51 protein-coding genes and 1 tRNA gene (2 of these 52 cut by a window edge) are annotated in these 57671 nt (G+C 61.4%); 19 read left to right on the top strand and 33 right to left on the bottom strand.

Annotation, left to right across the window (positions count from 1 at the left end):
- Positions 1-362, top strand: partial view of a M15 family metallopeptidase gene (locus B5E56_RS06520; protein WP_242958802.1) — the final stretch only. Its footprint begins 1105 nt before the window's first position; only the last 362 of its 1467 coding nucleotides appear in the window; the start codon falls outside the window, past its left edge; the stop codon is at positions 360-362.
- 74 nt (positions 363-436) lie between these two features.
- Here B5E56_RS06520 and pyk read toward each other — a convergent pair whose 3' ends face one another.
- The 7 genes from pyk to B5E56_RS06485 form a co-directional block, all read right to left on the bottom strand.
- Entirely contained in the window at positions 437-1870 is a 1434-nt protein-coding gene (gene pyk, locus B5E56_RS06515) for a pyruvate kinase (RefSeq protein WP_087389114.1), read from the bottom strand.
- 234 nt (positions 1871-2104) lie between these two features.
- On the bottom strand, positions 2105-3322 hold the full coding sequence (locus B5E56_RS06510) for an MFS transporter (RefSeq protein ID WP_242958801.1): 1218 nt from the start codon (positions 3320-3322) through the stop codon (positions 2105-2107).
- Between the two features lie 5 nt (positions 3323-3327).
- Complete coding sequence (locus tag B5E56_RS06505; protein WP_087389113.1) at positions 3328-4536, bottom strand: DHHW family protein; 1209 nt, start codon at positions 4534-4536, stop codon at positions 3328-3330.
- A 14-nt stretch (positions 4537-4550) separates the two neighbouring features.
- On the bottom strand, positions 4551-5957 hold the full coding sequence (locus tag B5E56_RS06500; RefSeq protein WP_087389112.1) for an MBOAT family O-acyltransferase: 1407 nt from the start codon (positions 5955-5957) through the stop codon (positions 4551-4553).
- 13 nt (positions 5958-5970) lie between these two features.
- A complete protein-coding gene (locus B5E56_RS06495) occupies positions 5971-7035 on the bottom strand; it encodes an acyltransferase (RefSeq protein WP_087389111.1) in 1065 nt (354 codons plus the stop codon).
- Between the two features lie 4 nt (positions 7036-7039).
- Entirely contained in the window at positions 7040-7408 is a 369-nt protein-coding gene (locus B5E56_RS06490) for a VOC family protein (RefSeq protein ID WP_087389110.1), read from the bottom strand.
- 30 nt (positions 7409-7438) lie between these two features.
- Complete coding sequence (locus tag B5E56_RS06485; RefSeq protein WP_087389109.1) at positions 7439-8737, bottom strand: chloride channel protein; 1299 nt, start codon at positions 8735-8737, stop codon at positions 7439-7441.
- A 193-nt stretch (positions 8738-8930) separates the two neighbouring features.
- Between B5E56_RS06485 and B5E56_RS06480 the strand changes: the two genes are divergently transcribed.
- Both B5E56_RS06480 and B5E56_RS06475 read left to right on the top strand, forming a co-directional pair.
- Positions 8931-10292, top strand: a complete 1362-nt coding sequence (locus tag B5E56_RS06480; RefSeq protein WP_242958799.1) for a hemolysin family protein — start codon at positions 8931-8933, stop codon at positions 10290-10292.
- Between the two features lie 182 nt (positions 10293-10474).
- Positions 10475-11155 carry a YczE/YyaS/YitT family protein gene (locus tag B5E56_RS06475; RefSeq protein ID WP_087329110.1) on the top strand — a complete coding sequence of 227 codons (681 nt, stop codon included), beginning with the start codon at positions 10475-10477 and terminating at the stop codon, positions 11153-11155.
- A 53-nt stretch (positions 11156-11208) separates the two neighbouring features.
- Here B5E56_RS06475 and B5E56_RS14600 read toward each other — a convergent pair whose 3' ends face one another.
- Both B5E56_RS14600 and B5E56_RS06470 read right to left on the bottom strand, forming a co-directional pair.
- Positions 11209-11382: a hypothetical protein gene (locus tag B5E56_RS14600; RefSeq protein WP_158098685.1), complete on the bottom strand. Its 174-nt coding sequence runs from the start codon at positions 11380-11382 to the stop codon at positions 11209-11211.
- 20 nt (positions 11383-11402) lie between these two features.
- A complete protein-coding gene (locus B5E56_RS06470) occupies positions 11403-12797 on the bottom strand; it encodes an NAD(P)/FAD-dependent oxidoreductase (protein ID WP_087389107.1) in 1395 nt (464 codons plus the stop codon).
- A 229-nt stretch (positions 12798-13026) separates the two neighbouring features.
- Here B5E56_RS06470 and B5E56_RS06465 point away from each other — a divergent pair, with 229 nt between their 5' ends.
- Together B5E56_RS06465 and B5E56_RS06460 are read left to right on the top strand one after the other, a co-directional pair.
- On the top strand, positions 13027-13401 hold the full coding sequence (locus B5E56_RS06465) for a BlaI/MecI/CopY family transcriptional regulator (protein ID WP_087189002.1): 375 nt from the start codon (positions 13027-13029) through the stop codon (positions 13399-13401).
- The gene (locus tag B5E56_RS06460) at positions 13398-14996 is read left to right on the top strand and encodes a M56 family metallopeptidase (RefSeq protein WP_087389106.1); all 1599 of its coding nucleotides are present in this window, start codon (positions 13398-13400) and stop codon (positions 14994-14996) included. The genes B5E56_RS06465 and B5E56_RS06460 overlap by 4 nt, the downstream gene beginning before the upstream one ends.
- Before the next feature lie 26 nt (positions 14997-15022).
- Here the strand turns inward: B5E56_RS06460 and spoIID are convergent, their stop codons facing one another.
- Positions 15023-16027 carry a stage II sporulation protein D gene (spoIID, locus tag B5E56_RS06455; RefSeq protein WP_087389105.1) on the bottom strand — a complete coding sequence of 335 codons (1005 nt, stop codon included), beginning with the start codon at positions 16025-16027 and terminating at the stop codon, positions 15023-15025.
- 139 nt (positions 16028-16166) lie between these two features.
- Between spoIID and B5E56_RS06450 the strand changes: the two genes are divergently transcribed.
- Entirely contained in the window at positions 16167-17534 is a 1368-nt protein-coding gene (locus tag B5E56_RS06450) for a citrate/2-methylcitrate synthase (protein WP_087389104.1), read from the top strand.
- A gap of 63 nt (positions 17535-17597) precedes the next feature.
- Here the strand turns inward: B5E56_RS06450 and B5E56_RS06445 are convergent, their stop codons facing one another.
- The 3 genes from B5E56_RS06445 to B5E56_RS06435 form a co-directional block, all read right to left on the bottom strand.
- The gene (locus tag B5E56_RS06445) at positions 17598-17954 is read right to left on the bottom strand and encodes a hypothetical protein (RefSeq protein ID WP_087329120.1); all 357 of its coding nucleotides are present in this window, start codon (positions 17952-17954) and stop codon (positions 17598-17600) included.
- A 169-nt stretch (positions 17955-18123) separates the two neighbouring features.
- Complete coding sequence (gene metG, locus B5E56_RS06440; RefSeq protein ID WP_087389103.1) at positions 18124-20166, bottom strand: methionine--tRNA ligase; 2043 nt, start codon at positions 20164-20166, stop codon at positions 18124-18126.
- Entirely contained in the window at positions 20159-20977 is an 819-nt protein-coding gene (locus B5E56_RS06435) for a hypothetical protein (RefSeq protein WP_087389102.1), read from the bottom strand. The genes metG and B5E56_RS06435 overlap by 8 nt, the downstream gene beginning before the upstream one ends.
- Before the next feature lie 178 nt (positions 20978-21155).
- Here B5E56_RS06435 and B5E56_RS06430 point away from each other — a divergent pair, with 178 nt between their 5' ends.
- Positions 21156-22493, top strand: a complete 1338-nt coding sequence (locus B5E56_RS06430) for an MATE family efflux transporter (RefSeq protein ID WP_087389145.1) — start codon at positions 21156-21158, stop codon at positions 22491-22493.
- A 38-nt stretch (positions 22494-22531) separates the two neighbouring features.
- Here B5E56_RS06430 and B5E56_RS06425 read toward each other — a convergent pair whose 3' ends face one another.
- A complete protein-coding gene (locus tag B5E56_RS06425; protein ID WP_087188995.1) occupies positions 22532-24130 on the bottom strand; it encodes an ABC-F family ATP-binding cassette domain-containing protein in 1599 nt (532 codons plus the stop codon).
- A gap of 233 nt (positions 24131-24363) precedes the next feature.
- Here B5E56_RS06425 and B5E56_RS06420 point away from each other — a divergent pair, with 233 nt between their 5' ends.
- Complete coding sequence (locus B5E56_RS06420) at positions 24364-26529, top strand: bifunctional metallophosphatase/5'-nucleotidase (RefSeq protein ID WP_087389101.1); 2166 nt, start codon at positions 24364-24366, stop codon at positions 26527-26529.
- A 91-nt stretch (positions 26530-26620) separates the two neighbouring features.
- Positions 26621-27448 (top strand): putative RNA methyltransferase, encoded by an 828-nt coding sequence (locus tag B5E56_RS06415; RefSeq protein WP_087389100.1) that lies wholly within the window; start codon positions 26621-26623, stop codon positions 27446-27448.
- A 3-nt stretch (positions 27449-27451) separates the two neighbouring features.
- Here the strand turns inward: B5E56_RS06415 and B5E56_RS06410 are convergent, their stop codons facing one another.
- Complete coding sequence (locus tag B5E56_RS06410; RefSeq protein ID WP_087389099.1) at positions 27452-28042, bottom strand: rubrerythrin; 591 nt, start codon at positions 28040-28042, stop codon at positions 27452-27454.
- Positions 28043-28186: 144 nt separating this feature from the next.
- On the opposite strand from B5E56_RS06410, the gene B5E56_RS06405 reads away from it, so the two are divergent.
- Genes B5E56_RS06405 through B5E56_RS06395 form a run of 3 tightly spaced genes read left to right on the top strand, consistent with a single transcriptional unit; the run spans position 28187 to position 30252 of the window.
- Positions 28187-28924 (top strand): ABC transporter ATP-binding protein, encoded by a 738-nt coding sequence (locus B5E56_RS06405; protein ID WP_087188991.1) that lies wholly within the window; start codon positions 28187-28189, stop codon positions 28922-28924.
- Between the two features lies 1 nt (position 28925).
- Complete coding sequence (locus B5E56_RS06400) at positions 28926-29849, top strand: SufB/SufD family protein (protein WP_087389098.1); 924 nt, start codon at positions 28926-28928, stop codon at positions 29847-29849.
- Positions 29833-30252, top strand: a complete 420-nt coding sequence (locus B5E56_RS06395) for a PaaI family thioesterase (protein ID WP_087329136.1) — start codon at positions 29833-29835, stop codon at positions 30250-30252. Before B5E56_RS06400 ends, B5E56_RS06395 begins: the two co-directional genes overlap by 17 nt.
- A gap of 45 nt (positions 30253-30297) precedes the next feature.
- On the opposite strand, the gene B5E56_RS06390 is transcribed toward B5E56_RS06395, so the two are convergent.
- The 14 genes from B5E56_RS06390 to B5E56_RS06325 form a co-directional block, all read right to left on the bottom strand.
- Complete coding sequence (locus B5E56_RS06390) at positions 30298-30618, bottom strand: hypothetical protein (RefSeq protein ID WP_087389097.1); 321 nt, start codon at positions 30616-30618, stop codon at positions 30298-30300.
- A 51-nt stretch (positions 30619-30669) separates the two neighbouring features.
- The gene (locus tag B5E56_RS06385) at positions 30670-33054 is read right to left on the bottom strand and encodes an S-layer homology domain-containing protein (protein ID WP_158098684.1); all 2385 of its coding nucleotides are present in this window, start codon (positions 33052-33054) and stop codon (positions 30670-30672) included.
- Between the two features lie 212 nt (positions 33055-33266).
- The gene (locus tag B5E56_RS06380; protein ID WP_087389095.1) at positions 33267-34046 is read right to left on the bottom strand and encodes a sulfite exporter TauE/SafE family protein; all 780 of its coding nucleotides are present in this window, start codon (positions 34044-34046) and stop codon (positions 33267-33269) included.
- A gap of 6 nt (positions 34047-34052) precedes the next feature.
- On the bottom strand, positions 34053-35216 hold the full coding sequence (locus B5E56_RS06375) for a 6-phosphofructokinase (protein WP_242955513.1): 1164 nt from the start codon (positions 35214-35216) through the stop codon (positions 34053-34055).
- A 13-nt stretch (positions 35217-35229) separates the two neighbouring features.
- Positions 35230-36690 (bottom strand): lactate racemase domain-containing protein, encoded by a 1461-nt coding sequence (locus B5E56_RS06370; RefSeq protein WP_087389094.1) that lies wholly within the window; start codon positions 36688-36690, stop codon positions 35230-35232.
- A gap of 11 nt (positions 36691-36701) precedes the next feature.
- A complete protein-coding gene (locus tag B5E56_RS06365; RefSeq protein WP_087389093.1) occupies positions 36702-37538 on the bottom strand; it encodes a triose-phosphate isomerase in 837 nt (278 codons plus the stop codon).
- A 59-nt stretch (positions 37539-37597) separates the two neighbouring features.
- Complete coding sequence (locus tag B5E56_RS06360) at positions 37598-38746, bottom strand: class II fructose-bisphosphate aldolase (RefSeq protein WP_087389092.1); 1149 nt, start codon at positions 38744-38746, stop codon at positions 37598-37600.
- A 13-nt stretch (positions 38747-38759) separates the two neighbouring features.
- Entirely contained in the window at positions 38760-39902 is a 1143-nt protein-coding gene (gene nagA, locus B5E56_RS06355) for an N-acetylglucosamine-6-phosphate deacetylase (RefSeq protein WP_087389091.1), read from the bottom strand.
- Positions 39903-39910: 8 nt separating this feature from the next.
- Complete coding sequence (locus B5E56_RS06350; RefSeq protein WP_206404960.1) at positions 39911-40726, bottom strand: glucosamine-6-phosphate isomerase; 816 nt, start codon at positions 40724-40726, stop codon at positions 39911-39913.
- Positions 40727-40760: 34 nt separating this feature from the next.
- Positions 40761-41426, bottom strand: coding sequence for a response regulator transcription factor (locus tag B5E56_RS06345; RefSeq protein WP_087268896.1), 666 nt, complete (start codon positions 41424-41426; stop codon positions 40761-40763).
- On the bottom strand, positions 41395-42942 hold the full coding sequence (locus tag B5E56_RS06340) for a sensor histidine kinase (protein WP_087389089.1): 1548 nt from the start codon (positions 42940-42942) through the stop codon (positions 41395-41397). The genes B5E56_RS06345 and B5E56_RS06340 overlap by 32 nt, the downstream gene beginning before the upstream one ends.
- A 126-nt stretch (positions 42943-43068) precedes the next feature.
- Positions 43069-44118: an ABC transporter substrate-binding protein gene (locus B5E56_RS06335; RefSeq protein WP_087269055.1), complete on the bottom strand. Its 1050-nt coding sequence runs from the start codon at positions 44116-44118 to the stop codon at positions 43069-43071.
- Positions 44119-44190: 72 nt separating this feature from the next.
- On the bottom strand, positions 44191-44982 hold the full coding sequence (locus B5E56_RS06330) for an ABC transporter ATP-binding protein (protein ID WP_087189381.1): 792 nt from the start codon (positions 44980-44982) through the stop codon (positions 44191-44193).
- On the bottom strand, positions 44958-45743 hold the full coding sequence (locus tag B5E56_RS06325) for an ABC transporter permease (protein WP_087268890.1): 786 nt from the start codon (positions 45741-45743) through the stop codon (positions 44958-44960). The genes B5E56_RS06330 and B5E56_RS06325 overlap by 25 nt, the downstream gene beginning before the upstream one ends.
- Positions 45744-46078: 335 nt before the next feature.
- Between B5E56_RS06325 and B5E56_RS06320 the strand changes: the two genes are divergently transcribed.
- The 4 genes from B5E56_RS06320 to B5E56_RS06305 all read left to right on the top strand — a co-directional run bounded on the left by B5E56_RS06320 (position 46079) and on the right by B5E56_RS06305 (position 50814).
- Positions 46079-47422 (top strand): sigma-54 interaction domain-containing protein, encoded by a 1344-nt coding sequence (locus tag B5E56_RS06320; RefSeq protein ID WP_087389088.1) that lies wholly within the window; start codon positions 46079-46081, stop codon positions 47420-47422.
- A 274-nt stretch (positions 47423-47696) separates the two neighbouring features.
- Positions 47697-49091: a CitMHS family transporter gene (locus tag B5E56_RS06315; protein ID WP_087389087.1), complete on the top strand. Its 1395-nt coding sequence runs from the start codon at positions 47697-47699 to the stop codon at positions 49089-49091.
- A gap of 49 nt (positions 49092-49140) precedes the next feature.
- Positions 49141-50487 carry an acyclic terpene utilization AtuA family protein gene (locus B5E56_RS06310; RefSeq protein WP_087389086.1) on the top strand — a complete coding sequence of 449 codons (1347 nt, stop codon included), beginning with the start codon at positions 49141-49143 and terminating at the stop codon, positions 50485-50487.
- Between the two features lie 27 nt (positions 50488-50514).
- The gene (locus tag B5E56_RS06305; protein WP_087189376.1) at positions 50515-50814 is read left to right on the top strand and encodes an AtuA-related protein; all 300 of its coding nucleotides are present in this window, start codon (positions 50515-50517) and stop codon (positions 50812-50814) included.
- 84 nt (positions 50815-50898) lie between these two features.
- Here the strand turns inward: B5E56_RS06305 and B5E56_RS06300 are convergent, their stop codons facing one another.
- From B5E56_RS06300 to selA, 4 genes are all read right to left on the bottom strand, one after another.
- Positions 50899-51174: a GNAT family N-acetyltransferase gene (locus B5E56_RS06300; protein WP_087389085.1), complete on the bottom strand. Its 276-nt coding sequence runs from the start codon at positions 51172-51174 to the stop codon at positions 50899-50901.
- Positions 51175-51199: 25 nt separating this feature from the next.
- Positions 51200-51295, bottom strand: a tRNA-Sec gene (locus B5E56_RS06295).
- A 13-nt stretch (positions 51296-51308) separates the two neighbouring features.
- The gene (gene selB / locus B5E56_RS06290) at positions 51309-52844 is read right to left on the bottom strand and encodes a selenocysteine-specific translation elongation factor (RefSeq protein ID WP_087389084.1); all 1536 of its coding nucleotides are present in this window, start codon (positions 52842-52844) and stop codon (positions 51309-51311) included.
- On the bottom strand, positions 52841-54190 hold the full coding sequence (gene selA / locus B5E56_RS06285) for an L-seryl-tRNA(Sec) selenium transferase (RefSeq protein WP_242958797.1): 1350 nt from the start codon (positions 54188-54190) through the stop codon (positions 52841-52843). The genes selB and selA overlap by 4 nt, the downstream gene beginning before the upstream one ends.
- Before the next feature lie 204 nt (positions 54191-54394).
- Here selA and B5E56_RS06280 point away from each other — a divergent pair, with 204 nt between their 5' ends.
- The 3 genes from B5E56_RS06280 to B5E56_RS06270 form a co-directional block, all read left to right on the top strand.
- Complete coding sequence (locus B5E56_RS06280) at positions 54395-55831, top strand: 4Fe-4S dicluster domain-containing protein (RefSeq protein ID WP_087389083.1); 1437 nt, start codon at positions 54395-54397, stop codon at positions 55829-55831.
- A 391-nt stretch (positions 55832-56222) separates the two neighbouring features.
- A complete protein-coding gene (locus B5E56_RS06275; protein ID WP_087389082.1) occupies positions 56223-57074 on the top strand; it encodes a ParA family protein in 852 nt (283 codons plus the stop codon).
- Positions 57061-57671, top strand: the 5' portion of a protein-coding gene (locus B5E56_RS06270) for a ParB N-terminal domain-containing protein (RefSeq protein WP_087389081.1). It continues 463 nt past the right edge of the window; 611 of the gene's 1074 nt are visible here — the first part of the coding sequence; it begins with the start codon at positions 57061-57063; its stop codon lies off the right edge, out of view. The genes B5E56_RS06275 and B5E56_RS06270 overlap by 14 nt, the downstream gene beginning before the upstream one ends.

The raw sequence follows: 57671 nt of genomic DNA, 5'->3' as shown, positions 1-57671 counted from the left end.
TCCACGCCGCCATTGCCGACGATGTAAAGGCCATCTTTACCGAGATCTACAATGACCCGGAGCAGTTCCCCATCAATGGCACCAGCAGCTTCCGCTATGTGGAGGGTACCACCGGCGAGCACAACTGCGGCACCGCCATTGACCTGAACGCCAATGAGAACTACCAGATCCGGGACGGTCAGGTGCTGGTGGGCAGCTGCTGGGAGCCGGGGACCAACCCCTACTCCATCGCTCCGGACAGCTCGGTGGTCCGTATCTTTGAGGCCCACGGCTGGAGCTGGGGCGGCGACGCCTGGGCCGCCGACAGCGACGACGCCACCGGCTACCACGACTATATGCACTTCTCCTACATGGGCGGCTGAGCTGATATAAAAAAGGACCCGCTGCTGTTGCAGCGGGTCCTTTTTTATTTCGGTCAAGCGGGCTCAGAAGCCTGTTACACAGGCTCGGCCACCACTTCAGCCTTGATGAGGTTGGTGGTACCGGACTTGCCCAGAGGCACGCCGGCGGTGATAACCACGGTCTCACCGGGCTTCACGATGCCCTCCTTGCGGGCCACGTCCACGGCCATGGAGAACATCCGGTCGGTGGAATCCACCTCGCCGGACAGCAGGGGCTTCACGCCCCAGGAGATGGCCAGCTGACGGCGGGTAGACTCGTTCTGGCACAGAGCCACGATGGGGCAGGCGGGACGGAAACGGGAGATCACCTTGGCGGTGTAGCCGGACTTGGTGGCCGCCAGGATAGCGGTGGCGTTCAGGTCCATGGCGGTCAGGCAGCAGGAGTGGGTGATGGCGTCGTTGATGCCGCCGATCTCAGGCAGCAGGTTGCGCTCACGGAAACGGTTCCAGTAGCGGATGGAGTTCTCGGCGGAGGTGACCACGTCCACCATGGTCTGAAGAGCCTCCACGGGGTACTTGCCGGAGGCGGTCTCGCCGGACAGCATCACGCAGGAAGTGCCGTCAAACACGGCGTTGGCCACGTCGGACACCTCGGCACGGGTGGGACGGGGATTGCGGATCATGGAGTCCAGCATCTGGGTGGCGGTGATAACGGGCTTGCCCTGCCGGATGGTGGCCTTGATCATCTTCTTCTGGAGGATGGGCACCTCATGGGCGGGGATCTCCACGCCCAGGTCGCCGCGGGCCACCATGACGCCGTCAGCGGCCTCGAGGATGGACTCCAGGTTGTCCACGCCTTCCCGGTTCTCAATCTTGGCAATGATGCGGATGTTCTCGCCGCCCTCATGCTTGTTCAGCTCGGCGCGGATATCCTCCACGTCGCTGGCCTTCCGAACGAAGGAAGCGGCAATGAAGTCGAAGTCGTTCTCGGCAGCAAACTTCAGGTCATCCTTGTCCTTCTCGGTGAGGGAGGGGAGCATGATGCTCACATCGGGGATGTTGATGGACTTGTTATTGGACAGGGGGCCGCCGTTCTCCACGGTGCAGTGGATGTTGTGGCCGTCCACCTTCTCCACCAGCAGCTCGATCAGACCGTCATCCACCAGGATGCGGCAGCCGGGGCCCACTTCTTCATGCAGATTCAGATAAGTCACGGACACCTGCTTCTCGTTGCCCTCCACCTCATCGGTGCTCAGGACAAACTCCTGATCCTTCTCCAGGGTCACGGGGCCGTTCACAAAGGACTTGATACGGATCTCAGGGCCCTTGGTATCCAGAATGGTGGCCACGGGGCGGCCCAAGGTGTCCCGGACGGACTTCAACATGGTCAGCCGGGCCAGCTGCTCGGCGTGGCTGCCGTGAGAGAAGTTGAAGCGGGCGGCGTCCATACCAGCCAGAATCAGCTGACGGATGGTCTCCTCATTGTCCACAGCGGGACCCAGGGTGCAGATGATTTTTGTCTTTCTCATTTCCTACCTCCATAGGTATGCAAATATGACTCTAAAAAAAATCCGGGACTATCATACACCAATCTTTCCGTTTTGCATAGAGGTAATTTTCATTTTAACCAACTTTCGGAGGTTTTTATCAGAAATATTTACAGTTGATACGCGCTAAGCATAAAAAAAGACTGTCCCTTCACTCAGGAACAGCCTTTTTTTCCACTATTTTGTGTTTGCTTACCATTTTAGCGGCACCTAAAGCTATACTAACTGGTTTCTCTTTCCGCGAGACAGCCGCAGGGCCGCCAGACAGAAGAGCACACCCAGGCAGCCCGAGGCAATGCAGGCCGCCAGCATCAGATTGACGCCCCCCAGATCCAGAGTCCAGCCGGCCAGCACACCGCCCATCATGCCGCCCAGGCCGTTGGAGGCCACCATCATCACGGTCTGGCCCCGCACCCGGTCGGCGGCGGGCACCGACTCGTTGACAAAGTACACCGAAGCCGGGGTAAACAGGCCGTAGCCCAACACCTGGATGGGCTGGACCGCCAGCACCCCCAGGCAGTTGAAGGTACACAGCAGCAGCACGCCCTTCAGAGTGCCGAACACCATGCTCATCAGCAACAGCTTTCCGCTGCCCAGCCGCCGCAGCAGCTTCTGGAAGAAGAAGGCGGTGGGCAGCTCGGAGGCCCCCATGAGGAAGAGGGCGATACCCAGGTCGGAGTCGGTACCCCCCCGGCTGTTGACGATGTTCACCAGGAAGTTGGACAGAGGCATGATGCCGGTAAGGCCCAGGAACACCCCCACCAGCATCAGGGTAAAGCAGGGATTGCTCCGCAGCAGGGACAGAGCGGACTGGGGCTTGGGGCCCTCCTCCCCGGCCTGTCCACCCTTGCCCCGGTAAGCCGGGTAGGTGACCACCAGCAGGATCTCCAGCACCACCAGGGCCAGGTGGGTGAGCAGGGTGCTCTCCATGCCCAGCCGGCCCGCCTGGAAGCCCAGCACCACGCACACCACCGCGTAGGCCAGGGAGCCAATGCCCCGGCCCAGGCTGTAGCGGATGGGCATACCTTCATTGATAAACTGCACCGCCATGGCGTCCATTAGGGGATAGGAGGACACCTCCAGGCCGCCGATGACCACCCACACCAGGGTGGTCTCCCACAGGCCCATGCCGGGGGACAGCCAGTACCAGGCCCCCGCCGCCACCGAGATGAGCAGGGACAGGCCCACGATATACTTCAGGGGAATGCGGGGATGCCGGTCGGCAAAGCCTCCCAGCAGGGGCTGAAACACGATGCCCGCCAGACAGCGCACCGCCGTCATCAATCCCGCCTCGCTGTTGGAGAAGCCCCGCTCCAGCAGCAGAGCGGTCTGGTAGGCCACAATGGCGGCAAACATAGCCCAGAAGCCCGCCTGCATGGCAATATAGTGATAGTCCAGCCGCCGCAGGGAGGGCCTGCGCTCACTCAGTTCCACTTGGTTCACTCCGTTCCTTCAAAAGCAAACATATTCTCCAGGCCGGTAGAGCTGGCGGCATACATGGTCATCACCAGATCGGGCTCCAGCGCCTCAAGGGTCTCCATCAGATCCCCCTGGAAATAGCGCAGGTCAATGGTGGTCAGCTCCGAACAGGACAGGGCCAGGAAGGGGGCCAGCGCGCAGGAGAAGGACTCCCGCAGCAGCACGATCCTGGGTCCGTTGGGGTTGTTGTGGTTGGTCATGGTGGCCATACCGTAGTCGCCGCCGGAGTAGTAGGTGTAGGGGTTGCCGTTGAACCAGTCCATCTGCTCCACCCGCTCGGGGAAGCACACCGACTGGTTGAAGGGGCCGGTGCGCTCAAAGCCGCCGTCGGTGCTGGCATAGGTAAGATTGGTCTCAAATTTGGGGGTATAGATGGTGAAATCGTCCACCCCGGCGTAGAGGGACCCCACCCGTTTGCCCTGGCTGCCCAGGAAAAAGTCCTCCAGCACCGCGGTGGACCAGTTGGCGGGATCGGTAAGATAGGATGGGGTGACGAACCCATAGTTGTGGTCCAGCAGCTGGGCCAGGTTCTGCCAGGCAAAGAAGGCGGCCTCCGGCTTCCAGTGGTGGTCGGTATTGAAGAACCAGCCGGAATAGATACCATTGCTCTCAAAGAAGGGCCGCAGATCGAAATAGCTGGTGCCCGACTGATCCAGTTCCTCCAGGAAGGCATCGGCAGTGGAGTTTCCGTTCTCCGCCATGCCTACAGGCAGCAGGTCCTGCCCCCGCTGGATCTTCTGGGGCGCCATCACGAAGAGATAGGGAATACCCTGCTCCTCCAGCGCCTGGGCCAGATCAGCCGTAGCGGCGGCGTTGGCCTCCACGCTTTCCGCAGGCTGGGCGGTGCTGTCCGGCTTGACGAAGTTCAGCGCCCCGGTGGACAGCTTGACCACTGTGTTTTCATCCACCGCATCCTCCACCATCCTGCGGCCGGTGATGCGCTGGATGCCGCCGTAAAGCTGGATGAACAGATGGTCCCGGTCCAGATCCTGATTGACGGCGGTCTCCGCCTGGGCCAGGAAGGTAGTCACATCCTTGTCCTTGGCAAAGGTTTTGAGCAGGGCCTCAAAGCTGCCCTCCCGCCCCAAAAAGGAGGTGAGCAGCAGCACGAAGCCTCCCGCCATCAGCAGCAGGAACAGGCAGGCGGTTATGGTATTGCGTCGTTTCATTGAGCCGCTCCTTGTCAGAAGTTGAAGTAGATAAAGGGATTATAGGTGCCCTTGATGATAAAGCTGGCCGACACCAGGAACACCCCGGCAATAAGCAGGGCGTAGCCAAGATCCAGCAGCACACAGTTGCGCTTGCTGGCCCAGTCCCGCAGCTTGGGGGCCACCGGAGCCGCAAAAACCACGGCGGCCAGCAGAGGCAGCCAGCATTCGGTGAGATAGAGCACAGTCAGCCCGTCCCCCAGCCCGGCGCCGAAGCCGAACAGGGCCTGGAAATACTGCAGGGCCGCGCCGATGCTGTCCGAACGGAAGAACACACAGGTGAGCAGGAAGGTCATCAGGGGATAGAGCCACCGGAAGAACTTAGGCCAGCCCCGGCCCAGGCCGCCGTATTTCTCCAGCATGAGCATGGCAAAGTTGATCATGCCCCAGGCCAGATAGGTCCAGTTGGCTCCGTGCCAGATGCCGGTACACAGCCACACCATAAAGATGTTGCGGATCAGTTTGGCCTTGCTGTCCACCCGGCTGCCCCCAAGAGGGATATATACATAGTCCCGAAACCAGGTGGCCAGGGAGATGTGCCACCGCCGCCACAGGTCGGCCAGAGAGTTGGCGGCAAAGGGATAATTGAAGTTCTCCAGGAAGTGAAATCCAAACATCCTGCCCAGACCGATGGCCATGTCGGAATAGCCGGAGAAGTCGTTGTACAGCTGGAGGATGTAAGCCACCGCTCCCAGCCAGGCAAAGGAGGTGGTCAGTCCGTCTCCCGCCATACCGTAGGCCCGGTCGGCGATGATGGCCAGCTGATTGGACAGCAGCGCCTTCTTGCCCAGGCCTACAACAAACCGGGCGCAGCCGGCGGAGAAGTCCTCCCAGCTCTCCTTCCGGTTGTCGATCTGGTCGGCCACCGTCTCATACTTGACGATGGGGCCGGCAATAAGCTGGGGAAAGAAAGAGATGTACAGTCCCACCTTCAGAGGGGAACGCTGCACCTTTCCCCGGTCCCGATGGACGTCCAGCACATAGCTGAGGGCCTGGAAGGTAAAGAAGGAAATGCCGATGGGCAGTTCGATTACCGGGATCACAAAGCTGGCACCCAGGCCATTTAGAATACCCAGAGTAAACATCAGGTATTTAAATACAAACAGAACACCCAAATTGATCAGCAGGGCCAGCAAAATGGGGGCCCTGCAGGATCTGTCCCGCCGCTTGTTGTAATCTACCCACAGGCCGAAAAAGTAGTTAATCACAATGGACCCTATCATCACCAGCACAAACCAGGGCTCGCCCCAGGCATAGAAGCCCAGGGAGGCCAACAGCAGGAATATATTCTGTGCCTGCCGGAACCGGCGCAGGGGCACATAGTAGATGATGAGCACCAGGGGCAGGAAGAGGAAGAGAAATACGGAACTGGAAAAGAGCACTCAGTTGCCTCCTTTAAGTCAGGTAGCGCCCCACCAGGGGGATCTTGGAGATGAGCCAGGCCACGGCGAAGGAACACAGGAATACCGCCGCCGTCAGGGCGGGCACTGCCAGCACCGGCGGAATGGCGAGAACGGTGATGTTCAGCCGGTCCAGCAGGATGAGGAAAAAGACATGGATCAGGTACACCCCAAAGGACACCTGGGCCACCGAACTCATCCGCTGGCGGCGGGAGCGCTCCTCGCTGACGCCCAGTACATAGCGGAAGAATACAAAGACCGCCACGCTCATCAGCGCGATATTGGGGCTGTCATAGTTGTAGAGGGTCTGGGCAAAGACGCCCCGCTGCTGGGACAGCCAGGCAGTCCCTCCCACGGTGACTGCCGCACCCAGGATGCCCAGGATGTAGATGAGATACTCCGCCGCCCGGCTGATGGTGTAGGTTTTCAGATAGTAACCCAGCACATAGTAGCCCACATAGCCCAGCACCAGGTGAAGGTTCAGATTGTTCACCCACAGGCTCACCGTCTGACTGGGCCGCAGCCGCAGCAGGGTGGGCAGCAGGTTGGCAAACACAAAGCACAGCAGGAAGAACCAGTGGAAGTCCGCCCGGCTGGCCCCCCGAACAAAGACGCGGAGAATGGGGGTGATGAGGTACAGGCCCACGATCATATACAAAAACCACAGGTGGAAGTGGGTCTTGCCCTGGAGCACCTGCCAGAGGGCCGCTTTCACACTCTCCCAGCTCAGCCCCGCCGCCGACACCTGGGTCACCAGGGCATAGGCCGTCCCCCACACCGCCAGGGCCACCAGCATCCGCAGAATATGGCCGAAAAACAGCTTGGAGGGGGAGAGGCTGTGCTTGGGGTCCAGCAGGAACATTCCTGACAGCATAATAAAGACGGGCACACACCAGTGGGTCAGCCCGTCGTAGGCGTTGAGCACATGGAATTCCGCCGAGCCCACCGGCACGTTGCCCAGCTGGGAGCCTGCCAGGTGGACCACGATGACCGCCAGCATGGCCACAGCCCGCAGCAGATCGGCATAGGCCAGGCGGCCTCCCGTTACGGTCTTGCTCATGTCCTTATTCCTTTCCAGGAACGATCTCGATCCAGTAGCCGTCGGGATCTTCAATGAAATAGATGCCCATGGCCGGGTTTTCAAAGCACACGCAGCCCATGGCCTTGTGGCGCTCCAGAAGCTCATCAAAGCGGTCGGTGACAAAGGCCAGGTGGAACTCCTGCTCCCCCAGGTCGTAGGGCTCAGTCCGGTCCCTCAGCCAGGTCAGCTCCAGCCGGAAGCCGGTCTCCCCGTCCCCCAGGTAGACCAGCTTGAAGGAGCCGTCCTCGGCATCCTTTTCCGCCACCGGCGCCAGCTCCAGAGCCTCACGGTAAAAGTCCAGGGACCGGTTCAGGTCCAGAACATTGAAATTAAAATGATCAAATCGCAGCATATGTTTTCTCCTTTGTATGGGTCCAGAAACTCAGTGGTCCTGGTTTGCCTTTTTGTCGATGAATTCGGGCCGCAGTTTACTATATACGATTTTTTGCTCGCTGTACAGCCCATAATAGCCGGACAGCATATAGGACACCGCCAGACACACCGCGAACAGGCACAGGCTCTGGCCGGTAAACATCCCCAGGCTGTCCCCGGCAAAGAGCTCCAGAGAGAGCAGCAGGGAGGTGATGGGGCAGTTGGTGACGCCGCAGAACACGCACACCATCCCCAGACCCGCCCCGAAGGAGGGGTGGAGCCCCAGGAAGGGGGCCACGGTGCAGCCGAAGGTGGCCCCGGTAAAGAATACCGGCACGATCTCGCCGCCCTTAAACCCTGCCCCCAGGGTAATGGTGGTAAAGAGCATCTTGAAGAAGAACGCCTCCGGCCGGGCGTTTCCCCCGATGGCGGCATGGATGATAGCCTCTCCCGCTCCGTTGTAGTCGTAAGTACCAGGGTCCCAGATCCAGATCACATAGGTCAGGGCGATGACCAGAGTGCCGCCCACCGCCGCCCGCACCAGATGGTTGGGCAGAACTCTGTCATAGATTTTGGGTGCGGCGTGCATCAGCCGGCAGAAGAAAATGGACAGCAGGGCAAAGAGGATGCCCATACCGATGACCTGCAGCAGGGTGACGGCGCTCAGGTTGGGGATGCCCTCCAGGGTAAAGGCGGTGGGAGGCACACCGAAATGCTGGGCCACCCACAGGCCGATGATGGAGGAGAGAATACAGGGCACGATGGCGGCATAATAGAGCACTCCCACACTGGTGACCTCCATAGAAAACATGGCGGCAGTCAGAGGGGTGCCGAAGAGGGCGGAAAAAGCCGCCGACATTCCGCACATGGTGATGATACGGCTGTCCTTGTCGTCCAGGCGCATCCACCGGCCTACTTTGGAGGAGATAGATCCGCCAATCTGGAGGATGGCTCCCTCCCGGCCGGAGGAACCACCCACCAAATGGGTGATAACGGTGGACACAAAGACCAGGGGGGCGGTACGCAGCCGGAGGGGCTGGTTTTCCCGCACCGCCGCCAGCACGAAGTTGGTGCCCCGGTCCTCCTCCATGCCGCACACCCGGTAGAGCAGCACAATCGCCAGACCGCCCACCGGCAGCAGCCAGATCAGCCAGGGATTGGCATGGCGCAGGTCTGTGACCGAGGAAAAGGCATAGTAAAAGGCGGTGGCCACCCCGCCGCACAGCAGGCCGCTGATCCCCGCGAAGATCAGCCATTTTACAAAGGCGGCCGGATGCTCCAGCCAGGCCGGTACCTTCTTTGTCTCCATCTCTTTCACACTCCATCGGTCCCCGGCACAGGGGGCCTTGCTCTTTCTGGGGCTGAGGAACTATCCTATCCCCAGGTACGACACACGTGATTATTATAACATGGATACCAACTTTTTTCCGCAATCTTATGGATTTTTTTCAGCGGTGTGTTATACTGGTTCCATGATCAATATATTTAAGGAGGAATTTATTTTGTCATCCATATGGCCTCAACTACTTCTTCAGGTCATACTCATTGCCATCAACGCCTACTTTGCTGCCACTGAGATCGCAGTAATCTCATTAAACGAGGCACTTATCCGCAAGCAGGCCGAAGGCGGCGACCGCAAGGCAGCCAAGCTGCTCCGGATCGTAGAGATGCCCACCCGGTTTCTCTCCACCATCCAGATCGGCATCACCCTGGCCGGCTTCCTGGGGTCTGCCTTTGCCGCCGACAATCTGGCCGGACCCCTTACCCAGTGGGCAGTATCCACGTTCGCGCTGACCGGGCCTGTGGTGGCCACGGTTCATACCCTGTCTGTGATCGTGGTCACTGTGATCCTCTCCTTCTTTACTCTGGTCTTTGGCGAACTGGTGCCCAAACGGGTGGCCATGAAAAAGAGCGAAGCGGTGGCCCGTTTTTCCTGCGGTGTGGTCAGTCTGCTGGCCACCGTCATGCGCCCGCTGATCTGGCTGCTTACCATCTCCACCAACGCCGTCCTGTGGCTCTTCCGCATCAATCCCAATGATGAGGATAAGGAGGTATCCGAGGAGGGGCTGCGTATACTTATCGACCTGAGTGAGGAGAAGGGTGCTATTGAGACCGAAGAGAAGGAAATGATCGAAAATATTTTCGAGTTTAACAATATGACCGCCGCCGACGTGATGGTCCACCGCACCGACATGGTCATGCTGCGGGCGGAGGATACCCCGGAGAAGATCGAAAAGACCATTGAGGAATCCGGCCTGTCCCGCTTCCCCGTCTACGAGGAGGACGCCGACGACATCATCGGTATCCTCTCCACCCGGGAGTGGCTCATCAACGCCCGCAAGCCCCAGCCCAAGCCTCTGCGGGAGCTGCTCCGCCGCCCCTACTTCGTGCCCCAGTCGGTGCGCACCGACCTGCTGTTCCGGGATATGCAGAGCAAAAAGGTCCACCTGTCCATTGTGGTGGACGAGTACGGCGGCACCGCCGGCCTGGTCACCATGGAGGACCTGCTGGAGGAGATCGTGGGCAACATCTACGACGAGTTCGATCCCCAGGAGGACCTGGAGATCATCCCCCTGGGGGAGGACCGCTGGCGGGTGGCCGGCTCCGCCGAACTGGAAGAGCTCTTTGAAGCTCTGGGCATGGAAATGCCGGAAGAGGAGGAATCGGAGACTCTGGGCGGGCTGGTGTACGCCCAGCTGTCCGTCATCCCCGAGGACGGCAGTCACCCCGAGGTGGACATTTACGGCCTGCACATCCGGGTGGAGGAGCTGTCCGAGCGCCGGGTGGAGTGGGCCACCGTCACCAAACTCTCTCCCCCGCCGGAGGAGGAAGAGGAACACACCGGCCACAAAAAAGAATCCTGAAATTCAGGCGTGCCGCTGATTTGGGCGGCACGCCTGAATTATTGTTGCTGTTTTGCGCCATCCTCTTGTTAATTCCACAAAAAATTTCCTTTTTTATTTGGTAAAGATGTCTCTTGAACCCTCCTTTTCATCGTGCTAAACTATTTTTAGTACTAAAAAATGATTTTTTGGAGGCGTATGCGATGTCTCATTCCGGTCTGCTCCGGCGCTATTTGATCTTTCTGGCCGGGGTCCTGTGCTCGGCCCTCGGCATTTCCCTAATCACCCTGGCCGGAATGGGCACCTCCGCGGTATCCAGCCTGGCCTATGTACTCACCTATGTGTTCCCCGGCATCTCCCTGGGTACCTTCACCTTTGTGGTGAACTGCGTCATGCTGGGCGGCCAGATTCTGATCCTGCGCAAGAAGTTCCGGCCCATCCAGCTGCTCCAGGTCCCCTTCACCTTCCTCTTCTCCTGCTGCATTGATCTGTGGATGGGGCTGCTGGGCGACCTGGTGCCTCAGTCCTACGCCAGCCACTGGGTGGTGCTGCTGATGGGCTGTACCTGTCTGGGCCTGGGCGTGGCTCTGGAGGTCATTCCCAACGTGCTCATCCTCCCCTGCGAGGGCTTTGTGCGGGTGTGCAGCCAGGAGTTCCACTGGGACTTCGGCAAGACCAAGACTGGCTTTGACCTGACCATGGTAGCCGCCGCCACTCTGCTGTCTCTGCTGGACCTGGGGGCTGTGTACGGCCTGCGGGAGGGCACCGTAGTGTGCGCCCTGACGGTAGGTTATATCTCCCGGTTCTTCTGTAAGCGGCTGGCCTTCCTGGTAAAGAAGCCGGAGGAAAACCATCTGCCCGACACCGGCGTCTCTGCTGCATAACAAATTAAAAAACAGCTGCAAGCCAATGGCTTGCAGCTGTTTTTTTGTTCCGCTTATTTCAGCCGGTTCAGAATCACCTGGGCCGCCTTCACGCCGGAGGCGCCTGCCTGGGCCAGGCCGCGGGTGATGCCCGCGCCGTCGGTCCCACAGGGCCAAGGCCCTGCGGGAGCCCTGATGATTTGATTCGCACGGCGGAAATAAATTCCGCCGGCGGCAATGCTTCGCATTGTGTAGGCTCCGGGCGGGCTTATTTCAGCCGCTCCAGAATCACCTGGGCCGCTTTCACACCGGAAGCGCCTGCCTGGGCCAGACCCCGGGTAACGCCCGCGCCATCGCCCACGGCGAAGAAGCCGGGCAGAGAAGTCTCCAGCTCGCCGGACAGGGCCAGCCGGGCGGAGTAGAACTTGACCTCAGCGCCGTAGAGCAGAGTATCGTAGTTGGCGGTACCGGGGGCGATCTTGTCCAGCTGGTAGATCATCTCAATGATATCGTCCAGCTGCCGCTTGGGCAGGGCCAGGGACAGGTCGCCGGGGACGGCGGCGGTGAGGGTGGGCCGGACGAAGGACTTGCTCATCCGGTGCTCGTTGGTGCGGATGCCGCTGACCAGATCGCCGAAGCGCTGGACCAGCACGCCGCCGGCCAACATATTGGACAGGGAGGCAATGTGCTTGCCGTAACGATAGGGCTCGTTGAAGGGCTGGGTGAACCGGTTGGACACCAGCAGGGCGAAGTTGGTGTTCTCGCTCTGGAGGGCGGGGTCGGAATAGGAATGGCCGTTGACGGTGTTGATGCCCTCCACGCTCTCGGCCACCACATGGCCGTAGGGATTCATGCAGAAGGTACGCACCTGATCGCCGTACTGCTTGGTGCGGTAGACCAGCTTGGACTCGTACACCACGTCGGTGATGTGCTCAAAGACCTTGGCAGGCAGCTCCACCCGCACGCCGATGTCCACTTGGTTGTTGATGAGCTGGATGCCCAGGTCCTTGCACTGGTTGGAGAACCACTCGGCACCGGAGCGGCCGGGACCGGCGATGAGCCAGGTGCAGTCGATCTCGTCACCCTTCTCGGTGATGAGGCGGTAGCCCTCCCCCTTCAGATCCATGATCTTGGTGACAGCGGTGTTGAAATGGAACTCCACACCCTTGCGGCACTCCTCATAGATGCTCTGCAGGATCTTCAGGTTGTTCTCGGTACCCAGGTGCTTACACCGGGCCTGGAGCAGATGAAGGTCGTGCTCCAGGGCCCGCTTCTCCAGGGCACGGGCCGCCGGGGTATCGGTGGAGAACACTTTGTCGGTGGCTCCGTGCTTCATGTTGATGGAGTCCACATAGTCGATGAGGCACATGACCTCTTCCTTGGGCATGAAGTCGGTGAGCCAGCCGCCGAACGCGGTGGTGAAGTTATATTTGCCGTCGGAAAAGGCGCCGGCGCCGCCAAAACCGCACATGGTGCCGCACACCTTGCAGTGGACGCACTCCTTCACCTTGCCCGCCACAATGGGGCAGCTGCGGGTATAGATATCGGCCCCCTGATCCATGGCCACCACCTTGAGGCCGGGGTTGCGGTGCATCAGCTCGTACCCGGCGAAAATACCGGCTTCGCCGCAGCCCAGAATGGCAACGTCATACCGTGTGTTCATGTGCGATCTCTCACTTTACGTCATATTTGGAAGGGGTGTAAGCCACCTTTCCAATTTGATATTATACCAAAAGGTCTTATTTTTGACAACGCCGTTGACCCATCCAGGCTGAAAAATTTTTAGGCAGCCCATCAAATTTTTCCCCGCGCTGCGAAAACCCCTTGACAAATAAAGTTTACTATTGTAATCTTTATTTAGGCTACAACAGTAAACCTTTAAGGAGGCCGCTATGTGTATTGGTGCTGAAAAGATCCAAGATGCCGAGCTGGAGGTTATGAAGGCCCTGTGGAGCCTGCCCCAGCCGGCTCCGCTGTCGGAGCTGCGCCGCATTCTGTCCGCCCGGTGCGGCTGGGAGGACTCCACCGTCAAGACCCTGCTGCGCCGTCTGTGCGAAAAGGGGGCCGTTCAGCTGGAGCGCCGGGGAATGTACCGGGCGGTCATCACCCAGGCCCAATATGGCCGCTGGTCCGCCCGCCACCTGGTGGACCAGGTGTTCAACGGCAGCGCCAAAAAGCTGGTGGCCTCCCTGCTGTCCGACGGCCAGCTGAGCCAAGCAGAGATCGCCGAGCTGTCCGCCCTGTTCCATCAGGAGGAATCCACATGAAAGAGGTACTGCTTACCCTGCTCTCCCTCACCCTGTCCGGCTCCCTGCTGTGCGCGCTTCTGCTGCTGCTGCGCCCTGTGACGGGAAACAGGGTGCCCAGGGCCGTCTCCTATTATCTCTGGCTGGCGGTGCTCCTCCGCTTTCTAATCCCCTTCGGCTACGGCATCACTCTGCCCCAGCCCCCTCAGCCTACCCAGGAGATGGTCCGGCAGGAAACCATTCTTCCCGAACGGCAGGACCAGACGGACACACAGACCGCTCCCATTACTCCGCCGTCGGAGCCGGTCACGGTGGATCAACCGGAGACGACCCAGCCCTCCGCCCCGGCCATTTCCCTTCCCGGCGTCTTGGTTTCCCTGTGGCTGGCAGTTGGGGCGGGCTTCTTCCTCTGGCATATCGCCGCCTATGCCCGCTTTTCCCGCCGGGTCCGTATCTCTCTCGCCCCGCCAACCGCGGAGGCCCTGGCCCTGTTTGAAGAGCTGGGCCACAGCCGCCGGATGAAACTGGCTTGCAGCAACCAGGTGAACGCCCCCATGCTGCTGGGGGTCTTTCGGCCGGTGATCGTCCTGCCCCAGGGCGGGCCGTCCCTTCCTCCTCACGCCCTGACCGCCGCCCTCCGCCATGAGCTGACCCACGCCCGACGGTGGGACATCTGCTACAAGTGGCTGGTAGTGCTGGTGGCCAGCCTCCACTGGTTCAATCCCCTGGTCCACTGGATGGGGCGGCGCATCGCACTGGACTGCGAGCTGTCCTGCGACGAGGCGGTGGTCCGTGCCCTGGCGCCGGAGCAGAGGATGGCCTACGGGGATATGCTGTTGCTGCTGGCCGCCCGGCCTGGAAGGCCCTCCCCCTGGATGGCCGCCCCCCTCTGTCAGGAGGGGAAGCGGCTGAAAACCCGGCTTCTGGGGATCAAGGGCTATCGCAAGCCGGGCAAAGGGGCAGTCTGCCTGACCCTGGTTCTGGGGCTGGTGGTCACCTGCTGCGCCTGCGGGATGGTGGATACTCACCCCCCGGCTGCGGCCACAGCAGAGAACACCGTCCAGCGGGGCGGAGCGTCCTCCGTCTCCGCCGGCACTCCCACCGGCGGGGAGCTCAGTGCCTATGGTCCGCTTCTGTCCCGGTATGCGGAGGCCCTGCTTCGCAAACGACCGCCGATCGACTTTCCGGACCTGCTGCTCGTCCTCATTTGCCCCTCCTGGGACCCGGCTGGTACCATCGGCTACACACTCCGTGATCTAAACGGCGACGGGGTAGAGGAGCTATTGATGGGCTTTGTGGGCAGCGAATTCTGGAGCATGGATGAGGGCTATGTCTTTGCCATCTACACCCTGGTGGACGGCCAGCCCGTGCTGGCGGTGGAGGGCTGGGAGCGGAGTCTCTATGTGGTGCGCGAGGACAACATCCTCTGCCACAACGGCTCCAGCGGCGCGGGACGGACCGAGTGGAAGCAATACCGGTTTGACCCGTCGGCGGAGGGCTTCTTGGTGACCCTGGACCAGGTGTCCGTGCCGGAGAACGGCGAAGAGGCCGTTGCCATTGGGGAAGGCTGGATGGACTCCGGCGTCCCCTTCCCCTATACGCGCTTTCCCGACTGACGGCATAAGCGATACCCCTGGGCAGTTCACTGTCCAGGGGTATATTGTTCCACTTCCACCCCGGTGTAGTACCACTTTAAAATCTCCTCATAGCCCTTGCCCTCCTTGGCCAGGGCGTTGGCCCCGTACTGGCTCATGCCCACCCCGTGGCCGTAGCCAGTGACCGAAAAGGTCACCCCCTCCGCCCCGGCGGACACGGTAAAGCTGGTGGAGCGCAGGGAGAACAGGGTACGCAGCTCCTGTCCGCTGACGGTGACGCCCCCCACATCTATGCTGCTCACACCTCCGGCGGAGTTGGACACGGTATTGGAAAACCAGCCGGAGGGATCCCCTGACAGGTCCGCCCCAGGGTACTTGGCCAGAATGGCGGTCTTGAACTCCTCCGCCGTCAGGGTGACAGTGGAGTGGTAGTTGGGTACCTCCTCCCCCTCGGGGCTGTCCACTCCGGTGAGGTAGGGTACGGAATTGCCCCACACCTCCACCGCGTCCACCGTCCGCCCGTCGGCGGAGGAGAAAAAGACGGCCTGAATGGGGCTGCCCTCATAGAGTACCGCCACCCCGTCGGTGTCCGCCACAGCGGCGGCGATCTTGTCGGTATACATCTGGGCGTTGGTTCCCCAGCTGGCAGCGGCATCCTCCCGGGTGCGGTAGGCCTGGCAGCAATTCACGTCGGTACACAGGTCGGCCTCCGGGTGACCGGAGGTCTCCCGCTCCATTTTGGAATAGGTATAAGTGCGGGCGGCCACCGCCTGGGCCTTCAGGGCTTCGCTTTCAAAGGCGGCGGGCATCTCGGCGGCCACCACCCCCCACAGGTAGTCGTCCAGGGCCATGGTTTCCACCGTGCCGTCGGACCGCTTTACCGTTACCTGCTGGGCGCTGTCCAGGGCCGGCTCCGGTGTAACCACCGTGCGGTCAATGGGCAGACTGCCGCTTTCCACCGGCAGAGCCCCCTCTCCCTGGGGCACCAGCAGCAGCGGCAGCAGAAATAGGGCCAGCAGCAGGGCCAGGGCAACCGCCGCCACCTGTCTCATCGGAAACACCATCCCCTCTTTTTGCAAGTTATGATTCATTCCATTTCAATTTTTACTTCGTTTACTTTCCATATTGACTGTGCCGCAAAATGGTTGTACAATACCGTGTAAAAGAATTTGGGCAAAGGAGAGGCTGGAAATGCAAAACGCCGAGAAGGGCACATCCATGGACTTCATTGACAGTCTATGTGAGGAATATCGCAAACATAACCAGATCGACCCGGCAGATTACGAGCGCTATCGGGTCAAGCGGGGCCTGCGCAACGCCGACGGCACCGGCGTCATGGCGGGCGTCACCCAGATCGGCAACGTGCTGGGCTATTACCTCCAGGACGGCGAGCGCTTCCCCGCCCCCGGCAAGCTGATCTACCGGGGCATCGATGTGGAGGAGCTGGTGGACGGCTTCGTGCGGGAGAACCGGTTCGGCTTTGAGGAGACCGCCTATCTGCTGCTCTTCGGCGCTCTGCCTACCAGGGAGCAGCTGACCGCTTTCCAGCAGATGCTCAGCGACAACCACACCCTGCCCCATATGTTTACCGAGGACATGATCATCAAGGCCCCCAGTCCCGACGTGATGAACAAGCTGGCCCGCTCGGTGCTGGCCCTGTACTCCTATGACGACAACCCGGACGATATGTCCCTGTCCAATCAGCTGCGGCAGGCCATCCAGCTCATCGCCCGGGTGCCCGTCATCGTGGCCCACGCCTTTGCCGTGAAGCGCCACTACTATGACGACGAGTCCCTCTACCTCCACCGGCCTCAGGCCGGACTCAGCGTGGCGGAGAACTTCCTCTACTCCGTCCGCCACGACAACCAGTTCACCGAGCAGGAGGCCCGGCTGCTGGACCTGTGCCTGGTGCTCCACGCCGAGCACGGCGGCGGCAACAACTCTGCCTTCGCCTGCCGGGTGCTCTCCTCCTCCGGCACCGACTTCTACTCCTCCATCGCCGCTGCCGTAGGCTCCCTGAAGGGCCCCCGCCACGGCGGCGCCAACAAGAAGGTCATGGAGATGTTCGGCTACATCGAGGACGCGGTAAAGGACTGGAAGGACGAGGACGAGGTGCGCGCCTTCCTGGGCAAGCTGCTGCGGAAGGAAGCCGGCGACAAGTCGGGCCTCATCTACGGCATGGGCCACGCCATCTACACCATCTCCGACCCCCGTGCCGTCATCCTCAAGAAGTTCGCCAAGAAGCTGGCTGAGACCAAGGGGATGCTGGACGAGTTCGAGCTGTACGAGACGGTGGAGCGGCTCACCCCCGAGGTGCTCCTCTCCGTCAAGGGGGAGGACAAGGTGGTGTGCGCCAACGTGGACCTGTTCTCCGGCATGGTGTACAAGATGATGGGCATCCCCCAGGAGCTGTATACCCCCCTGTTCGCCGTGGCCCGTATCGTGGGCTGGTGCGCCCACCGCATCGAGGAGGTCTACCAGCCGGGCAACCGCATCATCCGTCCCGCCTACAAGGCTGTGGCTCCCATGCGGCCCTTCGTGCCCCTGGACCAGCGATAACAGAACAAAAAACAAAGACGTGCTGCATAGCAGCACGTCTTTGTTTTGAAGGGATTGGAAGTATTACTCCCGGGTGGGGGTCTCCATGCTGAAGCTGTCGCAGTCGGCGTCGCCGTCCTCGTCCACAGAGACGGTGGCATCGAATTTTGCCTTGTAGCGGTCGCCGTAGTCGTCGATCACGGTGATGTAGCCATTGACCTCATAGGTGCCGTCGCCGTTGTCATCGGTATTGGTCACAGAGGCCAGGACGTTCTTCACGTTGGCATAGCTGAACATACACTCCACAGCCGCCTCGGACTGTACCGCCAGACGGATGGCGTCGGAGTGGTCCTCCTCTTCCGGCGCGGCGGAACCGCCGCCGCAGGCACACAGGCCCAGCATCATGACCAGGGCCAGCGCAAGGGAAACAACCTTTTTCATAGCGATCCTTCTTTCCTCTCGAAATGGCACAGGCTTGAACAGACCTGTAAAACCTGAACCGTTTCTTAAAGTATAAAGAATTCTTCCCACCGGCACAATGAGCTGGCTGCATAGTATTTATAAAAAAGGAGACGCTGCTTGTGCAGCGTCTCCTTTGTTTTTCTTTCAATTAACCCAGGGTGCAGCCGGCGGGCACCTTGTCGTCCAGCATGAGCAGGTGGAGCTCCTCGTGGCCCTCGGCTCCCTCCTTCACGGCGGAGATGAGCATACCGTTGGACTCCAGGCCCATCATCTTCCGGGGGGCCAGGTTGACGCAGGCCACCACGGTCTTGCCGATCAGATCCTCGGGCTCGTAGTACTCATGGATGCCGGAGAGAATCTGACGGGGCTGGCCCTCGCCGCAGTCCAGGGTAAAGCGGAGCAGCTTCTTGCTCTTCTTCACCGCCTCGCAGGAGAGCACCTTGGCGGTGACGAACTTCACCTTGGCAAAGTCGTCGATGGTAATATACTCGGGCTCAGCCTTGGCAGCGGCTTCCGCCTTGGCGGCCTCCTCCAGAGCGGCCAGCTCCTCCAGCTCCTTGGCAGCGTCGATGCGGGGGAAGAGGTTCTCACCCTTGCTCACAGGAGCCTGGTCAGACAGCGCGCCCCACACACCGGCGGACTCCCAGGTGCGCTGGCTGTCATTGGCGCCGATCTGGGCAAAGATCTTTCCGCAGGTCTCGGGCATAAAGGGGGTGAGGAGCACGGCGGAAATGCGCACGCACTCCAGCAGATTGTACAGCACATGGGCCAGACGGTCCTGCTGGGTCTCGTCCTTGGCCAGAGCCCAGGGCTTGTTCTCGTCGATATACTTGTTGGCCCGGCCGATGAGCTTGAAGACCTCCATCAGGGCGTCCTGGAAGGCATACTGCTCCATCTTGTCCTCATAGGTGTTGCGCAGCTGGGCGGCCATGGCGATGAGCTCCACGTCAAACTTCTGGGGATCGTCCTCAGGGAACTGCATGGACAGGCCCACATTGCCCATGGACTGAGCCACCAGATTGGCCAGATCCGCCTCGTCTCCGGTGGCACCGCAGCCGGCAGGCAGGTGCGCGCCGAAGTACTTGCCCACCATGGCGGTGGTACGGCTCACCAGATTACCCAGGTCGTTGGCCAGGTCGGTGTTGATGCGGCCGATGAGGGCCTCATTGGAGAAGTTGCCGTCGGTGCCGAAGGGGAACTCCCGCAGCAGGAAGTAGCGCAGGGAATCCACGCCGTAGCGCTGGGCCAGCAGATAGGGGTCCACCACGTTGCCCTTGGACTTGCTCATCTTGCCGCCGTCCAGCAGCAGCCAGCCGTGGCCAAACACCTTCTTGGGCAGGGGCATCTCCATGCTCATGAGCATGGCGGGCCAGATGATGGAGTGGAAGCGGACGATCTCCTTGCCGATGAAGTGGACGTCGGCAGGCCAGTACTTCTCATAGTCGTCGTACTTGTCGTTCATGAAGCCCAGGGCGGTGGTGTAGTTGAAGAGGGCGTCGATCCACACATACACCACATGGCCGGGGTCGAAGTCCACGGGAATGCCCCACTGGAAGGAGGTACGGGAGACGCACAGGTCCTCCAGGCCGGGCTTGATGAAGTTGTTCACCATCTCGTTGACCCGGCTGCGGGGCTCCAGGAAGTCGGTGTTCTCCAGCAGGTCCTGGATGCGGTCGGCGTACTTGCTCAGCCGGAAGAAGTAGGCCTCCTCCTCGGCGTCCTGGACCTCACGGCCGCAGTCGGGGCACTTGCCGTCCACCAGCTGGCTCTCGGTCCAGAAGGACTCGCAGGGCTTGCAGTACTTGCCCACATACTTGCCCTTGTAGATGTCGCCCTTCTCATACATCTTCTTAAAGATCTTCTGGATGGCGGCCACATGGTAGTCGTCGGTGGTGCGGATGAACCGGTCGTTGGAAATGTTCATCAGCTTCCACAGGTCCTTGACGCCCTGGGGGCCCTCCACGATGTTGTCCACATACTCCTTGGGGGAGACGCCGGCGGCCTTGGCCTTGTCCTCGATCTTCTGGCCGTGCTCGTCGGTGCCGGTGAGGAACAGCACATCATAGCCGCACAGCCGCTTATACCGGGCCATAGCATCGGTGGCCACAGTGCAGTAGGCATGGCCGATGTGGAGCTTGTCCGAGGGGTAGTAAATGGGGGTGGTGATATAAAATTTCTTTTTCTCAGACATCAGAGGATCCCTCCGTATCGTTCTCGACCGGCTCCTCTGGCAGAGGCCGGGCGGCATTGTACAGCAGCAAAGCGCTGGAAGTCAGCAGATAGAGAATGGTAAAGCCATAGAGCACCAGGGTGGCCCAGTCGTGCTCATCGGCCAGGGTGACCAGGGAGAAATACACACCCATCAGGCAGAAGAACACCGCGGGGACGCACTTACCCTTGTCAAAGGAGAAACCGGCGATAAAGTAGAGCCCCAGCAGGCCGGCGATGATGGCAAAGAGCTCGTACACATAGTCCAGCTGCACCGGGTCCCCCGCCCGCACCTGGTAGGCGGCGATGAGCCACACGCAGAAGGCAAAGGCCGGGATGAGCAGGGGCACGCTGTACTTGCCCTTGTTCTCCCCTTTAAAATTGTCCCGCACCGTGGACATGACGCACAGGCCGGAGGCCACCGCCAGCACCGCCACGATGAGGCGGGTGTAGATGGGATTGGCCCCGGTGGCAAAGTCATAGGCCATCAGACCGCCCGCCCCGATGAGCAGGAAGCCGGAGAGTATCCCCGCCATGGCATACAGGGTGTTGTCCTTGGCAGAAAAAGCCTGGTCATAGCCGCTGAATCGGGGATACTTCCCCATAAAGCTGAGGATCAGCAGCACGGCAGCCACCACCACCGACAGGGCGATGAGGGCCATGGTGGCGGGAGCGCCGGAGATGGGAAGGCCGGTGTCCGCCTCAAAAGCGGTAGCCAGTTCCCAGCGCCGCAGGGCGAAGCCGGCCCCGCCGCCCACCACCGCAATGGCGGGCAAAAGGATCTCTTTTCGCATGGTCAGCATCCTTTCCGGATGAAGTAAGTTCGAATATGTAGTATAGCACGAAATGGTTAAAAACGCACGGTTTTTTTGCACATCTTATCTTATCGTTTCCTGGCTCAAAAGGCAAGGCCACTCTTGTATTTTTTCCCCGGGCCTGCTATCATGCCCTGGAAAGGGATGTGGAATGACCATGCAGATTGATCTGACCCGGGGCGGCATCACCCGGCCCATGCTTTGCTTTGCCGCGCCCATGATCGCGGGCAACCTGCTGCAGCAGTGCTACAACATTGCCGATACCCTCATCGTGGGCCGGGCCCTTGGGCCCTCCGCCCTGGCCTCGGTGGGCTTCTCCTTTACTCTGATGACCTTCCTCACCTCGGTGCTGCTGGGGCTGTGTATGGGCAGCGGGGCTCTGTGGTCCATGCTCCACGGGGCCCGGCGGGAGGAGGAGCTGAAGCGCTGCCTCTTCCTCTCCTTCCTCTTCATCGGCGCCGTGGCGGTGATCCTCAATGTGGGGGTGCTTTTGCTGCTGGAGCCGGTGATGACTCTGCTGCGTATCCCGGCGGAGGCCTGGGACGACACCCACGCCTATCTGCGGGTGGTGCTGCTGGGGATCTGCTTCACCTTCTTATACAATTACTTCGCCTGCCTGCTGCGGTCGGTGGGTAACTCCACCGCCCCCTTGGTCTTTCTGGCCCTGTCCACCCTGCTCAACATTGCTCTGGACCTGTGGTTCGTGCTGGGTCTGGGCTGGGGGGTGGCGGGAGCCGCCGGGGCCACGGTGCTGGCTCAGGGGGTGTCCGCCGCCGGGATTGCGCTCTACTGCTGGAGGCGGGTGGCGCTCCTCCGCCTGGGACAGGAGCACTGCACCTTCCGGCGGGGAGAGCTGGGCCGCATCATCCACTACTCCCTGCTCACCTGCGTGCAGCAGTCGGTGATGAACTTCGGCATCCTGATGGTGCAGGGGCTGGTCAACTCCTTCGGGGTCAACGTGATGGCCGCCTTTGCCGTCGCCGTCAAGATCGACGCCTTCGCCTATCTGCCCGTCCAGGACTTCGGCAACGCCTTCTCCACCTTCGTGGCCCAGAACACCGGAGCCTCCCAGCCGGAGCGCATCCGCCGGGGCATCCGCTCCGCCGTGGTAGTGTCCATTCTCTTCTGCGTGGTCAGCTCCCTGCTGGTGTGTCTCTTCGCCGCCCCCCTGATGGCCCTCTTCGTGGAGCCGGGAGAGACCGAGATCATCGCCATCGGGGTGGAGTATCTGCGTATCGAGGGGCTATGCTACTGCGGCATCGGCATCCTCTTCCTGCTCTACGGCCTCTTCCGGGGGCTGGGGCGGCCCGGGGTATCGGTGGTGTTGACGGTGGTCTCCCTGGGTACCCGGGTGGCTCTGGCCTACCTTCTGGCTCCCATTCCGGCCATCGGCCTGAAGGGCATCTGGTGGGCGGTACCCATCGGGTGGGGACTGGCCGATCTGGCGGGGCTGCTCTTCTATCTCCGCCGCCCTATAGGGGGCGGAAATCCATAAAAACAGCGGGACGGCAAGCCGTCCCGCTGTTTTGCTTGTTATGCGTCCGCCTTCTGGCTCTCCAGGTACTCGTCGTAGGTCATCTTGCGGTCGATGAGCTGACCGTCGGCGGTGAAATCGAACACCCGGTTACACACGGTCTGGATGAGCTGATGGTCGTGGGAGGCCACCAGCACGTTGCACTTGACGGCCTCCAGGCCGTTGTTCAGAGCGGCGATGGACTCCAGATCCAGGTGGTTGGTGGGCTGGTCCAGCAGCAGCACGTTGGCGCCGGACAGCATCATGCGGGAGAGCATACAGCGCACCTTCTCGCCGCCGGAGAGGACCTTGACGGGCTTATACACCTCGTCGCCGGAGAAGAGCATCCGGCCCAGGAAGCCCCGGAGGTAGGCCTCGTGGGGGTCGGAGGACCACTGCCGCAGCCACTCCACCAGGTTGTCGTCGCAGTCCTTGAAGAATTCGGTGTTGTCCTTGGGAAAGTAGGAGAAGGTAGCGGTCTGGCCCCACTTGACGGTGCCCTCATCGGGCTCCATCTCGCCGGTGAGGATCTTGAAGAGGGCGGTCTGGGCGTTCTCGTTGTCGCCCACGAAGGCGATCTTGTCGCCGTGGCCCACGATGAAGGATACCTTGTCCAGCACCTTCACCCCATCGATGGTCTTGGACACGTCGGTGACGAAGAGGATATCCTTGCCCACCTCCCGGTCGGGGGAGAAGGCCACCCAGGGGTAGCGGCGGGAGGAGGCGGGGATCTCCTCCAGGGTGATCTTTTCCAGCAGCTTCCGGCGGGCGGTGGCCTGCTTGGACTTGGACTTGTTAGCGGAGAACCGGGAGATGAACTCCTTCAGCTCCTGGGCCTTCTCCTCGTTCTTCTTGTTCTGGTTCTTCATCAGGTTCTGCATCAGCTGAGAAGCGTCGTACCAGAAGTCGTAGTTACCCACATAGAGCTTGATCTTGTTGTAGTCGATGTCCACGATGTGGGTACAGATGGTGTTGAGGAAGTGGCGGTCGTGGCTGACCACGATGACGGTGCCCTCAAAGTCCAGCAGGAAGTCCTCCAGCCAGTTGACAGCGTTGATGTCCAGGTTGTTGGTGGGCTCGTCCAGCAGCAGGATGTCGGGATTGCCGAACAGGGCCTGAGCCAGCAGCACCTTCACCTTCAGACGGGCGTCCAGGGTCTCCATGGAGGTCTGGTGGAACTCGGTGCCCACGCCCAAGCCCTGGAGGATGCGGGAGGCGTCGCTCTCGGCTTCCCAGCCGCCCAGCTCAGCAAACTCCTCCTCCAGCTCACAGGCACGGATGCCGTCCTCCTCGGTCATCTCCTCCTTCTCGTAGAGGGCGTCCTTCTCCTTGCCGATGTCATACAGGCGCTTGTTGCCCATGATGACGGTATCCATGACGGTGTAGGCATTGTAGGCGTTCTGATCCTGCTTGAGAACGGACATACGGGTCTTGGGCAGGATGGACACCTCGCCGGAGGTGGGCTCCAGATCGCCGGAGAGGATCTTCAGGAAGGTGGACTTGCCGGCGCCGTTGGCGCCGATGATGCCGTAGCAGTTGCCCTTGGTGAACTGCAGGTCCACATGGGAAAACAGGGGCTGGCCGCTGTATGCCAGGGTCAGGTCGGAAACAGTGATCATGTCGTACTCCTTTTTTGTTCACCCCGGCTCAGGCCGGGAAAATCTTCGCAAGTGTACAGTATACCATAGAAAAAGAAAAAAACAAACCATAAACAGACAGAAAACCTGCTTACTGAAAATGTTCTGTAAAAAAGCTGAAAAAAGAGGTGACTTCCCTGTCCCACCGTGCTACTATGGTGGCGAAAACCGAGCAAACCGCTCGGTAAAATTTGGGTTGGAAGGAAGGATCACACATGAAGAAACACCGTTCCCGCCGGCTGCTCTCTCTGCTGGCCACCGGGGCGCTGCTGGTATCCCTGATGCCCGCCGCCTTTGCCTCCGGCAGCGAGAAGCACATTACCATTCTGGGTACCTCGGATATGCACGGCAATATCTGGGGCTATTCCTATGAGGACAACACCGAGTGCACCAACAACGGCATGGCCCGGCTGTACACCTACATCCAGCAGGTCCGGGCCGAGAATCCCAACACCATCCTCATCGACGCGGGCGACGATATCCAGGGCACCATCATGACCGATGATATCTACAACAAGACCCCCGAAGAGCCCCACCCGGTCATCACCGCCATGAACTATATGGGCTATGATGCCATGACCCTGGGCAACCACGAGTTCAACTGGGGCATCCCCACTATGCAGACCATTCTGGGTCAGGCCGACTTCCCCGTGCTGGCTGCCAACGTCACCGGCACCGACGGCAAGAGCGTCACCGGCGCCGGCTGGACCATCGTGGAGAAGGACGGCGTGAAGGTGGCCATCATCGGCGTGGTCACCCCCGACGTACCCATCTGGGACGGCGGCAAGGAGGGCATCGAGGATGCCACCTATGAGGCCGCCAACGTGGCCGTGGGCAAGGCCATCGACGAGATCGGCGGCCAGGCCGACGTGATCGTGGTATCCGCCCACATGGGTATGTACGCTGAGTTTGACGAAGAAGGCGGCACCGACTCCGCCCAGAAGATCCTGGACGACAACCCGGAGATCGACGTGCTCCAGGTGGCCCACAACCATGTGGTGGTCAATGAGAAGCAGGGCGACGTGGTCATCGGCGGCGTGCGCAACGGCGGCCGGGACATCGCCCGCTTTGACCTGACTCTGGATGCCGACAACAACGTCACCGCCTCCTCCGTGGAGATCGTGGACATGACCGACGTGACTCCCAGCCAGGAGATCCGCTCCATTCCTCTGGTAGCCGAGGCTCACCAGAAGACCATCGACTTCATTGCCGGCGGCACCGACGAGAGCGGCGAACCTCTCCCCCCGCTGGGCTCCACCACCGCCAAGTTCCAGCCGGAGAATGAGATCGCCGGCCTGCCCCAGGGCAAGCTGGAGGATACCGCGGTTATGGATCTGATCAACAAGATCCAACTGGAGAACTCCGGCGCCGACGTGTCCGCCGCCGCCCTGTTCAAGAACACCAGCGACCTGCCCGCCGGCGACATCAACTACGGCAACATCTTCGACATCTACAAGTTCGACAACACCCTCTACCGGGTAAAGGTCACCGGCGCGGAGCTCAAGGCCTACATGGAGTGGTCCGCCGAGTGCTACAACCAGTGGAAGGAAGGGGACATCAATATCTCCTTCGATCCCGAGTACCCCGACTACCTCTACGATATGTTCGCCGGTGTGGAGTATGAGATCGACCTGTCTCAGCCCAAGGGCGAGCGCATCAAGAACGTGATGTTCAAGGGCGAGCCTCTCCAGGACGACCAGACCCTCACCCTGGCGGTGAACAACTACCGCTACTCCTCCGCCCTGAAGGGCCAGAACCTGATCTCCGGCACCAAGGAGTGGGAGTCCTCCAACTCCATCCGGGACATGATCGTGGCCTACTTCGCTGAGCACTCCCCCGTGGCCCCCGAGGTGGACAATAACTGGAAGATCGTAGGCGTGGACCTGAATGAGGACGATGCCCGCCGTGCCGAGCTCATCGGCTACATCAACGACGGCCTGCTGCCCACCCCCTACGCCGAGAGCTACAACCTGGCCGACTATGACGCCCTGGTGGCTCAGGCCAAGGCCAACGCCGCCGTGCTGGTGGACGGTACTCCCAAGGTGGTGTCCACCGCCACCGACGCCGCCGGCAACACCTACTACCGCCTGCGTGACCTGGCCGCCGCTCTCAATGGCACCGGCAAGCAGTTCAATGTGCTGTGGAACGCCGGCGTGGAGATCACCACCGGCGCCACCTATGCCGATCCCGCTCTGACTATGCCCACCCAGGCTCCCGCCGGTCTTACCGCCGAGACCCTGACCGTAAAGGTGGACGGCGCCGCTCAGAGCATGAGCGCGGTCCTCTCCAACGGCAACTACTATGTGGCCTCCTCTGCTCTGGAGGCCCTGGGCATCACCTGCACCGTCACCGACGGCACCCTCAACATCACCACCAAGTAAATCCCGCCGCAGCAAAGGGCCGCGCCATAGGCGCGGCCCTTGTGTTATGTCCTCCAAACTGGTATGATACCCTCAGACACCTTGGAAGGAGATGGCCCCTTTGAGCCTGTTTCGCTGTCCCCACTGCGCCGCTCCCCTGAACCGGGAGGCGCGCTCCTATACCTGCCCCAACGGCCACTGCTTTGACATCGCCAAAGAGGGCTATGTCCACCTGCTCCCCGCCAACCGGAAGCACTCCAAGTCCCCCGGGGACGACAAGGGCATGGTCACCGCCCGCAATCAGTTCCTGTCCAGGGACTACTACGCCCCACTCCGGGACGCATTGTGCGCCCTGGCACTGGAGCATACCGGCCAGCAGGTATCGGTGCTGGACTCGGGCTGCGGGGAGGGCTACTACACCGCCGGCATCCACGCCGCCCTCACCGGGGCGGGCAGGCAGGTTGCCCTGGCGGGTATCGACCTGTCCAAGCCCTCGGTGCGTCTGGCCGCCAAGCGTGTGCCCCAGGGAGAATTTGCCGTGGCTTCCGCCTACCACCTGCCGGTGGGAGACGGGAGCGTAGACCTGCTCCTCAACTGCTTCTCCCCCCTGGCTCTGGAGGAGTTCCGGCGGGTGCTCCGCCCCGGCGGTCTGTTTCTCTATGTGGTTCCCGCCGCCAACCACCTGTGGGAGCTCAAGCAGGTGCTCTACGACAAGCCCTACCCCAACCAGGAGCAGGACGTCCCCTATGAGGGCTTCTCCTATGTCAGCGTGGTGCCGGTGGATACCACCATGGAGGTGGCGGGAGCGGATCTGCCCAACCTGTTCCAGATGACCCCCTACTACTGGAAGACCCCCAGAGAGGGAGCCGCCCGGCTGGCGGCGCTGGACGGGCTGAAGGTACAGGCCTCCTTCCGCATCCATGTGTTCCGCCGGGACTGAGGGTCACATCTGCTCCAGCACCCCCCGGATGACCCAGGCGTGGGCCTCCGCCTCGTCAGCCGACTCATGGAAGAGGGCCTCCAGGCAGGGGTCGGCGGTACCTGCGGCGGCTGCCCGGTAGCAGGCCGCCCCCCGCTGCTGGGCCTGAAACTGCTCCCGCAGGGCGGCCTGCACCGGAGCGTTGATGGGATTTGCGCCCCGGTCGGCAGGCCAGTAGCGCACCCCGGAGATGAGGAAATAGGCGGTGCTCAGCCGCTTGGCCCGCCGCCGCTTTTCGGCGGCCAGGTTGGAGAGCATCCTGCCCCCGGCCCCCGGCACCCGACGGGCCAGCGCCTGGCAGCACCGGTGGGCGGCCAGTTCCTGGTCTATGTACTGTTGCAGCTGAGGTCCGTGGACTGCCGAGGCGGGTCCAAGACAGGTGACCGTCTCCTCTTCCGCCGCCGGTGTGTCGTGTACCACCACCGCCGGCAGAGGCCGTTGGGCCGCCGCCTCCACCACCTCAAAGGGGCAGTCCCCCCGCTCGTTTGGCATGACCCGCTTCCACACCCGCTCGAAAACCTCCCGGTCGCAGCCGGGCAGCAACTCCTGTTCCATACGCATTGCCTCCCCATTCTGTGTAGATTCCCACCATCCTATGCCAGGATGGTAAGATTTGCCCCGCTCAGGGTTGTATTTTTCTGCCTTTCGTGATAAAATAATTGCTCATGGAATGAACCATTTACAAAGGAGAGACCGATTATGCTGGAGATCAGCCATCTCAGCTATCAGGTGGAGGGAGAGGAAGGCCAGGAGCTGGGCATCCTCAACGACGTCTCCCTCTCTGTCAAGGACCACCAGTTTGTGGTCATCACCGGCCCCAACGGCGGTGGCAAGACCACCCTTGCCAAGGCCATCATGGGCCTGGTCAAGCCCACCGGCGGCTCCATCCGCTGGAACGACACCGATATCACCGATCTGGACATCACCGGCCGGGCCCGTCTGGGCATCAGCTACGGCTTTCAGCAGCCCCCCCGCTTCAAGGGTCTGAAGGTGAAGGACCTGCTGGCCCTGGCCGCCGGCAGCGAGAAGCTGACCCGGGAGGAGGGCTGCCAGTACCTGACCAAAGTGGGCCTGTGCGCCGGGGACTATATCGACCGTGAGGTGGACGCCTCCCTGTCCGGCGGCGAGGTCAAGCGCATTGAGATCGCCACCATCCTGGCCCGCAAGACCGGGCTGATGATCTTTGACGAACCGGAGGCGGGCATCGACCTGTGGTCCTTTGCCAAGCTCACCGAGACCTTCAAGCTCATCCACCAGAAGCGGGAGGCCACCCTCATCGTCATCTCCCACCAGGAGCGCATCATCGACCTGGCCGACGAGATCGTCATGATCGCCGACGGCAAGGTGCAGAAGCAGGGCCCCAAGGATGAGATCTTCCCCCAGATCCTGGCCAACACCAGGACCTCTTGCAGTTATCTGTCGGAAGGAGCGAAGTAAGATGGATCAAGCGGAATGGAAGCTCCTCAAGGAGATCGCGGATCTGGAAAAGACCCCCCAGGGGGCCTACAACATCCGGCGCAACGGACAGCTGGATTCCCGGAACAACACCGCCAATATTGAGATCACCACCAAGGAGGAGCCGGGCAAGTCAGGCATCAACATCACCGTCAAGAGCGGCACCCAGCACGAGTCGGTCCACATCCCCGTCATCATCAGCCAGACCGGCCTGAGTGAAATGGTGTACAACGACTTCTTCATCGGCGACGACTGCGACGTGGACATCGTGGCTGGCTGCGGCATCCACAACACCGGCTGCGAGACCAGCCAGCACGACGGCATCCACACCTTCCACATCGGCAAGAATTCCAAGGTTCGCTATGTGGAGCGCCATTACGGCGACGGCGAGGGCACCGGCCAGCGGATCATGAACCCCCAGACCATCGTCTACCTGGACGAGGGAGCCTCCATCAACATGGAGTCCACCCAGATCCGGGGCGTGGACTCCACCAAGCGGGAGACCCGCATTGTGGTGGGCAAGGGCGCCGAGGCCATCATCACCGAGAAGCTGCTCACCCACGGTCAGCAGACCGCCGAGAGCGACATGGAAATCATTCTGGACGGCGAGGACGCCACCGGACGGGTCATCTCCCGGTCTGTGGCTCAGGACAACTCGGTTCAGGTGTTCTACCCCAAAATGACCGGCAACACCAAGTGCTTCGGCCATGTTCAGTGCGACTCCATCATCATGGGTGACGCCAAGATCTCCTCCATCCCCGCCATTGTGGCCAACCATGTGGACGCTCAGCTCATCCACGAGGCCGCTATCGGGCGCATCGCCGGAGACCAGATCCTGAAGCTGATGACCCTGGGTCTGACCGAGCAGGAAGCGGAGGAGAAGATTCTGGATGGCTTCCTTCAGTGATATTCAGCGGGTGGTCAACGGCGAGGGCCACTTCGCTCCCTACAACCATATTACCGTCACCCGCATCGAGGGTCGGGAGGCGGAGGGCACTCTGGAGGTCCGCCCCGAGAGCCTGAACCCCATGGGCATCGTCCACGGCGGCGCCCTGGTGGCCCTGGCGGACACGGTGGCGGGCTGCGCCGCCTTCACCTGCGGCAAGGTGTGCGTCACCCTGGACTGCTCCATGCAGTACCTGGCCCCCGGTACCGGCAGCCAGATCCACTGCCTGGCCACCCCCAAAAAGCTGGGCAAGACCATTCTGGTCTACGACGCCGTTCTGACCAACGACCAGGGCCAGACAGTGGCTACCGGCACCTACACCTTTTTCGCCAAGGAAACCCGGGTGGAGGACGCCCCCTTTTAACGCGCCAAGCGGTGGTGCTGCCTGTGGCAGCACCACCGCTTTTCTTTACCCATCCTTCAGCAGCTCCCCCAGCCGCAGCAGAGCGGCCAGCAGCACCAGCAGGGAGGCCCAGAAATTGACCTCCCCGCCTTCTTCCCCTCTACCCTTCACACCCAGGCAGAAAAAGTACCCCAGAGCCAGTACCACCAATACAGAGCTGATCTGCCGCAGCCCCGTCACATCGGGGGCTTTTCCGTTGCAGCACAGCCCCCGCCGCTGTTTGTCCAGGGCCAGCCAGGACAGACAGATGGACCCCAGCAGGATACTGAGAAAAAACAGGGATTTGTCCGCCGTTTTGATCTGTTCCTGCAATACCTGATCTTGCATAAAAAGCCCCCCTCCCACCAGTTTATCGGTGGGAGGGGGGCTTTGTGACGCTTACACGCCGGGATTCTGGGTAAAGTGGATGGTGTAGGACTGCTCCTCGCTCTCGTTGCCGGAGGCGTCCTTCAGGGCGCCGGCGGCCAGATCGAACTGGAAGGTGCCCTCCACATACTTGTTGCCGTTGTGGTTGGTAACGGTGATGTGGAGCTTGGTGGGATCGGCCTCGTCAATGACAAAGGTGCCAAACTCATGGCCGTCAATGGTGATGTGCTGGGTCTCCTCGCCGGCCTCCACTGCCTCGCTGAGGGTGACGGTGAGGCTGGTAAACTCCTGGCCCTCGTCAAAGTTAACGGTAGCGCCGTCCTCCATCACCTGATCGTCAATGGCGAAGCTCACCACGGTGGGCGCGGTGGTGTCCAGAGGCACAGACACGTCGGAGACGGTCATCTCCTCGTCCACAAAGTACATGGAACCGAACTGGTTGCCCGCCTTGTCCTTCACGGAGAAGTAGAAGGTCATGGGGCTGCCGTCGGCGGCCTGACGCAGCAGGGCGGTGGCCACGGGATTCAGCGTGATCTCCCACTTCTGCTCGCCCTGGGTGTCGGTGTACACGCTGGTGTAGCCCAGGCCGCTCTCCTCGTCCAGGAAGTCATAGCTCTTGGCCTCCACGGTGAACTCGGGGAAGCTGGCCTCCAGGCTGTGGTCGATCTCCAGATAGGCCAACTCGCCGTCGTCGGACACGGGCACAGTGAGGGTCAGGGTGTCGTCGTCGCCCAGCAGGGTGACGCTCTCCTTCTCCAGCACAGGGGCGGTGATGTCGGCCTCGGCCTCCTGCTCAAAGGCCACGGTCCAGACATAGTAGGGGGTGCGGCCCTCGTCGTCCTTCAGGGCTACGTGGCGGCGGGCAGTGAGATAACCGGCGCTGTTGCCCTCGGCGTCGTAGATGGCCTTGTTGTAGCGCATACCGTCGCCCAGCTTGGCGCTGTTAAAGTCAAAGGTCCAGACAAACTCGTTCTCGTTGTCCACATACAGGTTGGTGATCTGGACGTCGCCGGAGATGGCGTAGCCCGCGGCCTGGAGGGCCTCGTTGTTCACCGCGTCACCCTCGGGAGTGGAGGAGCTGCCGATCTTGGTCAGCACGTCCTCCTCCATGGTGTACAGGGTCTGGTCAAACTGAATGGTGACCTTGCCCTCCTCCTCGGACACCTGGGTCACGGCAGGGCCGGCCTGGACAGGAGGCACCTGGCCGCCGTCGCCGTCACCATCGCCGTCACCGTCAGAGCCGCCGGAACCGCCGCCGCTGCCACCGGAGCCTCCGGAACCGCCGGAGCCAGAGCCGCCGCCATTGCTGCCGCCGTTGTTATTGTCGCCGCCCACCTGGTTGCCTTCGCTGTCGGTGGGCTGGTCCACACCGTCGGTTACCTCCAGGCTGCCGGGCAGCTTGCCGTCCAGCACCACGCCGTTGGCGTTGACGGAGGCCTTGCCAATGGAACCCTGGTTATCCACCTGGGCAGCAGCGTTAAGGGCCAGCTCCTTCACGGAGGCCTCCTTCTCCACCGCCAGCTGAGCCTCGGCGTTGACGCTCATGTAATCGGTGGAAGTACTGCCGGAGAGGGTCAGCTCTACGGGAGCGTCCACCTTCACGGTGGCAGCGGCCAGGTCCTGGGCGGTGATCTTGGCCCCGGCGCTGCCGGGAGCCACCACCAGACCGGCGGCCTGGCCGGACACCTCTACCTGGGCGCCGCTGCGGGCGGCGGACTGACCGGCGTTGACCACCACAAAGCGGCCCTCGTCCTCCGCCTCCACCTGGGCGGAGCCGGTGATGTAATCGCTGACGGCCTTGTCCAGCAGCGCCATGGTGGACGCGCGGTCAATGTTGGCCATGGGAGCCAGGTGGGAACCGTCCTCCACACCGGACAGAATGCCCAGCTGAGCCAGGGGAGCCAGATACCCGGCGGCCCAGCCGGCGGCATCAGTGCCGTCCACAAACTGGCCCAGGTTGGGCTCCTTCTCCTCACGGATACCCATGGCACGGGCAAACATCACCATGGTCTCCTGCCGGGTGATGGTCTGGGTGGCGTTGCAGTTGGTGCCGTCGCCCTCCATGATGCCGGCGGCGGTGCACTTCAGAATGGCGTCGGCGTACCACTCATCGCCCTTCAGGTCGGCATAGCGGTTGGGCGCCTTCTCGCTCAGGCCCAGCAGCCGCACAAAAATGGTGGCCAGCTCGCCGCGGGTCAGGTTGGCGGCGGGCCGGAACAGGCCCTGGTCGTCTCCCTCCACCAGGCCGGCCTCCAGCCAGCGGTGAATGGAGTCGGCCGCCCAGCTCTGGCCCACGTCGGGCAGGCTGGTCTCTCTGGCGGCAGCCAGGGCGGGGGTGCCCATGGACAGCCCCATGGACAGGGACAGCAGCAGGGCCAGCGGTTTCTTTGCTTGCATGGGTAAATTCCTCCAAGTTGCAGTTATTGATAAAATATGGCGCATTTGCTACGCAAAAATTCCATACTGGTTTGGTATTATACCATGTCATACTCCAGTGTCAAGGAATCGGGGCAGGCCAAATGTTTCCACCCATACAGGCATAAAAAGAGGACCCATCCCGGCATCACTGCCGGAACAGGTCCTGAGGAAAAGAGGAGAAGAACGTGAAGTCACACAAAGCAGCGGATCAGGTTGTACACGCTGATGCCGGTGATGACCAGCAGCAGCCAGAAAAACAGCTTGTCCACGGCCTTGTTGTCCATACGGCGGCTGAAGCTGCGGCCCATGGTGCCGCCCACCACGCCGCCCACCACCATGGCGATGAGGACGGGCCACTCAAAGACGGGCACGTTCTGACCGATCACGGTATTGAGGAAGCTGGCTCCCTGAGAGAACAGGATGACGTACAGGGAGTTGAGAGCCGCCGTCTTGGAATCCATGGAAAAGAAGTAGTAGAGCACCGCCAGGTTGATGGGGCCGCCGCCGATGCCCAGGAAGGAGGACAGCACACCCAGGGCCAGGCCGATGATCACACAGGCCGCCCCGTTCTTCACATCCAGAGTGCGGATGCGGGGGCGGTTCATGGTGTAGACCAGCACGCCCAGGGTGAGGAGGATCATCAGCACCTGCTGGGCCACCGAGACGGCGGAGCCGCCGGCGTCCTTGACGATGTCGAAGAGCTGCTTGCCCACGATACCGCCCACGGCGGCGCCAATGGCCAGCAGGGTGCCCCGACGGGGCTCCACCTTGACCTCGCCGCCAATGCTGCGGAGCATGGAGGTGATAGTCATGGCCAGCACGGTGCAGCCGGACAGAAAGCTGATGGTAGCCACCGGCAGGCCGGACACAGCGTCCAGCACCGGCTTGATGATGACGCCGCCTCCTACCCCGCTGATGCCTCCGATGGTAGTTGCCAGGATACAGACCAGGAAGTTAAAGAGGATCTGCATGGCGGCTTACCGCAGGGAGATAAACCGGCTGTCGTAAGCGCCCAGCAGGGGCTCGCAATAGGCCTTGAACGCGGGCTTGATGCTGGCGCCGTCCTCGCCGATCCATTCCAGGGGGAACTTTTTCTCGGCGTTGGCCACCTTCTCCAGGGGGATGAGGATGGTCTTGGAGGAGTAGGGGTTCCGGGTGGTCTCAAAGCCCACCATGAAGCCGGTCTTGCCCTCCACGGCGGAGCGGACGGCGCAGGCGCCGGCCTCCTCGGCCTCCTTCTGGTCGATCTCGGACATGAGGGCCACGCTGACCCGGCCCAGCAGGCCGGGCTTCTCGGACCGGGACTTCAGGCCGGTCTCCTGCATGATCATGTCGCTGAGGGCCTGGGCGGCGCCGCCGGGCACCTTGTGGCCGAAGCCGTCCACCACGCCGGAGTCGGCCACGGGGGAGCCGTCGGCATAGTGAATGCCCTCGGAGATGGTCACCAGCAGGCCGCGGCCCTTGGCCCACTTCTCCTTGACGGCGGCCAGGAACTTCTCCTTGTCAAAGGCCACCTCGGGCAGGTACACCAGATGCTCACAGGGCATCAGGTCGGCGTACAGGGCGGAAGCGGCGGTGATCCAGCCGGCGTTGCGGCCCATCATCTCCATCACCACCACGTGGATGGGCAGAGCGGAGGCGTCCTGCGCCAGCTCCAGAGCGGAGACAGCGGCGTACTTGGCAGCGGAGCCAAAGCCGGGGCAGTGGTCGGTCACGTCCAGATCGTTGTCGATGGTCTTGGGGATGCCGATGACCCGCAGCTCGTAGCCGGTCTCCACGGACAGGTTGTAGATCTTGTTGCAGGTGTCCATGGAGTCGTTGCCGCCGTTGTAGAAGAAGTAACGGATGTTGAACTTCTTGAAGCACTCCAGCACGGCGGGATAGTCGGCGTCGGTGAGCTTGCGGCGGCAGGAGCCCAGAGCGGAAGCGGGGGTCTTGGCCAGCAGGGCCAGATCCTCGTCGGCAAACTTGCCCAGGTCGATCAGGTCCCCGGCCAGAATGCCCTCAGCGCCGAAACGGGCGCCGTAGATGGTCTCGATCTCGCCGTGGAGCTTGGCCTCCCGGACAGCCCCCAGCAGGGAGCTGTTAATCACCGGGGTGGGGCCGCCGCCGTGGGCGATAAGCATATTTCCTTTCAGCATGACAATGCCCTCCTTACACGTTGCTCAGATCGTCGTCCTTCATGCACAGATGGACGGCGCTCAGCTTGAAGGTCTGGGGCAGAGCCAGGATGTTGGGGTTGGGGCCCACAAACTTTTTCTTGGCGTCCTCCAGGGCCTCCTCAAAGGTGGCCCTGGTCTTGAGGCCCATGCCGCGGGCAATGCCGGGCTCCTGAGCGCCCACGATGTAGATGGCGGAGGTGTTCATCTCGGCAATGTGGCCGCAGCTCATCATGGAGAAGCCGTGGAAGGGATGGAAGGCATTGCAGAAGCGGTACTTGCGGATATACTCCTGATTGGTGGCGAAGTACTCGCCGTACCGGTCCATATCGGGCAGGATGTTCATATAGTCGTGCTGGAACATCTCATACAGCTCCCGCAGGTAGGGCCAGCGCTCGTCGTGGAAGTAGCCGTTGCAGATGGAGGAGCAGATGATGACGCAGTTGTCCTTCATGACCCGCTTGTGGCGGATGACCTGGGCGGAGAGAGCCTGCATCATCTGGATGGGGTTGGTGCCCATGCCGTTGCCGTAGTGGAAGTTCTGGGGCATACCGAACACCATCACGTCGTACTTCTTCTCGGCGAAGGGGACGTAAGTGCGCTTGTTGGCCAGCTTCCAGGACTCAGGCTGCATCACCTTGGCGTAGCCGGAGTAGATGGCGATCTGGCGGGAGTAGGTGTCCAGCACGGCGTCGCAGCAGAAGAAGGGGTGGCCCATCTTCTCCTCCATGTGCATACCGATCTCGTCGAACTTGGTGCGCATCAGGGAGTGGCCGGACACGGGGGTGAAGTCGTCCCGGTGCATGACCTTGGGCACATGATGGCTGGCGATGCTCCGCCAGTGGGTGATACCGGTGGCGCAGTGCTTGTAGCCGCCGGAGTAGCCGCCGTAGGGGTTGCCCTGGGTGTGGCCGATGAGAATGGGAATGTCGCACTCAAAGACATACTTGTTCATCAGCACGGGGTCGCCCCGCTTGGTGGTGCCCAGGTCCACCATGTGCTCGTAGTCCTCGGAGTCGTGGCTGGTGATCTGGTTGGTCCAGTAGAACTCGTTGAACAGCTCCTCGCCCAGGATCTGCTTCATCTCGGACACGGTGGCACGGGGATGCAGGCCGTTGGAGAACATGAACAGAATGTCCTTCTTCTCCACGCCGGCGGCGTACAGCTCGTCCAGGCAGGCCCGGATGGACACCTTCCGGTGGGAGGTGGGCTGGTTGCCGCCCTTCACGATGTCAGGGATAACAAAGACCACGGTCTTGCCGGGGCCGGCCAGCTCCTTCAGAGAAGGCATACCCATGGGGTTGCGGATGGACTCCAGGGTGGCGCTGTACAGGCTGTCCCAGTCCTGGGGCAGGCACGGAGGATCGGGCACGGTGGTGCCGGGGATAAACACATCGGTGTTGTCGGGCAGTTCAGCGCTCATCAGGCCGTGGCCGTATTCAAAATCAAGCTTCATGTGTGCTCTCCTTATTTCCCAAGATAGGTCTTGATGATCTCCAGATATTCGTCGGGGTAGAAGCCGATCTCGCCCTGGAACCGGGTCAGGGCAATGAGGCCGCCGTCGATCTCGTCGATGGAGGCCAGCATCTCGGCGTTGTCCACCTTCAGGCCGCCGCCGTACACCACGTCCAGGCCGCCGGTCACTTCCTTGACGAACTTGGCGATCTTGGTGATGTAGGGCTTGTCGGCGGGGGTCTTGCCGGGGCCGATGGACCAGATGGGCTCGTAGGCGATGACCACCTTGGAGGTGTCCACCCCGTCCAGGCCGATCTTCAGCTGGTCGCCCAGCACCTGCTGCCACTGCTCCTGCTCCTCGCTCTTCTCGCCGATGCAGTAGAGCACGGTGAGGCCCTGCTCGATGGCCAGCTTGATCTCCTGGTTGAGCAGGCGGTTGACGGCGGCGGTATCGGTGACGCCGGCCTCGGCCAGCACGCCCATCTTGTCGTTGCGCTCCTCGCAGTGGCCGATGATGGTAGAGGTGCACCCCATGGCCTTCACGATGGAAGCGGGACGGTTTGTGGTAAAGGCGCCGAAGTTGCCGCCCACGGCAGTATTCATGCGGTAGACGCTCTGGGAACCCACCTGCACGGGGCTGTTCTCGCACTGGGCTGCCACGGCCCCCAGGATGTGGGCCTCGGGGAAGTACTGGACGAACTCCACCTGGTTGGGATCGTAGTGCTTCAGACCCTCCTGGGTGTGCTCCACGATATACTTGCCCCAGTCAGCCACCGGGGCGATGCGGTTGACGCCGCCGAACTCCACGGGCACATCGAACCGCTTCAGATTCAGATACAGATGCTTCATGTAGTTGCTCCTTCTCTCCGGCGGGGCGGGAGACCGACCCCCGCCCGCCCTTGCCGTTCTTATTTCTTATAGAAGGCGATCATGTCCTCCAGGGACTTCTGCTCCACCAGAGGAGCCTTGCCGTAGGAACCGAAGTTGACGATCAGGGAGCCCACAGCCTCCTTCACGCCCGCCTCCACGCGGCTCATCAGCAGGGCCACGTCGTCGTCGGGCACATTGCCGGTGAGGACGGTGTCCATGATGGGGGGGAAGAACACGCGGGGATCGAAGGCGGACTTCTTCTCTTCCAGCAGGGCGTACACGCCGCCGATGGAGGGGCTCTTCTGCAGTTCGGGTTTCTGAGCGAAGAGTTCCTTCATGTTGCGGGTCACGGCCAGACGGATGTCGGTATCCACGTTGATCTTGCGGATGCCGCAGGGAATGGCCTCCATCAGCCGCTCAACCTGGATGCCGTAGGCGTTCTGGATATCGCCGCCCAGGTCGTTGATCTCCTTGACAATGTACTGGGGCACGGTGGAGGAACCGTGGGACACCAGGGCGCAGAAGATGCCCAGCCGGTTGATGCACTCCTTGATGGCGATGGGGATCTCCTTGCGGAGCTTGGCGTCCTTGCCCTTGTTGGCGCCGTGCTGGGTGCCGTAGGAGATGGCCAGGGCGTCCACGCCGGTCTTCTGGATGAACTCCACAGCGTCCAGGGGGTTGGTGTAGGTGGAGGTGGCGGCGAACACGTGGTCCTCCTGGCCGCCCAGCACACCCAGCTCGCCCTCAACGGACACGCCGCGGGCGTGGGCATACTTGACCACCTCGCGGGTCAGCTCGATGTTCTGCTCCAGGGGCAGAGAGGAGCCGTCGATCATGACGGAGGTGTAACCGCCCTCGATGGCAGCCACGCAGGAGTCAAAGTCCTTGCCGTGGTCCAGGTGGAGCACCACGGGGATGGGGGAGTTCTCGCCGTACTTCTTCACGGCGTTGGCGATGTTGCGGGCGCCCTTCTTCTTGTCCTCCAGGGTGCCGTTGGCAAAGTCCACCCGGCCGCCCATGAAGGCGTTGGCCAGGTCGGCGCCCTGCAGGATGGCGGGGGAGCGGAAGGTCTCGTGCATCTCGATGACGGCCTTGGCCTGGGCCACGGCGTTCACGTTAAAAGCGCCCTGGGCGTAGTTGTGCTGCTCAGCGGCTTCCATCAAAGGTCTCAGCGGTACCAAAGGCATAATAAGTTCCTCCTTAATTCTCTCCGGCGTATACGTTCACGCCGGCCACATAGGTTGCAGTTACATTCAGATCTTGGTCCAGAACCACCAGATCGGCGTCCTTGCCGGGGGCGATGGAGCCCTTCCGGTGGTCCATACCGATGAGGCGGGCAGGATTTGCAGTCAGCAGGGGGAGCACCTTTTCCACGCTCTCCCCGGTGAACTTCACCAGGTTCTTCAGGGCCTGACCGGTAGTCAGGGTAGAACCAGCCCGGACGCCGTTGGAGGCCAGCTTGGCGTCGCCATCCTCCACCACCACGTCGTTGACGCCCAGCTTATAGTGCCCGTCGGGCAGACCGGCGGCCTGGATGGAGTCGGTCACCGCCACCACCCTATCCCAGCCCTTGCAGGCCAGGAGCATCCGGACAGAGCCGGGATGCAGGTGGCGGCCGTCACAAATGGCCTCGCAGCACACGGGACGCTCCAGGACCGCACCCATAATGCCGGGACGGTGCTGGTGGAACAGCCCCATGGCGTTAAAGGTATGGGTACAGGCCTGTGCACCGGCGTCAATGGCGGCGCAGCTGGTCTCATAGTCAGCCCCAGAGTGGCCGATGGCCACGGTGGTGTGGCCGGCGATCTCAGCGATCATATCCACCACGCCCTCCACCTCGGGAGAGACGGTGATATACCGGACAGCGCCCTCGGCGGCCTGCTGATACTGCCGGAACAGGGCAGGATCACCCTTCCGCAGCAGATGCTCTGGCATAGCGCCTTTGTAAGCAGAGCAAAGGAAGGGGCCCTCCAGATGGATGCCCATAAGCTGAGCTCCGGTGATGGGAGCCGCCATGGCGGCTTTGGCCTGGTCGATACACCACAGGGTCTGCTCCGGGGTATCGGTGAGGATGGAACACAGCCAGCCGGTGGTGCCGTTCTTGGCGAAGAACTTACCGATCTTGGCCAGGTCCTGGGCGGTGGCGGCATTCACGTCCACGCCGTCGCCGCCGTGGGTGTGCAGGTCCAGGAAGCCGGGGACCAGCAGCTTGCCGCCCAGGTCCACCACCTCATCGGCCTTGCCGGAGAAACCGGCTACCCGGCCGTCCTGCACCAGCAGGTCGGTGTCCTGGAACTGGCCGTCTACATAGACCTTGCCGTTGGTAAAGAGGGTTCGTTTCATAGGGTACCTCAGAAGGGCTGGCCGGCGGCCAGGGAGTTGGTGAAGATGATGGCGTCGGGGTGGTTCTGCAGCAGGCTGGCGGGGAAGTGAGCGGTCACCTCGCCGTAAGCGGCCTGACGGACCACGGAGCGGTGCCACTCCCGGAACACGCCCAGACGGACCTTGCGGGCACCCAGGATCTGCTTGATGCCGATGGTGACGGCACGGTGGGGCATGGCATCGATGGCGCCGCAGCGGTCGCCGATGGCGTTGGCGGTACGGGTCTCGGGATTCAGGGACAGGGCCCGGGTGCCCTGAGCGGCAAACTCCTCGGCGGTCATGTCCTCACGGGACTCGTTGAAGGCCAGATGGCCGTTGATGCCGATGCCGCCGAAGGCAATGTCCACGCCGCCCAGCTCCTCGATCAGGCGGTCCACATAGCCGGGGTCGGCAGGGTTCGGGAACACCCGCTGCTCGGCAGGCATCAGCAGCTCCTCGTCGATCTTGGTGTACACAGTGCGCTCCATAAAGCCGCGGAAGGACAGGGGGCTCTCCTTGTCGATGTAGGTGTCGTCGTCATTGAGATACTCGTCCATGTTGATGAACCAGCAGTTCTTCAGGCTGATCCGGTCCCGGTTCACCAGGCGGACAAAGATGGGATACTGGCCCACAGGACCCACGGGGCAGATAAAGACGGTCTTTTCGCCCTTCTCGTTGTGAGCCTTGATGGTGTTGATCATCTCCATGGCGATCTCATAGAACACCTCGCCGGAGTCCCCCAGCTTAACGACGGGAATCTTGGCATTCTTGCCCAGGTCCTGGGCGGAAATGTGATAATAGTCCATGTGGATCTTCCTTTCTATGACGGTATGTCAATGCTTAAAACAGATGGGTTACGTTCAATTCCCGGATGGTATCCACGATCTCCTTGGTCCGGGTGCAGCCGAACTTCCGCAGCAGGCTCTTGATCTGAGTCTTGACGGTGACGACCTCCACGCACCGCTCCGCGGCGATCTCCTTGATCTTCTTGTCCTCCAGCAGCAGCCGAACCAGATCCCGCTCGGCGGCGGTGAGCTGGGAGACTGTGCTGATGAAAAAGAGCAGGGACCGCTCCGAGGTACGCAGGCGGGAATACTCCTTGAGCAGCAGGTTCTGGATCTTGCCGTCCAGCATGGCCTGGCCGGCATAGGCGCTGCGGATGTGCTGGAGCAGCTCGGCGTCCTCGCAGCCCTTGACGATGTAATCCACCGCCCCCGCGCCCATGGAGGTGAGGATCATGTTGTCGGTCTCGTGGGCGGTGAGGAAGAGGACCTTGGCCTCCGGCTTTTTCTCCAGGATGTGCTCGGTGGCCTGGATGCCGGCGGTAGTGGTCTCCATCTCAATATCCATAAGAACGAGATCGAAGTCGGTCTCCAGGGCCAGGGCCTCGATCTCCTTTCCGCTGGCGGCGCTGCCCACCACGGTCATATCTTCCTGTTGGTTGAGGACATCGCACAGATCCTCCCGGATCAGCTCAAAGTCCTCTGCGACCAAAATGCGTATCATGCTTTTTTCCTCCCTGCCTCGGCTGGACGGTACCATAGCGGGGCAGCAGAATGAAGAAGGAAGCTCCTCCCTCCGGCCGGTTCTCCACCCGCAGGGAACCCAGGTGGCTGCGCACGATGGTACGGACATGGTACAGACCCATGCCCCAGTTGAAATTGCTGTTCTTGCTGGAATAGAAGGGCTCAAAGATGTGTTTGAATTCTCCCGTCTTAATACCGGGACCGTGGTCCTTGACCTCCAGAACCGTATACAGCCGCTCCTGGTGGCTCACCAGCTCCACCGGCCTGGTCTCCTCATATCCGATGGTGGCCTCCCAGGCGTTGGTGAGCAGGTTGTACAGGGCCTCACTGAGGTAGTTCTCATCGGCCAGCACCTGGACCTCCCGGTCCATCAGCGCCCTGACCCGGCCATCGGGATATTTCTTGCGGAACCGGTCCAGGGTGATCTCCTCCAGGCGGCCTAAGGACACCGGCACCAGGCGTACTGATTTGGCCTTGACCGTGCGGTAGAGTTCCTCCGAGCGGCCGATGAGCAGCTCGTTGTTGTCGCACAGGCTGTCGGCGTAGCCCCGCACCTTGTCCAGGTCGGGCTCCTCCTTCTGCAGTTCAGCACGGATGCGCTTGTAGAGCACCCGGTTGGCCAGCAACTGGTTCTTGATGCTGTGGACAAAGACCGAGGCGCCGCTGCGGGCCACATCGAACTTACGCTCCAGCACCACCTCGTCCCGGTCGGACGCAAAGCTTGTCTGAGTGTAACGCAACATACTGCCCAGACCCAGGATACCGCACACCAGGTTAACCGCCACCAGGACCATATAACCGCCTATGCTGAGGGCGAATTGCAGATAGCCCACACCCTTGATCCAGGTATAGTCGTAGCTGTAGAACCGGTAGATCTGCCCCGGGTCCTGACCGCAGTATATCACATACAGAGTGGCCAGCGCCACCAGAGAGATGACGATGGGCAGAAACTTCCGCCGGGAAAAATGCATGGTGGTGGAGCAATATTCCACAACCAGCAGGCCTACCGCCAGCGCCACATAGCACATGACCCAGATATAAGAGAACTGGACCAGGATATCCTTGAACACCGGGAACCTGATCACCAGGCTCCGGTACACACTGGGGTAATAGAGCACCAGGGAAACGGCAGGCAGCACCAGCACCAGTTTCCGGACCAGCGGCGCCTTCCGCAGGGCGGAAAGCATGGAATACTGGAAGGCCATCTCCAGCAGGAACAGCGGGAACAGATAGCGGCCCAGGGCCACAATGTAGCCCAGCTGTCCCAGGGTAATAAAGCGGTACTGCACCCAGATGCGAATCTTCTGGTTGAAAAACAGGAAGTTCATGACCTCCTGGGACAGGCCGCCCTTCTTGGCGATAAAGACCATCAGCCCCACGAAATAGACCGTAAGGCTCAGGCACAGTCCTACCAGCAGCAGGGACTCCAGATTCTTTTTGACGCACAGCACCAGAATGGAGCCGATGAGCAGCCCCACGGCCAACAACAGAAGCATAGCTTGTCCTCCTCCAGTTGTGGTTTCCGGTGCTATTGTATCCGCTCACTCCGGCTTTGTAAAGAATCTGTTTACGCGGGAAAGGGGCGGCGGCGGTATTCCGCCGCCGCCCCTCCTGGGGTCATATTAGTAGTTGCCGGCCTCGGTCATCAGATCGAAGTCCACGTAATCCTCGACGGGGCACACATCCTCTTCGGTGATGGAGCCGCCGTCCAGCAGGTTCTTCTGCTGCAGCTCGTAGTAGCCCTTGACGGTGCCGTCGGCCACGCCGTCCACCACTTCCTTGCCGGTGAGCCAGTCGGCGTCGCCGCGCTGATTGTACATGGTGTCATAGTCCAGAGCGGCCTGAGTGGCACACCACTGAGCAACCTCTTCGTAGTTGCCGTCAGCAGCGTAATCCATAGCCTTCATCAGAGCGCGGACAAAGCGAACGGTCACGTCGCGGTTCTCTTCCAGGTACTTGGGGGTGGCGATCCAGCTGGCCAGGGACACGGTGGTGTCGGAGAAGGTCATGTTGTCAGCCAGCTTGGTGGTGCCCTCCATGCCCTCCAGGATGGTCAGGCTGTTGGGGGACCAGGTGGCGCAGGCGTCCACGCCGCCGGACATCATAGCAGTCACGATGGAGGGAGCGTCCATGTCCATGGCCTGGATGTCATCCATGGTCATGTTGTGAGCAGCCAGAGCGTTGCGCAGGATATCCTCGCTGGAGGTGCCGGAGGAGTAGGCCACGACCTTACCCTTCAGGTCCTCAACAGTGCTGATGCCAGGGCCGCCGATGAGGGCATCGCCGTTGGAGATGTGGGACAGAGCGATGATGGTGGCGTTGCCCTGGACGCACAGCTTATGAGCGCCCTGGCCGATGTAGCCGAAGTTCACGGAGCCGTTCTCCATGGCGGCGATGATGGTGGGGCCGTCCTCGAACTGGGTCATGGTGACGTTCAGGCCCTCTTCCTCAAAGAAGCCCTTCTCCTTGGCGGTCATCAGGCTCCACAGGCCGCCGTAGTTGGGCATATAGCCCACATTGATATCAACAGTCTCAACAGTGGGGGTCTCGGAGTTTCCGGCGGGAGTGCCGGTGTTGCCGGAGGGGGTGCTGGTGGTTTCGCCGCCGCCGCAGGCAGCCAGAGCGCCGCCCAGCATGGCCACGGCCAGGAGCATGGCAAGAAACTTCTTCACGTTCATTTCCTCCTATTTAATAGTTTGGGGTTCTTTTCCTCTATTGCAACGGCCAGTGCCGTTCCAACCTGATTACTTGCGGACCTCCAGATACTCCTGGTACACCTGGCTCCAGATCTCGTTCTTCAGCTCCAGGAAGCGAGGAGTCATCTTGGTCTCCTGAGTACGGGGATAGGGGATGTCGATGTCGATGATGGACTTGATGCGGCCGGGACGGGCGGACATGATGATGACCTTCTGGGCCAGGATGATGGCCTCCTCTACATCGTGGGTGATGAAGAAGCAGGTCTTGCGGTCCTTCTCCCAGGTCTCCAGCAGCTCGGTCTGCAGCTGGGTACGGGTCTGGGCGTCCAGGGCGCCGAAGGGCTCGTCCATCAGCAGCACCTCGGGGTCAGCGGCGTAGGCGCGGGCGATGGCCACGCGCTGCTTCATGCCGCCGGACAGCTCCTTGGGATAGTGGTCGGCAAACTTGGTCAGATCCACCTTCTCCAGGTACTTCATGGCCAGATCCTCGGCCTCTTTGCCCTTGATGCCCTTCATCTCCAGAGCGAACATGACGTTCTTCTTCACGGTGAGCCAGGGGAACAGGGCGTACTGCTGGAAGACCACGCCGCGCTCGGTGCCGGTGCCGGTGACCTTCTTGCCTTTGCAGTAGACAGCGCCGGAAGTGGCCTCGTGGAGGCCGGCGATGATGTTGAGCAGGGTAGACTTACCGCAGCCGGAGGGGCCTACCACGCAGATAAATTCGTTCTCATAGATGTCCAGGTCCACCCCGTTCAGGGCTACCATCTCGCCGTTGCGGGTATTGTATACCTTGCGGACGTTATCGATCTTGACGATCAGATTTCTCTCTTCTCCTGCCATCCCGTCAGCTTCCTTTCCAAGAATTTGATAATTTTTTCAAGAGTAATACCGATGATGCCGATGATGATGACGTAGGCCAGCATGGGGGCCGCGTCAAAGCTGTTGTTCAGAGACCGGATACGCATACCCAGGCCGGCCATAGCGCCGGTGGATTCGGCTGCGATCAGGGTGGTCAGAGCGACGGAAGCACCCAGCCGGACAGCGGTGAGGATGAAGGGCAGGGTGGCGGGGGTAATGACCCGAACGAAGATGTCCTTGTCGGTGGCGCCCAGAACCCGGGCGGCCTTGATGAGGGTCTCATCCACGTTGATCACGCCCTGATAGATGGTCACACACATGATGAGGAAGCAGGCGATGGTGATCACGATCACCTGAGGCAGCCGGCCCACGCCGGCACAGATCACGATCAGAGGCACATAGGCCAGAGGGGGGATGTTACGGATAAACTGGATCCAGGGCTCCAGGATGTTGCGCACCGGCACATACCAGGCCATCAGGATGGCCACGGGCAGGGCGATGACAAAGCCAATGGCGTAACCCATTGCCACGGAGATCAAGCTGCTGCTCAGGTCCTGCCAGAACACGCCGCGCTCCACCATGGTCATGAGACCCTGAATGGTCACCACCACGTTGGGGAAAGCGCGGGACGTCTGGGGAATGATGGACATGATGTACCAAACCAGCATGGCCACCGCAAAAGAGATGAGCAGCCAGACCTTTGATGGAATCCGGCTGGCAAGGGACTTTTTCTTCTGTTCCATTCTCTTCGCTCCTTCTTACGATTGATCCGACGTACGCAAGGTTGGCACAAGCAGCCCCGCGGTTAGGATAACTCTAGTATAAAATCTTTTTCGAAAAAGAAAAGTATGAAATTTCATCATCCCTCCCCTTATTTTCCCGCACCATACAGGGCGCGTCCAGTCTGCTCCTCCCCCTGGAAATCCGGGCCAGCTTCTGCCGCGCCGACGATCCCAATAGCGCTGACAGCAAGCGCCTGACCAGCCAGACGGCGCCATGGAGCGCACCGCAGCCCCTACTTCCCCCCGATTGACAAACCGGGTATAATTTACAGTAACAAAACCTGGGAGGTACAGCTATGGAACTCAACGCCGCCGCCCGAGCCGCCTTCGACGCCATGCGGGAGGGCATCACCATCATCGATACCAAGGGCTGCATCGTCTTCGGCAACAAGGCTTACCAGGAATTTCTGAAAAAAGACGCGGGCGGGGACGTAGGTCCCATTGAAGGCCGCCGTCTGCGGGATCTGCGCCCGGGCGCCCGGCTGCCCGATGTGCTGGAGGCGGGCAAGCCCATCCTCCACATCACCCGTCAGGAGATCAAGGACTTCTACTTCGTCAACCTCTACCCCATCTATGAGGGGAACACCCTGGTGGGGGGGCTCAGCGTAGTCACCTTTCTGGAGGACGCCTACCAGACCAGAGAGGAGCTGGAGGCGGTGGAGGCCCGCAGCCGCCAGGTGCTCCACAGCATCAGCAAGGCCAACGGCGCCCGGTACACCTTTGACGACATCGTGGCGGTGACCCCGGCGGTAGCCCGGGTGAAAGATCTGGCCCAGCGGATCGCCGTCACTGACGCCACCGTGCTGCTGGAGAGCGAGAGCGGTACCGGCAAGGAGCTGTACGCCCAAGCCATCCACAACGCCAGTCCCCGGCATGACGGAGTGTTTGTGGCCATCAACTGCTCCAACTTCAACGCCAATATGCTGGAATCGGAGCTCTTCGGCTACGCCGAGGGGGCTTTTACCGGCGCCAAGCGGGGGGGCAAGATGGGCCTCTTCGAGGCGGCCTCCGGCGGCACCCTCTTTCTGGACGAGATCTCCGAGATGGACGTGGGGCTCCAGGCCAAGCTGCTGCGGGTCCTTCAGGAGCACACCATCCGCCCCGTGGGCGGCCTGAAAGAGGTGGCGGTGGACGTGCGGGTCATCGCCGCCTGCAACGCCGACCTGCCCGCCTATGTGGCCGCCGGCAAGTTCCGCAAGGACCTGTACTACCGGCTGAGCACCTTCCCCCTCCATATTCCCCCTCTGCGGGAGCGGCCGGGGGACATCCCCGCCCTGGCCCAGGCCATTCTGGAGGATTTCTCCCACAAGCTGCGCCGCCCCTTCCGGCTTACCGAGGACGCGGTAGCCTGCCTCCAGGCCCACAGCTGGCCGGGCAACGTGCGGGAGCTGCGCAATGTGCTGGAGTTCTCCGCCTACCTCACCCCCTCCGGGGTGATCAATCAGGAGGCCCTTCCCAGCGACCTGGTCCACCAGCAGGAGGACGTGGGTCTCACCCTGGCCCAGCGGACCCGCGCCTTTGAAAAGCGGGTCATTCTCAACCTGCTGGAGAAAAACGGCTTCTCCCTGGAGGGGAAAAAGCGGACCGCCGCCCAGCTGGGCATCTCCCTGGCCAGCCTCTACAATAAGCTCGGCAAGTAGAATTCTAAAATACTGGAATGTTGTTCCAGAATATTAGAATGCGTTGAGCGGTCTCCTCTGAGCGTCCCTTCTCTCTCCGCCATCCCCTCCTGATTTCCAGAATATTAGAATTCCCATCTCCCTTCCTCTGGCGCAGCAAAGCAAGAAAGGCACTGTGCCGCAAGGGCTTTCCCCTTTTTTTCGCCTTTATTCCGCATTTGGCACATGTCTTGCTTTATCCAGAGGCAACGGCGGTCGGAGAGAGGGCCGTCGAAATCAAGAGGAGGTATCGTTCATGTCACCTTTAGCAATCCTGGGATTCCTGACGGTTGTGATCATGCTGGTGCTCATCATGACCAAGAAGGCATCCCCCCTGGTGGCCCTGATTGTGGTTCCTGTGGTCACCGGCATCATCGCCTGTTTCTTTATGGCCGTGGTTCCCGAGGGTGCCCCGGAGGGCACACAGGGCGTCGTTGACTTTGTGGCCAACTTCAAGTCCCTGGGCGGTATGATCACCGGCTCCAAGGGCATCGGCTCGGTGGCCGCCACCGGCGTTATGTTCATCTTCTCCATCCTGTTCTTCGGCATTCTCACCGATGCCGGCACCTTCCGTCCCATCATCAAGGGCATCCTGAACCTGGTGGGCACCGATCCCATCAAGATCGGCATCGGCACCGCTGTGCTGGCCGCCATCGTGCACCTGGACGGCTCCGGCGCCGTCACCTTCCTGATCTGCGTGCCCGCCCTGCTCCCCCTGTATGACGCGCTGGGTATGCGCCGCACCACCCTGGCCACCATCGTGGCCCTGTCCGCCGGCACCATGAACATCCTGCCCTGGGGCGGCCCCACCATCCGCGCCCACACCGCTCTGGCCACCATGGAGGGCACCGAGGCCACCGTCACCGAGTTCTTTATGCCTGTCCTGCCCGCTGTGCTGGCCGGTATGGTGTGTGTGCTGCTCATCGCCGCCTTCCTGGGCAGCCGCGAAAAGAAGCGCATCGGCGCCGTGGCTCTCCAGGCTGTGGGTCATACCGAGCAGGAGCTCACCGACGAGCAGAAGGCCCTGCTGCGGCCCCACCTGTTCTGGGTGAACATCGTCCTCATCATCGCTGCCATCATCTCCCTGCTGTTCTCCGGCTTTGCTCCCGCTGTGGTGTTCATGGTGTTCTACGTGCTGGCCACCGTCATCAACTACCCCCGCGTGAAGGACTCCAAGGCCCGTGTGGACGCCCACGCCAAGGAAGCCCTCATGATGTGCTCCGTGCTCTTTGCCGCCGGCTGCTTTACCGGCATCATGCAGGGCACCGGCATGATCTCCGAGATGTCCACCGCCCTGGTGGCCATCATCCCCGACTCCATGGGGCAGTTCTTCCCCCTCATCATCGGCATCATCGCCATGCCCGCTTCCCTGCTCTTTGACCCCGACTCCTTCTACTATGGCGTGCTGCCCGTACTGGCCACCACCGCTCAGGGCTTCGGCATTGTGGGCGCCGATGTGGGCCGCGCTGCCATTCTGGGCCAGATGACCGTGGGCTTCCCCATCTCTCCCCTCACCGCCTCCACCTTCCTGCTGGTGGGTCTGTCCGGCGTAGATCTGGGCGAGCATCAGAAGAAGACCATTCCCCTGGCCTGGCTGGTCTCCCTGGTGATGGTGGCTGTGGCCTTCATCACTGGCGCCATCGCCATCTAATCCATTCCCTTCACCTATCCACCTTTTTGGTCAGAAAGGAAGTCATTGTATGAAAAGCATCCGCATCGGCAGCGGCGCCGGCTATGCCGGCGACCGCCTGGAGCCCTCCCTGGAACTCATCGAGAAGGGCAATCTGGACTACATCAGCTACGAGTGCCTGGCCGAGCGCACCATCGCCATCGGCCAGCAGGCCAAACTGAAGGACCCCACCAAGGGCTACAACGGCCTGCTGGAGCACCGCATGGAGAAGGCCCTTCCCCTGTGCTGGCAGCACAAGGTGAAGCTCATCACCAACATGGGTTCCGCCAACCCCCAGGCCGCTGCTCAGAAGTGCGTGGAAATCGCCCGCAAGCACGGTCTGACCGGCATGAAGATCGCCTGCGTCACCGGCGACGACCTGCTGCCCGTCATCGACAAGTACATGGATACCGAGGTATGGGAGAACCACAAGCCCCTGAAGGAGCTGGGCGGCGAGATCGTGTCCGCCAACGCCTACATGGGCGTGGAAGGTATCCTGAAGGCCCTGGATATGGGCGCCGACGTGGTCATCACTGGCCGTGTGGCCGACCCCGCCATCTTCATGGCCCCCATGATCCACGAGTTCGGCTGGTCCCTGGAGGACTGGGACAAGCTGGGCAAGGGCACCATCATGGGCCACCTGCTGGAGTGCGGCGGCCAGGTCACCGGCGGCTACTTCGCCGAGCCCGGCAAGAAGGACGTGCCCGGCGTCGGCCACCTGGGCTTCCCCATCATTGAGGTGTCCGAGGACGGCTCCTTCTTCGTCACCAAGGTGCCTGAGGCCGGCGGCAAGGTCACCGTGGAGACCTGCTCCGAGCAGATCTGCTACGAGATCCATGATCCTGAGAACTACCTGACTCCCGACGTGGTGGCCGACTGCAAGCAGATCAAGTTTACCGAGATCGGCAAGGATATGGTGAAGGTGGAGGGCATCACCGGCAAGCCCCGCACCGAGACCTTCAAGTGCTCCATCGGCTACAAGGACTGCTTCATCGGCGACGGCGAGATCAGCTATGGCGGTCCCGGCTGCGTGGCCCGGGGCAAGCTGGCCCTGGAGATCCTGAAGGAGCGGCTGGAGCTGGTGGCCCCCAACGTGTTTGAGGAGCTGAAGTTCGACCTCATCGGCTGCAACAGCCTGTACTGGAACCCCGACTACCAGTACAACCAGGAGCCCAGCGAGGTGCGGGTGCGGGTGGCCGGCCGCGCCAAGACCAAGGCTGAGGCTGACATCATTGGCAATGAGGTGGAGGCCCTGTACACCAACGGCCCCGCCGGCGGCTGCGGCGCTGTGAAGCGCACCCGGGACATCGTGTCCGTGGCCTCCATTCTGGTGAGCCGCTACGACGTCAAGCCCGAGGCCGAGATCTTCACCGTCTGATACTGGGACAGAAAGGAAGCATTTGCTATGAAACTCTGGGATATTGCACACTCCCGTACCGGCGACAAGGGCAACATCTCCAACATCTCCCTCATCGCCTACGACCCCAAGGACTACGACCTGCTCAAGGAGAAGGTCACCCCCGAGAAGGTGAAGGAGCACTTCAAGGGCATGGTCAAGGGCGAGGTGGTTCGCTATGAGCTGCCCAACATCCACGCCCTCAACTTCGTGATGTACGCCGCTCTGGGCGGCGGCGTCACCCGCTCCCTGTCCGTGGATATGCACGGCAAGGGCCTGTCCTCCTACCTGCTGGACATGGAGATCTGATCTCTCCCTGTTTCTCCCTATTTTCCCTCATAAAAAGCGCTGGGCGCGGCCGTTTGGCCGCGCCCAGCGCTTTTTTCACTTCAGTTATTCCGCCAGCAGATCCCGTTGATCCGGGTGGCTCTCAAACCATTTGACGGCGTAAGCGCAGGTGGCCACCGCCTTCATGTCCCGACTGCGGATCTGGTCCACAGCCCCCTGCACCAGCTGGCCCGCCACCCCCTGGCCCCGAAGGGAGCCGTCCACAAAGGTGTGGTCGATGTTGGCCACGCCGGGCCGCTCCTCCGGGAAGGTGATCTCGGCAATCAGCTTGCCCTCCTCATTTTCGGCCCACAGCCGGCCGGGCTTACTCTGAAATTCCATGGGGCTTCCTCCTTTATTTTAAAAATGGCGAGGGCGGGTGCGAATCGAACACACCAGGACGGGAACGCCGTCCCCAACGGTTTTGAAGACCGCGGGGCTCACCAGATACCCTTCCGCCCCCATATGGCGGGGAGTTACAGAAATCTCCGCCCCTCCCCGATTTTTTGGGTGATCCGTACCCGGTCCCAGTATTCCAGCAGCAGCAGGGCGTACTTGCGGGAAACTCCCAACTGGTCCCTGGCCTGGGCCAGAGTGAACATTTCTGTGCCAAACCGGGCCTTCATTCTGCTCTGAGCCTCCAGGCAGCTCTCCCCCCAGGCCCGCACCTTGGGGGACAGCGGGGTCAGCACCCCCCGGTCGGCCAGGGCTCTGCCTGCCCGGCGGCAGGCTGCGGCCCCACCAGGGAAAGCCCGCTCTATCTCCTCGTTGGCGGGGGGCTCCAGTCCAGCAGCCCGGTAGATCTCACATAGTTTCTCCTCCAGCTCCGGGTCGCTTTCCGGCGCTGGGGGCGGCGGCGCTTCTCTGACCGGTTCCGCCGGGCGGGGCAGTTCCTTCCCCGCCGCCAGGGCGGCCAGCCGGGTCAGCCGGGCCGGGTCCATCCGTCCCTTGGCGGGGGGCTCCAGGTCCAGAATTACCCCACCCCCTACGGTGACTACCGGAGAGAAGAAGCGAACTACAAACCGATCCCCCCGCAGAGCCGCCAGAGGCTGGTCCAGCCGCAGCTGGGCAAAGCCCTCCTCTCCCGGCTCCAGCTTGTCCCGGCCCAGCAGGATACACCGGCACATCAGCGCCCGCCCGCCGTGGTGGAGATGGAGGGTGGAATTGTTTTTGACGGCATAGGGGGCCTGAGGCAGCACCTTCAGGGCCATATCCAGCCGCTGGGTGAGAGTAAGCCCCTCCGCCGGGGCCAGGGTGTCCCCGCGGGACACCTCCCCACGGTCCACCCCCGCCAGATTCACCGCCGCCCGGCTGCCGGGGGCCAGTTTCTCCTGATCGGTACCGTGGCTCTGGAGGCCCCGCACCCGGGCCATCCTGTCCCCCGGCCACAGGCGCACCCTGTCCCCCCGGCGGAGGGGGCCGCCGGTGAGGGTGCCGGTGACCACCGTGCCGCTGCCCGCCACCGAAAAGACCCGGTCCACATGGAGGCGATAGTCTCCTCGGTCCGACCGCTCCGGCGTCTTTTGGACCAGCTCAGCCAGGGCTCTCTTCAGTTCATCCAACCCCTCCCCTGTCACCACCGAGGTGGGGATGATGGGGGCATTCTCCAGGAAGGTGCCCTTTACCAGAGCGCGTACCTGCTCCTCCACCCCCGGCTTGACGCCCAGGTCGGCCCGGGTGAGGGCGATGACGCCCCCCCGCAGGCCCAGCAGGGACAGGATGGCCAGATGCTCCCGTGTCTGGGGCATGGGGCCCTGGTCGGCAGCCACCGCCAGCACCACCAAATCCATACCGGCACAGCCGGACAGCATGGTGGGCACAAATTTCTCATGGCCGGGCACATCCACAATGCTCACCATCTCCCCGCCCGGCAGGGTCAGGGGGGCAAAGCCCAGCTCGATGGTGAGGCCCCGGCGGCGTTCCTCCGCCAGCCGGTCGGTGTCCATCCCGGTGAGGGCCTTCACCAGGGCGGTCTTGCCGTGGTCCACATGGCCCGCGGTGCCCAGGATCATGGCCGTTCTCCTTTCCACGCCCCCAGGGCATCCCGGATGATATTTTCCTCCCCCGGCAGCAGGGTGCGCACATCCAGCAGCAGCTTTCCCTTGTGGATGCGCCCCAGAATGGGGGTGGTCCACCCCCGGAGGAAGACCTCCAGTTCCTCCGCCGGGTCCAGGGCCACCGCCCAGGAGGGCAGTTCCTCCCCGGGGAGGGTACCGCCTCCCGCCTCTCCGGCGGTCTCCACCGCCTCACAGGGGCAGAAGGGCGTAAGCAGAGCGGCCAATCTCTCAGCCTTTTGCCGCAAGTCCCGGGGCCGGGTCTCCAGCATGGCCCGGGCAGGGACGGACACCCCGTCCCGCCAGTCCCGCAGGGTGGCCTCCAGGGCCGCCAGAGACAGCTTGTCCAGCCGCAGGGCGCGAGCCAGGGGGTCGGTTTTCAGCCGTCTGACGGCCTCCTCCTTGCCCACCAGGATACCCGCCTGGGGTCCGCCCAACAACTTGTCCCCGGAGAAGCATACCACGTCGGCAGCTGCCGCCCACTTCTCCACAGTGGGGTAGTCCTGGGGCCAGGGGCCGGGGCCCAGCGCGCCGCTGCCCAGGTCGCACAGCAGGGGGACCTGATAGCTGGCCGCCAGAGCGGCCAGCTCCTCCACCTCCACACTCTGGGTAAAACCCACCACCTTGAAGTTGCTGGGGTGAACCTTCAGCAGAGCCTGGGCCTCCCCGCTCTCCAACACCCGCTGGTAGTCGGACAGACGGGTCTTGTTGGTGGCCCCCACCTCCACCAGCTTGGCGCCGCTGCGGGCCATCACGTCGGGCACCCGGAAGGAGCCGCCGATCTCCACCAGCTCTCCCCGGGAGATGGCCACTCCCATGCCGGGAGTGAGGGCAGACAGCATGAGCAGCACCGCCGCGGCGTTGTTGTTCACCGCAAAGGCTCCCTCCGCCCCGGTGAGCTCCTGTAACAGCTCCTCCACCCGGCCGGTGCGGCTGCCCCGCTTGCCTGCGGTCAGGTCGTACTCCAGGTTGGAGTAGCCCTCCGCCGCCTGGGCCACCGCCTCCGCCGCCCTTCGGCTAAGCGGGGCCCGGCCCAGATTGGTGTGGAGGGCAACGCCGGTGGCGTTGACCACCCGGCGCAGGCCGGGCCGGGCCAGTTCTTCTGCCGCCTGCCGGGCCCGCTGGGCCAGGATGTGCAGCTCAGGCACCTGAGGCTCTCCCGCCCAAATGGCACGGCGCAGCTGGTCCAGCACCCGGTTGGCCCCCGCCTTCTGAGCGGAGCGGGGCAGGCCGCTGTCCACCAGGGCCGGACTGGCCAGCAATGTGTCCATCCGGGGCAGTGCTGACAGGTCTGATTTGCCCACAACGTCACCTCCTTATCACCACAGTTGCTTGCAGTATACCACAGTTTTCCCCGTTCAGGCATATAAACTTTTTGGTTTTCAGAAACAGGGGTAAAAATATGTGTAAGACAAGGAAACATTCTAATTGACAGGTTACTTACCCTGCGGTTATCATGCTGTTAGTGAAATTGGAAGAGGAATGATGATTGGAAGGAGTGTTGACCAATGCGCGTATTTGAAACCAGTGTACAGGAACTTAAGCATGAGGTGCTGCGTTCCGTGGCCCGGCTGGCCTGGAACGACGATCTCCAGACCGGTATTCTGGATATTCCCGAGGAGATCATCCCCGGTCCCGAGGCCAAAATGCGCTGTTGTATTTATAAGGAGCGGGCCATCATCTCTCAGCGTGTGAAGGTGGCCATGGGTGGCGACAAGACCAACCCCAACCTGGTGGAGGTGCTGGATATCGCCTGCGACGAGTGCCCCGTCACCGAGATCACCGTGGGCCCCTCCTGCCGTGGCTGTATCGCCACCCGCTGTATCCATACCTGCCCCAAGGACGCCATCACCATTGTGGACCACAAGGCCCAGATCGACCACAAGAAGTGCATCACCTGCGGCAAGTGTATCAACGCCTGCCCCTACGGCGCCATCGAAAAGAAGACCCGTCCCTGTGAGCGGGGCTGCAAGGCGGGAGCCATCTCCATGGGAGAGGACAAGAAGGCCTTCATCGATCCCGCCAAGTGCACCTCCTGCGGCGCCTGCATCTACCAGTGCCCCTTCGGCGCCATCATGGACAAGTCCTTTATTGTGGACGCCATCCAGACCCTTCAGGGCGCGGAAAAGTGGGGCTTCCATGTCTATGCCGCCGTGGCGCCCTCCATCGCCGGCCAGTTTGCCCCCGCCGACCTGGGCCAGGTGGTCACCGGCCTGAAGATGCTGGGCTTCCACGACGTGGTGGAGGTGGCCCTGGGCGCCGATATGACCGCCAAGACCGAGGCCGGTGAACTGGAGGAGAAGGGGATGCTGGCCTCCTCCTGCTGCCCCGCCTTTGTGGACTATGTGGAGAAGAACTTCCCCGACCAGGCCCATCTGATCTCCGAGACCCCCTCTCCCATGATTATGGCCGCCCGGTACATCAAGCGGAAGGACCCCTCCTCCAAGGTCATCTTCATCGGGCCCTGCGTGGCCAAGAAGATGGAGATCAAACTGGGCAAGACCATGGGTGCGGTGGACATCGCCCTCACCTTTGAAGAGCTGTACGCCATGTTTGAATCTCAAAACATCGACGTGTCCAAGCTGGAGTATACCGAACTGGATCAGGCCAGCGGCTTTGGCCGTTCCTTTGCCCACAGCGGCGGCGTGTCCGCCGCCGTGGCCCAGGCCCTGAAGGAGCGGAACAGCTCCTTCCAGGCCAAGCCCCTGCCCTGCAGCGGCTTTGAGGCCTGCAGGCTGGCCTTCCTGAAGGCCGCCAAGGGCATCGGCGATTTCAACTTCATCGAGGGCATGGCCTGCGAGGGCGGCTGTGTCCAGGGCCCCGCCCAGCTCATCCGCTCCCCCAAGAACCAGGGCGATGTGGACCGTCACGCCAAGCAGGCCGAGGGCCGCACCATCGAGGGCGCCGTGGCCGAGGCAGAAAAGCAGCCAGAATCTCAGGATTGATCCTCTTTCAGTCTCATCAAACCGTCAGACAGGAAAACCTGTCTGACGGTTTTTTCTATGGATTCCAAATGAAACCATCCTCCGGCCTGCATAGGCAAAAGAAACCTGCGGATACTAAGAGGCGTAACCACAACCGCAGGAGGAGAATCGACATGAAAGCGACTGGTATCGTGCGCCGGATCGAGGAATGAGATATAATAAGACAAAGTCGGAAACCTCTATGAATGGCTGGAGTTTTTGCTGATTTTGTCCGAAATCTCAAACTAATTTGCCATCTTTATAGGCTCCGACATTCCAAACCCTTGATGAAAGGAGGGCTATGTCGGAGCGGGTGTGAAACGCTCACTCCGAAATACCGGAGTGGGCGTTTTCTATTCCGGGGCTTAACTTTATGGAACAGAAAGAAGGTAATAGGATGGCGATTACTCTGGCGATTACGAACTCGAAAGGCGGCGTCGGAAAGACCACAACCTGTGCTAACCTAGGTGCCGCCTTGGCCGCTGCGGGTAAACGTGTCCTTCTTGTGGACAACGACCCGCAAGGAGACCTGACAAAGGTCATGCGAGCTGACCCGAAAATCCTCAAATACACTTTGGCAAACCTGATGAATGCAGTTTTGGACGATACGGAATTTGAACTCTTCGCAGATAAGGCCGTCATCCAAAGAGAAGGCATCCACTACATCCCCGCGAACTCAAAGCTGGCAGCTGTGTCCAGTCGGCTGGTGGCTCTGCAAATGAGCAGCCGGTACCGGGGCGGCGACAGTGGTGGTACCCCCTGTGAAATGGTCATGGCCAGCGTCCTAAAGTATTTTCAGGATCAGTACGATTACATCCTGATTGATTGTGGTCACAGCATGGATTTGCTGACAATCAACGCCTTGGCTGCCGCGGATCAGGCTATTGTTCCCGTGCAGGCGCATTACCTGGCAATGGAGGATATGGCCGATACGTTGGAAGTCATCAAAACAATCCGTCAGGGGATCAACCCAGCTCTCACAGTAGGTGGAATCCTGCTAACCATGTATCAGGGACGCACCAATCTGTGTCGCAGTATCCAGGACGAGATCCAAGCCGACTACGGCAATGCTTTCACCGTTTTCTCTGCCCCCATTGATTTCTCCATCCGTGTTGCGGAGCATCCGATTGACGCGGCAAGTATTTTTGAATATGAGCCCACCAATCCCGCAGCGAAAGCATATTCTGCGGTAGCGCGGGAGGTGCTGTCCTATGCCAAGAAATAGAGTGCAAAATGCGCTCAGACAGCGTAAGCAGGACGAGGCAAGTGCCAACCAGGCCACAGGGCAGACACAGGAAAAAGCTTATGATTGCTTTTTTCATCATGATGACCTTCCATCTCCTATGGAAAATGGGACCCTGTGTACCCTTCCGCTGAAACAGCTGGATGGCTTTCCAGGACATGAGGAACATTTTCCTCTCTATACCGGGCAGCGGTTGGATGATATGGTGGACAGCATTCGTCGGCTCGGGGTGCAGACACCCATTCTAGTCTGGAAAACCAGCAATGGACGTTACATCATCATCAGTGGACATAATCGAGTCAATGCTTCTGTCCTTGCGGGCCGCACTACCATCCCGGCAGTGGTACGGACTGATTTGACCTTGGAAACTGCGGAGGACCTCTTCTTTGAGATGAACTTCCGGCAGCGATCCCTGGCAGACATGCTCTTTTCCCAACGGGTGCTTTGTGTGGCGGCCCATTACAATATGATGAAGCGACAGGGGCGCCGCACAGATCTTCTGACAGCGGCAGAGACTTCTCCTGACACTCAGGAAAAGTCAGATACGGGTGATCCGGCCACTTCTCCTGACACTCAGGA

The sequence above is a fragment of the Flavonifractor sp. An112 genome, assembly GCF_002161085.1.
Taxonomy (GTDB): Bacteria; Bacillota; Clostridia; order Oscillospirales; family Oscillospiraceae; genus Flavonifractor; species Flavonifractor avicola.
Note: the sequence above shows the minus strand (reverse complement) of the source record. Positions and strands in the feature narration are given on the sequence as shown.

Excerpts from the sequence above, each read along its gene's own strand:
- pyk (WP_087389114.1), bottom strand. The coding sequence starts at position 1,870 with ATGAGAAAGACAAAAATCATCTGCACCCTGGGTCCCGCTGTGGACAAT.
- B5E56_RS06505 (WP_087389113.1), bottom strand. The coding sequence starts at position 4,536 with ATGAAACGACGCAATACCATAACCGCCTGCCTGTTCCTGCTGCTGATG.
- B5E56_RS06495 (WP_087389111.1), bottom strand. The coding sequence starts at position 7,035 with ATGAGCAAGACCGTAACGGGAGGCCGCCTGGCCTATGCCGATCTGCTG.
- B5E56_RS06490 (WP_087389110.1), bottom strand. The coding sequence starts at position 7,408 with ATGCTGCGATTTGATCATTTTAATTTCAATGTTCTGGACCTGAACCGG.
- B5E56_RS06485 (WP_087389109.1), bottom strand. The coding sequence starts at position 8,737 with ATGGAGACAAAGAAGGTACCGGCCTGGCTGGAGCATCCGGCCGCCTTT.
- B5E56_RS06475 (WP_087329110.1), top strand. The coding sequence starts at position 10,475 with ATGTCTCATTCCGGTCTGCTCCGGCGCTATTTGATCTTTCTGGCCGGG.
- B5E56_RS14600 (WP_158098685.1), bottom strand. The coding sequence starts at position 11,382 with ATGCGAAGCATTGCCGCCGGCGGAATTTATTTCCGCCGTGCGAATCAA.
- B5E56_RS06470 (WP_087389107.1), bottom strand. The coding sequence starts at position 12,797 with ATGAACACACGGTATGACGTTGCCATTCTGGGCTGCGGCGAAGCCGGT.
- B5E56_RS06465 (WP_087189002.1), top strand. The coding sequence starts at position 13,027 with ATGTGTATTGGTGCTGAAAAGATCCAAGATGCCGAGCTGGAGGTTATG.
- B5E56_RS06460 (WP_087389106.1), top strand. The coding sequence starts at position 13,398 with ATGAAAGAGGTACTGCTTACCCTGCTCTCCCTCACCCTGTCCGGCTCC.
- spoIID (WP_087389105.1), bottom strand. The coding sequence starts at position 16,027 with ATGAGACAGGTGGCGGCGGTTGCCCTGGCCCTGCTGCTGGCCCTATTT.
- B5E56_RS06450 (WP_087389104.1), top strand. The coding sequence starts at position 16,167 with ATGCAAAACGCCGAGAAGGGCACATCCATGGACTTCATTGACAGTCTA.
- B5E56_RS06445 (WP_087329120.1), bottom strand. The coding sequence starts at position 17,954 with ATGAAAAAGGTTGTTTCCCTTGCGCTGGCCCTGGTCATGATGCTGGGC.
- metG (WP_087389103.1), bottom strand. The coding sequence starts at position 20,166 with ATGTCTGAGAAAAAGAAATTTTATATCACCACCCCCATTTACTACCCC.
- B5E56_RS06435 (WP_087389102.1), bottom strand. The coding sequence starts at position 20,977 with ATGCGAAAAGAGATCCTTTTGCCCGCCATTGCGGTGGTGGGCGGCGGG.
- B5E56_RS06430 (WP_087389145.1), top strand. The coding sequence starts at position 21,156 with ATGCAGATTGATCTGACCCGGGGCGGCATCACCCGGCCCATGCTTTGC.
- B5E56_RS06425 (WP_087188995.1), bottom strand. The coding sequence starts at position 24,130 with ATGATCACTGTTTCCGACCTGACCCTGGCATACAGCGGCCAGCCCCTG.
- B5E56_RS06420 (WP_087389101.1), top strand. The coding sequence starts at position 24,364 with ATGAAGAAACACCGTTCCCGCCGGCTGCTCTCTCTGCTGGCCACCGGG.
- B5E56_RS06415 (WP_087389100.1), top strand. The coding sequence starts at position 26,621 with ATGGCCCCTTTGAGCCTGTTTCGCTGTCCCCACTGCGCCGCTCCCCTG.
- B5E56_RS06410 (WP_087389099.1), bottom strand. The coding sequence starts at position 28,042 with ATGGAACAGGAGTTGCTGCCCGGCTGCGACCGGGAGGTTTTCGAGCGG.
- B5E56_RS06405 (WP_087188991.1), top strand. The coding sequence starts at position 28,187 with ATGCTGGAGATCAGCCATCTCAGCTATCAGGTGGAGGGAGAGGAAGGC.
- B5E56_RS06400 (WP_087389098.1), top strand. The coding sequence starts at position 28,926 with ATGGATCAAGCGGAATGGAAGCTCCTCAAGGAGATCGCGGATCTGGAA.
- B5E56_RS06395 (WP_087329136.1), top strand. The coding sequence starts at position 29,833 with ATGGCTTCCTTCAGTGATATTCAGCGGGTGGTCAACGGCGAGGGCCAC.
- B5E56_RS06390 (WP_087389097.1), bottom strand. The coding sequence starts at position 30,618 with ATGCAAGATCAGGTATTGCAGGAACAGATCAAAACGGCGGACAAATCC.
- B5E56_RS06385 (WP_158098684.1), bottom strand. The coding sequence starts at position 33,054 with ATGCAAGCAAAGAAACCGCTGGCCCTGCTGCTGTCCCTGTCCATGGGG.
- B5E56_RS06380 (WP_087389095.1), bottom strand. The coding sequence starts at position 34,046 with ATGCAGATCCTCTTTAACTTCCTGGTCTGTATCCTGGCAACTACCATC.
- B5E56_RS06375 (WP_242955513.1), bottom strand. The coding sequence starts at position 35,216 with ATGCTGAAAGGAAATATGCTTATCGCCCACGGCGGCGGCCCCACCCCG.
- B5E56_RS06370 (WP_087389094.1), bottom strand. The coding sequence starts at position 36,690 with ATGAAGCTTGATTTTGAATACGGCCACGGCCTGATGAGCGCTGAACTG.
- B5E56_RS06365 (WP_087389093.1), bottom strand. The coding sequence starts at position 37,538 with ATGAAGCATCTGTATCTGAATCTGAAGCGGTTCGATGTGCCCGTGGAG.
- B5E56_RS06360 (WP_087389092.1), bottom strand. The coding sequence starts at position 38,746 with ATGCCTTTGGTACCGCTGAGACCTTTGATGGAAGCCGCTGAGCAGCAC.
- nagA (WP_087389091.1), bottom strand. The coding sequence starts at position 39,902 with ATGAAACGAACCCTCTTTACCAACGGCAAGGTCTATGTAGACGGCCAG.
- B5E56_RS06350 (WP_206404960.1), bottom strand. The coding sequence starts at position 40,726 with ATGGACTATTATCACATTTCCGCCCAGGACCTGGGCAAGAATGCCAAG.
- B5E56_RS06345 (WP_087268896.1), bottom strand. The coding sequence starts at position 41,426 with ATGATACGCATTTTGGTCGCAGAGGACTTTGAGCTGATCCGGGAGGAT.
- B5E56_RS06340 (WP_087389089.1), bottom strand. The coding sequence starts at position 42,942 with ATGCTTCTGTTGTTGGCCGTGGGGCTGCTCATCGGCTCCATTCTGGTG.
- B5E56_RS06330 (WP_087189381.1), bottom strand. The coding sequence starts at position 44,982 with ATGGCAGGAGAAGAGAGAAATCTGATCGTCAAGATCGATAACGTCCGC.
- B5E56_RS06325 (WP_087268890.1), bottom strand. The coding sequence starts at position 45,743 with ATGGAACAGAAGAAAAAGTCCCTTGCCAGCCGGATTCCATCAAAGGTC.
- B5E56_RS06320 (WP_087389088.1), top strand. The coding sequence starts at position 46,079 with ATGGAACTCAACGCCGCCGCCCGAGCCGCCTTCGACGCCATGCGGGAG.
- B5E56_RS06315 (WP_087389087.1), top strand. The coding sequence starts at position 47,697 with ATGTCACCTTTAGCAATCCTGGGATTCCTGACGGTTGTGATCATGCTG.
- B5E56_RS06310 (WP_087389086.1), top strand. The coding sequence starts at position 49,141 with ATGAAAAGCATCCGCATCGGCAGCGGCGCCGGCTATGCCGGCGACCGC.
- B5E56_RS06305 (WP_087189376.1), top strand. The coding sequence starts at position 50,515 with ATGAAACTCTGGGATATTGCACACTCCCGTACCGGCGACAAGGGCAAC.
- B5E56_RS06300 (WP_087389085.1), bottom strand. The coding sequence starts at position 51,174 with ATGGAATTTCAGAGTAAGCCCGGCCGGCTGTGGGCCGAAAATGAGGAG.
- selB (WP_087389084.1), bottom strand. The coding sequence starts at position 52,844 with ATGATCCTGGGCACCGCGGGCCATGTGGACCACGGCAAGACCGCCCTG.
- B5E56_RS06280 (WP_087389083.1), top strand. The coding sequence starts at position 54,395 with ATGCGCGTATTTGAAACCAGTGTACAGGAACTTAAGCATGAGGTGCTG.
- B5E56_RS06275 (WP_087389082.1), top strand. The coding sequence starts at position 56,223 with ATGGAACAGAAAGAAGGTAATAGGATGGCGATTACTCTGGCGATTACG.